Here is a 57,671-nt window from a genome sequence, read left to right as displayed (position 1 = left end):
TTCTTTTGTATTTACCACAAGCACATTCAAAGTCCTTTACTGGTCCAAAAATTCGTTCGCAAAACAAACCATCACGTTCTGGTTTGTGTGTACGATAATTGATAGTTTCAGGTTTTAAAACCTCTCCGTTTGATTGCGCCAAAATAGATTCTGGAGAAGCTAAACCAATAGAGATTTTATTAAATCTCTTTACTGTATTCTTATCATTATTTCTTGCCATAATATATGGTTGCTAAAGAATTATTGTAATTTAAATTTGAATAATTAAGAGTTAAACATCGTACCCGTCAGCATCGTTCAGGGTACGATGACAAACTTATTATTCTTCTAATCTGATATCCAGACCAAGACCTTTTAATTCATGCATTAATACATTGAAAGATTCTGGTAATCCAGGTTCTGGCATAGGCTCACCTTTAACGATACTTTCGTATGTTTTGGCTCTTCCTATTACATCATCAGATTTTACGGTCAATATCTCACGAAGCGTACTTGAAGCTCCATACGCCTCAAGTGCCCATACTTCCATCTCACCAAAACGCTGACCTCCAAACTGTGCTTTACCACCAAGAGGCTGTTGTGTAATTAATGAGTAAGGACCAATAGAACGGGCGTGCATCTTATCATCTACCATGTGACCTAGCTTTAACATATAAATCACACCTACCGTTGCTGGCTGATCAAAACGATCTCCTGTACCTCCATCATACAGGTAAGTATGACCGAATCTAGGAATTCCAGCTTCATCAGTAAATCCATTAATCTGGTCTAGAGAAGCACCATCAAAAATTGGAGTAGCAAATTTTCTACCTAATTTCTGACCTGCCCACCCTAATACAGTTTCATAGATCTGACCAATGTTCATACGTGATGGTACCCCAAGTGGATTTAATACAATATCTACCGGTGTTCCATCTTCTAAGAATGGCATATCTTCTTCTCTTACGATACGTGCCACAATACCTTTGTTACCGTGACGACCTGCCATTTTATCTCCTACTTTCAGTTTACGTTTTTTAGCAATATAAACTTTAGCAAGTTTGATGATTCCAGAAGGTAATTCGTCTCCAACAGAAATTGTGAATTTCTCTCTTCTTAAATTACCTTGAAGATCATTCTCTTTAATTTTATAGTTGTGGATAAGATCTGCAACCATTCTGTTAAGATCATCATCTGTAGTCCAAGTACCTTTGGTAAGGTGTGCATAATCATCAACACTGTTAAGCATTTTTTGAGTATACTTTTTCCCTTTTGGAAGTACTTCTTCACCTAAATCATTCATCACACCTTGAGAAGTTTTACCTCCTACGATTGCGAATAATTTATCTACTAATTCAGATTTTAACAACTCGAATTTGGCGTCATAAGATCTTTCAAGGATTTCGATATCCTCTTTATCCTGAGAGCGTTTTCTCTTATCCTTAATCGCACGAGCAAATAATTTCTTATCAATTACTACCCCGTGTAATGAAGGTGAAGCTTTTAAAGAAGCATCTTTAACATCTCCCGCCTTATCACCAAAAATAGCACGTAATAATTTTTCTTCTGGTGTAGGATCACTTTCTCCTTTTGGAGTAATCTTACCAATAAGAATATCACCAGGCTTAATTTCGGCACCTACTCTAATCATACCATTTTCGTCAAGGTCTTTTGTAGCCTCTTCAGAAACGTTTGGTATGTCATTTGTTAATTCCTCATTACCTAATTTAGTATCTCTTACTTCAAGAGAATACTCATCGATATGAATAGAAGTAAAAATATCATCTCTTACTACCTTTTCAGAAATTACAATCGCATCCTCGAAGTTATACCCTTTCCAAGGCATAAAGGCTACTTTCATATTTCTACCAAGTGCAAGCTCACCATTTTCGGTAGCATACCCTTGACATAGTACCTGCCCCTTGGCAACCTTATCGCCTACTCTAACGATTGGTTTTAGATTGATACTTGTACCTTGGTTAGTTTTTCTGAATTTAATAAGATCATAGGTCTTAGAATCTCCATCAAAACTTACCATTCTTTGTTCTTCTGTTCTATCGTATTTAATAGTAATCTTATCAGCATCAACGTACTCAACAACTCCTGCACCTTCAGCATTGATCAATACTCTTGAATCTGAAGCTACCTGACGTTCAAGTCCTGTACCTACAATCGGAGCATCAACTCTTAATAATGGTACTGCCTGACGCATCATGTTTGATCCCATCAATGCACGGTTTGCATCATCATGCTCCAAGAATGGAATCAACGATGCAGATATAGAAGCGATCTGGTTTGGAGCAACATCGGCATAATTTACCTGGGTAGGATCAATAACCGGGAAGTCACCCTCCATACGTGCAATAACCTTATCAGAATCTATAGTTCCATCTTCCTTTAAAGGAATGTTTGCCTGAGCAATTAATTTTTCTTCCTCTTCTTCGGCGCTTAGATATGTAAATCCAGAAAGGTCTACTCTACCCTCCTCTACCTTACGGTAAGGAGTTTCTAAGAATCCCATTGAATTTACTTTTGCAAATACCGATAAAGAAGAGATCAATCCAATATTTGGTCCTTCAGGAGTTTCGATAGGACAAAGACGACCATAGTGCGTATAGTGAACGTCACGAACCTCGAAACCTGCTCTTTCTCTTGATAAACCACCAGGCCCTAATGCAGAAAGTCTACGTTTGTGTGTAATTTCTGCTAATGGATTGGTTTGATCCATAAACTGAGAAAGCTGGTTGGTACCAAAGAATGAGTTGATTACCGAAGACAATGTCTTAGCATTAATCAAATCTATTGGTGTAAATACCTCATTATCTCTTACGTTCATTCGCTCACGGATGGTACGCGCCATACGCGCTAATCCTACTCCAAACTGCTGAGATAACTGCTCACCTACTGTACGAACACGACGGTTAGAAAGGTGATCGATATCATCGATTTCAGCTTTTGAATTGATCAGCTCGATCAAATATTTGATAATGGTAATGATATCTTCTTTGGTAAGCACTTGCTTATCCATATCGATATCAAGACCTAATTTTTTGTTCATTCTATATCGACCTACTTCACCAAGGTTATAACGTTGGTCAGAGAAGAATAACTTGTCGATAATTCCTCTTGCAGTTTCCTCATCAGGCGGTTCTGCATTACGTAATTGACGATATATGTGCTCTACCGCTTCTTTTTCAGAGTTGGTAGGGTCTTTTTGCAATGTATTGTGGATGATTGCATAATCTCCTTTTTGATTATCTTCTTTATGCAATAAAATAGTTTTTGCACCAGACTCGATAATTTCTTCTAGGTGATCCTTATCTAATATCGTATCACGATCTAATACGATCTCATTACGTTCGATAGATACCACCTCTCCAGTATCTTCATCCACAAAATCTTCGTGCCAAGTATTTAAAACACGAGCGGCCAATTTACGGCCTAATACTTTTTTCAATCCGGATTTAGAAACTTTTACTTCCTCTGCAAGGTCAAAAATTTCTAAAATATCTTTATCGCGCTCATAACCTATTGCACGGAAAAGTGTAGTTACCGGTAATTTTTTCTTTCTATCAATATATGCGTACATCACACTATTGATATCTGTAGCAAATTCTATCCAAGACCCTTTAAAAGGAATTACTCTTGCAGAATACAGCTTGGTTCCATTTGCATGGAAAGACTGTCCAAAGAATACCCCTGGAGAACGGTGTAATTGCGATACAACAACACGCTCAGCTCCATTAATACAGAAGGTTCCACTAGGAGTCATGTAAGGAATAGTACCTAAATACACATCCTGCACAATAGTTTCAAAATCTTCATGTTCTGGGTCTGTACAGAATAATTTAAGACGTGCTTTAAGAGGTACACTATAAGTAAGACCTCTTTCTATACACTCTTGAAGATCATATCTAGGAGGATCAACGAAGTAATCTAAAAATTCAAGTACAAATTGATTACGAGTATCCGTAATCGGAAAATTTTCCATGAAGGTATTGTATAGACCTTCGTTTCCTCTTTCTTCAGATTTTGTTTCTAATTGAAAGAAATCCTGAAATGATTTGATCTGGATATCCAAAAAGTCCGGATATTCAGGTCTGTTCTTTACAGAAGAGAAATTCAATCTTTCAGTTTGCGTTGCTAACATCAATGGACGGAATTAAATTAAAATTTTAAAAAGGGGTGCGTATGCAAAGACCTAACTTTTATATACGCAAAATGGTTTAGACCTCAGAGAGAAAATCTCTGGGTCTAAACCTATATATCAATCTATGGTAAGCTTACTTAAGCTCAACCTCAGCTCCAGCCTCTTCTAATTGAGTTTTAAGAGCTTCAGCTTCATCCTTAGCTACACCTTCTTTGATAGCTTTAGGAGCACCATCTACTAATTCTTTAGCATCTTTAAGACCAAGACCAGTTAATTCTTTAACAAGTTTTACAACTGCTAATTTAGAACCACCTGCAGCCTTAAGGATTACATCGAACTCTGATTTTTCTTCAGCAGCTTCACCACCACCAGCAGCACCACCACCAGCAACAGCTACTGCAGCAGCTGCAGGCTCGATACCATATTCTTCTTTTAATATATCAGCTAACTCATTAACTTCTTTTACTGTTAAGTTAACTAATTGTTCTGCGAAATCTTTTAAATCTGCCATTTTCTATCGTTTTAAATAATTTTTTTTAATGAAATATAATTGTTAAAAAGTGCGTACACTATTGATTGTTATCCTTCTTTTTCGGATAACGTTTTAAGGATACCAGCAAGTTTACCACCACCTGATTTCAACGCAGAAACTACGTTCTTAGCAGGAGACTGTAGTAAGCCAATAATATCTCCGATAACTTCTTCCTTAGACTTGATACTTACAAGTGCATCTAGATTTTCGTCACCAACAAATATTGCTTCCTCGATAAATGCTCCTTTTAATAAAGGCTTCTCAGATTTCTTACGAAACTCTTTGATAACCTTTGCAGGTGCATTACCAGCCTCGGCAAACATGATTGAAGTATTACCTTTTAATACATTTGGTAAATCTCCAAAATCCTTATCTGAATTCTCCATTGCTTTTGCAAGGAGTGTATTCTTAACTACTTTTAATGAAACATTAGCTTTGAAACAAGCTCTTCTTAAATTAGAAGTTGTTCCTGCATCCAACCCTGAGATATCTGCCAAGTAGATATTCGCGTTATCAGCCAACTGAGCAGTTAAGTCATCAATTACTTGTGATTTTTCTTCTCTTGTCATAATCGTTTATCTTAATTACCCAGCAAAGTTTTTAGCATCCACTTCTACTCCAGGACTCATTGTAGACGACATGTAAATCGACTTGATGTATACTCCCTTAGCAGTTTGTGGTTTTAACTTTACCAATGTTGTTATTAATTCTTTAGCGTTACCAGCTATTTTCTCAGCTTCGAAAGAAGATTTACCGATTGCAGCATGTACAATACCTGTTTTATCAACTTTGAAATCGATCTTACCAGCTTTAACATCAGATACTGCTTTTGCAACATCCATTGTTACGGTACCTGTCTTTGGGTTTGGCATTAATCCACGAGGTCCTAATACTCTACCTAATGGTCCTAATTTACCCATAACACTTGGCATAGTAATGATCACATCTACATCAGTCCATCCGCCTTTGATTTTATCCAAGTACTCATCTAACCCTACAAAGTCAGCACCTGCTTCTTTAGCTTCTGCTTCCTTATCTGGTGTTACTAACGCTAATACTTTTACATCTTTTCCTGTTCCGTGAGGTAACGTTACCACTCCACGTACCATTTGGTTAGCTTTACGTGGATCAACGTTCAAACGAACAGCAAGGTCTACAGAAGCATCAAAGTTCACATTTGTTATTTCTTTTACCAAAGCTGATGCTTCAGCAAGAGAATAAGCTTTGTTCTTATCTACTTTAGCTTGCGCTTCTTTTTGCTTTTTAGTCAATTTTGCCATTTTGTAAACGTTTTTGGATTAAAAAGGAGCTTGTCCTTTTACAGTTACACCCATGGAACGAGCAGTACCTGCGATCATTTTCATTGCAGATTCGATAGTAAACGCATTTAAGTCCTGCATCTTATCTTCAGCAATTGCTTTTACCTGATCCCAAGTAATACTTGCTACTTTTTTACGGTTAGGCTCTCCAGAACCCTTCTTTTGTTTTGCTGCTTCCAGAATTTGAACAGCTGCTGGTGGAGTTTTGATAACAAAGTCAAAAGACTTGTCAGAATACACACTAATTACAACCGGTAATACTTTACCAGCCTTATCTTGTGTTCTACCATTGAATTGCTTACAGAATTCCATGATATTTACTCCGGCAGCACCTAGAGCAGGTCCAACAGGGGGTGATGGGTTTGCCGCACCTCCACGAACTTGAAGTTTTACAACTTTACTTAACTCTTTAGCCATTTTTCTAATTTTAAATTAGAACTGTTCTACAGTTGGAAGCAAAAGAACAATTCTGATATATATAATGTAACAGTTTATACTTTTTCAACTTGCATATAGCTCAATTCTAATGGTGTCTTTCTACCGAAGATTTTCACCATTACCTCAAGCTTACGCTTTTCTTCATTTACTTTCTCTACAGTACCATTAAACCCGTTGAAAGGACCGTCTATCACTTTTACAGTCTCTCCAACAGTGTAAGGAATCGCAACATTATCAGTTTTTACTGCTAATTCATCTACTTTTCCTAGCATTCTGTTTATTTCTGCTTTTCTTAATGGTACAGGATCTCCTCCTTTTACTTCACCAAGAAAGCCAATCACACCATTAATTGATTTAATGATATGAGGAACCTCACCTGCCAAGTTAGCTTCAATCATAACATAACCTGGAAAGTATACACGTTCCTTATTTATTTTCTTTCCATTACGGATTTGAACTACCTTTTCCGTTGGAACCAAAATCTGGGAAACAAAATCTTCAAGTCCCATATGAGCTATTTCACGCTCTATATAGTCCTTAACCTTATTTTCCTGACCACTTACCGCTCTTACAACGTACCACTTCTTTGAATTATCCACCTCGGCCATTTTGAAAATTTAAGATTTAACTAACGTAAAATAATATTCGATCATGTTACTAAAAACAGTATCCACTCCCCAAATAGCCAGAGAAAAAATAACTGAAAAAACAATAACAACTATGGTTAACCGCTGTGCTTCTGCCCAGGGAGTCCAGGTTACATGATTTTTCAACTCGTTATATGATTCTGTAATATAATTTATTAATCCAGCCATTGTATTCGGTTTTTATTGACAGTCTTCAGAAAATATTTCTCAGTTCCGTCAAAGAATTCAATATAATAATGATCTTATTTTGCAAAAAACATCAATCATTTCAGCACGGGTTGAGAGGCTCGAACTCCCGACACCTGGTTTTGGAGACCAGTGCTCTACCAACTGAGCTAAACCCGTATACATAAGGCAAGGTATTCGCCAGTGCGAATACCTTACCTATATATCTATAATTGTATTAGTCTAAAATTTCGGTTACCTGACCAGCACCTACTGTTCTACCACCTTCACGGATAGCAAAACGAAGACCTACATTCATTGCGATTGGTTGAATCAACTCAACAGTAATAGTTAAGTTATCTCCAGGCATTACCATTTCTACTCCATCAGGAAGCGCAATGTTTCCAGTTACATCAGTTGTACGTACGTAGAACTGTGGACGGTAGTTGTTATGGAACGGAGTGTGACGACCACCTTCTTCTTTCTTAAGGATATACACCTCAGCTTTGAAGTTTTTGTGTGGAGTTACAGATCCTGGCTTAACGATTACCATACCTCTAGAGATCTCAGTTTTCTCGATACCTCTTAATAGGATACCTACGTTATCTCCAGCTTCTCCTCTATCTAATATCTTACGGAACATCTCAACCCCAGTAATAGTAGAAGTTAATTTCTCAGCTCCCATACCGATGATCTCTACAGGATCTCCAGTGTTAGCAACTCCAGTCTCGATACGTCCAGTAGCAACAGTACCACGACCAGTAATAGAGAATACATCTTCGATTGGCATCAAGAAGTCTTTTTCAACATCTCTCTTTGGTAACTCGATCCAAGTATCAACAGCTTCCATAAGCTCCATTACTGTATCAACCCACTTTTGCTCTCCGTTAAGAGCTCCTAAAGCAGAACCAGCAATTACAGGACCGTTATCTCCATCATACTCATAGAAAGAAAGAAGTTCTCTTACTTCCATCTCTACAAGCTCTAAAAGCTCCTCATCATCAACCATATCCACTTTGTTAAGGAATACAACGATTCTAGGAATACCTACCTGACGTCCTAAAAGGATGTGCTCACGAGTTTGTGGCATTGGACCATCAGTAGCAGCAACTACTAAGATCGCACCGTCCATCTGAGCAGCACCAGTTACCATGTTCTTCACGTAATCCGCGTGACCTGGACAGTCAACGTGTGCATAGTGACGATTTGAAGTTTGGTACTCAACGTGAGAAGTGTTAATTGTAATACCTCTTTCTTTTTCTTCTGGAGCGTTATCGATAGTATCGAAATCTCTTGCTTCAGAAAGACCAGCTTCTGCTAATACTTTAGTAATCGCAGCAGTTAACGTAGTTTTACCGTGATCAACGTGTCCAATAGTACCAATATTTAAGTGCGGTTTGGAACGATCAAAAGTTTCCTTTGCCATAATTAATTTATTTAATCTTAGTTATATATTAGTGTTCAATTTATATTCTGAACCAAGAGCCAATGACGAGATTTGAACTCGTGACCTCTTCCTTACCAAGGAAACGCTCTACCCCTGAGCTACACCGGCTTTTTAATGAGCATAATGAAAAACCAGAATACTTTCATTTTTTTCAGAAAGAAATCCGATTAATCATTACAGTTATGTTAAAAATCCAACCTCAAAACTTTCATTTCGAGGTTAGCTCATTTGAGCGGGAGACCGGGTTCGAACCGGCGACATTCAGCTTGGAAGGCTGACGCTCTACCAACTGAGCTACTCCCGCTTTTCAACCCAAAACAATTTCTCAAAAAACTGTTTTGGTATTGCTATTTTTTAAATTTTGTGGGGAGAGCAGGATTCGAACCTGCGAAGGTAAAAACCAACAGATTTACAGTCTGTCCTCGTTGGCCGCTTGAGTATCTCCCCCAAGTAAAAAAATTCAAAATTTCAGTATGAACTTTATGAATTTGAGAGCGCAAAAATAGTAATTTATTTTACATTTCAAAATTCATTTTAAAAAGGCTTTAATTTTTATTCAAATTAACTCCTTTTTTGAGCCGATAGAGGGACTCGAACCCACGACCTGCTGATTACAAATCAGCTGCTCTAGCCAGCTGAGCTATATCGGCTTTTCACCATGTTTTAGAACATAAAAAAGTCCGCTATTTCTAACGGACTGCAAATGTATAATAATTTATTTTTTAGACAAAACTATTTTTTAAAAAAATAGTCAAACATGCGCATTTAATTTTTGCTTCCGTTTTTTCAGTTGTCGTTCTAAAGAACTAACACACTCATCCACACCTTCTTCAAAGGTTTTATTAATTTTTTTAATCATCAACTCTCCTCCTGGAACACTCAACAAAATTTCTGTAACTTTATTCTCTTTTCCACTTGTATTCATCACTTTTAAGAATACATCTGCATGAATAATTCTACTAAAATACGTCTCAAGTTTATCTAGTTTAGTCTGCGTAAAATTTACCAACTTTTGATCTACATTAAAATTTACGGATTGCAAGTTCACTTTCATAGGTGTTAGTTTAAATTGGTTAAACAATAATATTAAGCCGAAAAGACAAGCAATTAAAGGGTTGCTTTTTACTTTTTATTCCTGGGATGAGATTGTTTATAAACTTTTGTCAGCTGTGCGATACTGTGATGTGTATACACTTGCGTTGCAGCCAGACTGGAATGACCAAGTAATTCTTTTACAGCATTTAAATCTGCCCCTTCGTTAAGTAGATGAGTCGCAAATGAGTGTCTTAGGATATGTGGACTCGTTTTTACCTTTGAAGACGCCTTACTAAAATAACCATTTATGATTCGATACACAAGTGTTTCGTATATTTTAACTCCTTTTTTGGTCAATAACAAATATCCATTTTGACCATCTTCAACAAGAGCCATTCTTAAAGATAAGTACCGTTCCAGTGTTTTACAAACTGTAGAAAGCAATGGCAAAACACGTTCTTTATTTCTTTTTCCTAATACTTTGATCTGTTTATTACGAACATCAACATCAGAAAGACGCAAATTCACTAATTCTATCCTACGCATACCGGTAGCATAAAAAAGCTCTACGATCAATCGGTTTCTTACACTTTCAAAATCATCTTCATCTGTTAGCTCATCTAACACAAGTTCTATTTCTTGTTCTGAAAAAGGAATCTGTAATTTCTTTGGAGCTTTCAGCACCTGATGTTTTGCCAGAGGGTTTTTATCAATTTGCTCTGACTTTAACAAAAACTTGTAGTACGATTTAAGTGAAGATACTTTACGATTGATGGTACGATTAGAAATTCCCTGATCTACTAACTCAACAATCCAAGAGCGAATCTGAGCATAGTTCGCTTTAGCAATATCAGCACCACCATAATTCTCTTCATAAAACCCTAAAAAAGACTCTAAATCGGTTTTGTACGCTGTAGCTGTATGCGAAGAGTATTTTTTTTCTAAAAGAAGGTAGTCTATAAACTCTGATATAAACATAAAAAAACCGTTAGAGCACAAAAATATAAAACTTTTGTTTCTCTAACGGTTTTAATTTATACTTGAAAAACGGAATCTTATATAAAGACTGCGTTCACTTTTTAAATTTCTTCTTGATCTCTTAAACGCTGAATGTATTGCGCTTTTTGGATTTGAGCTCTACGCTCTACAGAAGGTTTTGTAAACTGTTGACGTTTACGAAGCTGACGCATCGTACCTGTTCTATCAAATTTACGCTTAAAACGTTTTAACGCTCTATCTATATTTTCTCCGTCTTTTACTGGTATAATTAACATAGTTGCACCTCCTTTCTTTAAAAATTAGGATGCAAAGATAATACAAAACTATTATCTACAAAGTTTTTTTTCGCAGAAGTTATATTTTATTTCCATTTTCCTAAAAAAACAAAAAAGAAACAATTCTTTAACCATTCGTAGGGGGTGTTTGAATGATTAAAAAATCGTTTCTGGACAGGGGCTGGAATATTGATCTCTACTTCAGAGACCAAACAGTATATCCTTTTGGCGGTGCCTGGATTTTTACCCATCGACCACCTTGGGTAACGGGTTCCCACCCAGAGTTACCGGTGTAATCCTTTATTCTTCTACTCGACCAATTGGTCTCTACCCATCTTTCCTTCCAGGAATTTGAGTTGTTGATATATACGATAAGACCATTTTTACCATAACCACCATTTCGTTTGGCGATGTACTCATCATTGTCCGTCCAAAGATTTGTAGTACTACCTCCCGCGAGATTATTATGTATCCAAATCAAATTATTCATCTTGGATTTACTCAACCACTCCTCATAATCTCTATAGAATATTGCGGGGTAGCCTTCATGAGTCAAAATATAGGCATAGGCCAGTAACTTATTATTGATGATTTCATCGGTATCGTGATTAGCTACAAAGGTTACTGCCCTACTTGCATTTCTTTTCCATAGCATATCTCCACTTAAGGCATTAAGGTTATTCCCCATAAAAGCATCTCTCATTTTATAGTAACACCCAAAATCAAAAGCAGACATCTGCGCTTGGTTTACCCACCAGTTTAGTGTATTTACATTACCATCCCAATACTCTCCTACGGCAAATCCACCAACATTTCGTTGCCATTCTCTAGGCACCCAAGGTTCGAATCCTTTTACATAATCAAATCTCCATCCATCGAATCCCATTGTATTCTTATAGTATTTAGCCACAGAGTTAGAACGTTTCCACAACCAATCCTGTACGTAAGGCTTGCTGTGACTTAAATCCGGAAAACCACCAAAAATCCCACTATCAGAGTTATACTGCTCATTAGGATGGAAATCATACTTTGTTCTATTAAACTTACCCGAAAGCGGAGTAAACTTTGTATACGTGTTTTTTCCTGCAAATTCATTCCACTCCAAATCTCCTCCACTGTTATGATTAATAACAATATCTGCTATAACATTGAGATCATATTGATGTGCTCGAGATATTAGGGATTCTAATTCTGATCTGGATCCAAATCGCGTTTCAGTACTCCCCATTTGGTTATATTCTCCAAAATCATAATAATCAAAAGGATCATACCCCATAGAGAAAGGACCGTTTTGCGCTTTGCTTACGGGCGGCAACCAAATGGCATCTATTCCTGCATTACTCCAATCATCTACCTTATTTCTAATCGTATTCCACCAGGTTCCTCCAGCAGGTACATCCCAGTAAAAAGCTTGCATCATTACCCCAGAACCGATAGGTTTTAATTTTGAGGATACATTTTGAGTTGGTTTTAGAGATTCGGATTCTGGTTGTATCGAATCTAATTCTTCATCCTTATTACATGAAGCAAAGAGTAAAGCCGTAATAAGAAATCCATAAAAAAACTTGCTAATTTTCATGATTACTTAGTGTTTGTGTTAATTTTTTTTCAAATTAAGAATTTACCTACGAACGAAAACGTTTGAAGTTTTACGAAATCGTTTTCGTGTTGATAAAAGACAAACAATTAATCATAATTACTAGTAAAAAATAACATAGATTACTTTTAAAGCAAAAAAATAACCCCTAAATGGGGTTATTTAACTTATTCTGAAATGATTACAAGGAGAACTACTGCTAGGTCGTAGGCTTATACTCTTTTTTATCTATAATCATTTTGGCTATAATTTCTTTTAATATTTCTGAAGTACCTCCACCTATCGGGCCTAAACGACTATCTCTAAACAATCTTGCCAAAGGATATTCTTCCATATATCCGTAACCACCTAACAGTTGTAAACAATCGTAGGCTACTTTATCTGCCATTTTAGTAGAAAGTAATTTAGACATTGAAGCTTCCTTCACTACATACTGCCCTTGATCTAATCTTTTTGCAATAGAGTAATTGAACTCCTTACACATTTCCATCTCGCTTGCCATTTCGGCTACAGAATGTCTTAGCGCCTGGAATTTATTAATCGTTTTACCAAACGCTTCTCTCTCTGCCATATATTGAATCACATAATCGATAGCAAATTCTGCTCTGGCATGGGCATTGATTCCCATAATTAATCGTTCTAAGGCAAAATGTTGCATGATATACCCGAATCCTTGATTTTCATCTCCCATCAGGTTTTCTGCAGGAATTCTCACATTATCAAAAGCGATCTCTCCTGTATCCGACGCTCTCCAACCTAACTTATCCAGTTTTGTTGCCGACACTCCTGGTGTATCTCTATCGACAACAAAAATACTGATCCCTTTATTTCCCAATTCTGGGCTTGTCTTTGCAGCTACTACTAGATAGTCACTATACACCCCATTGGTAATAAAGGTTTTTGATCCATTGATTACATATTGATCTCCATCTTTAACTGCAGTAGTTCTCATACCTGCAACATCAGATCCTCCAAAAGGTTCGGTAATCGCTAAACATCCTATCTTATCTCCAGAAATACTGGGCGCCAAATATGCTTCTTTAATTCTATGATCACCTTCTTTATTAAGGTGTGTCATTGCCAGATATACATGTGCCCATATTGCCGCTGCAAAACCTCCAGAATTTATTTTTTGAAGCTCTTCTAAAAGAATCACCGTGTAAAAAAGATCCAGATCCATTCCTCCATATTCTTCGGGATAAGCGATCCCAAAATATCCCATCTCTCCAAACTTCTTCCAGATAAAACGGTCGATATCTCCAGACTTCTCCCATTTCTCAATATGCGGAACAACTTCCTTCTTTAAAAATTCTTTTAAACTTTGTCGAAACAACTCGTGCTCTTCAGTAAAATACATGCTATTCATCTGTACTTTTTATCGTATTAAAAAGGTTGGATGTAATTTGTCGAATCACCTGATATTGAAGTATCAATAGCGCTAAGACCAATTTCCTTTACAACCTTTGTTTTATTAACAATTCATCATAAAAATTAAGAAATTCTCAATAAACGATAAATAAAGATCTATAATTTGAGAATTCGTTAAAATTAACTATGATTTTTTCCGATTTTTATTTCACTGTCAAATATAACGCTATTCTGTCTATTTTATCCAAAGAAAAGCCTTCGATTTTTCCCAATTCTTTGAGATCCGAAATAGCTCCATTAGTTTTTACAAAATCTCTAATATCCAGGGCTGTTTCAAAATCAAAATAAGGAACTTCCAAAAGTTCTTTCACCTCTGCGGTATTCACATTGATCTTCTTAATCATCTTTTGAGAAGAAACCTGATACAATTCCTTTATCTTTTTTTGGTGATATGGATACAACCCTTTTATATCTTTCAGCTGACTTATATGAACAAAACCATTGATCCGGCTTCGATACTTTACAATGCGTTTCGCCACAAATTCCGGCACATCAATCACTTCCTGTAGTTCCTGAACACTCACTGTATTCAAATCCCTTTTTGGAAGAAACTTCTTTTTTGTTTTTTTTCGTCGGTTCTTGAATACAGTATTAGCTCTATTCCTTTTCCAATCAGGAAATTTAAATAAAGGAGCGATTTGCTGAAGAATAGCATCATCTACATCTGTTACTTTTTTGAAATCAGCTACAGAATTAATCCACTGTCCTTTGTTGCGATAGGCATAAAGCCTATCTAACTCCACTGCTGAAAGGCCTAAAGTATATCCTTTGTAATCAGAAATGAAATTAGGATTGAAAGGTCGAAGCGTATATGCTTTCTCTTGAAGAGCAACATCCTTTTGTAAGCCGTTTACCTGCTTTTGAAATTGCGCCAATTCTGAAAGCGCTATTGTTTTTGGTTCCTTATAATCAATAAGAAAATAATACCCAATTACAATGATGAATAGGAATATGGATAAAAGAAAAATCCCATTTCGGAAACGTAAATTCATCTCGAAATGGGATTTTATATTTTTCATAAATTGTTATTTACCCTTTAGACGCTTTGATCGCATCAAAATATCTGGTCAATTGCTTCTTCACTATCGGGAACAAGAAGTACAATCCTACCATATTAGGGAACACCATTGCAAAAATCATTGCATCAGAGAAGTCCCAGATAGATTTCATACTTGCAGCGGCACCAATTACCACGAAAGTTAAAAACAATAGTTTATATACCAAGTCGGCTTTCTTACCTCTTCCGAAAAGGAATTTCCAGGATTGTAATCCATAATAAGACCAAGAAATCATTGTCGAAACCGCAAATAGTACTACTGCTATGGTTAAGAACACATTAGAAAATGGGATATACTTGGCGAATGCCTTTTGTGTAATTCCCGCTCCCTCATATGATGCTCCTTCGATCATTACAGCTCCGCTACCATCTCCTCCATAAATGAATGCTCCATCAGAATTAAAAATGATAATTACTAAAGCAGTCATCGTACAAATCACAACTGTATCGATAAATGGCTCTAATAACGCCACTAAACCTTCAGAAGCAGAATATTTTGTCTTTACTGCAGAGTGTGCAATAGAAGCAGAACCTGCACCAGCTTCATTAGAGAAAGCCGCTCTCTTGAAACCAACTAATAAAACACCAATCACTCCTCCTACTCCAACAGCTTTTGGATTAAAAGCTTCAGTAAAGATCAATCCAATTGCATCATCAACAAATGAAAAGTTGCTAAAGATAATATACAAACAAGCTAAGATGTATAATAATGCCATAAAAGGAACTACTTTCTCTGTTACAGAAGCAATTCTTTTTATCCCACCAATGATAATGATACCTACCAAAATCGCTAAAGTAATACCGATCCAGAAACCAGCAGCTGTACTTTCTAATCCTAATAGGTCTTTCAGCACCACAGTAGCTTGATTAGATTGTGCTGCGTTTCCTCCACCAAAAGATCCTCCGATACAGAAGACAGCGAACAATACTGCTGTGATTTTACCTAGCCATGTAAATCCTTTTTCTTTTAATCCTTTGCTTAGGTAGTACATTGGTCCTCCATATACTGTTCCATCTTCACCAACATCTCTATATTGTACCCCAAGTGTACATTCTACAAATTTGGTAGACATCCCTAGAAGCCCACAAATGATCATCCAAAATGTTGCTCCTGGTCCTCCCAGTGCAATAGCCAATGCTACCCCAGCAATATTACCATTTCCTACTGTACCAGACACGGCAGTTGCCAACGCCTGAAAGTGAGAAACCTCTCCTTCTTTGGATTCATCTCTTATGGTATCCTTAATATCACCATCAACTGCAGCACTTGGATCTCCTACCCCATGTCCTTCGACATCATCGTATTTACCTCGTACTACGTTTATCGCTTTTCCGAAATAACGGATATTAGGAAAACCAAAATATAAGGTAAAGAATAAGGCACTTACCACTAGAAGAATCAAAACAAAAGGTGTTCCTCCTATAGTAAAAAAGATAACTGAAGAGAAAAAATCAGAAATTGGTTTAAAACCTTCATCTATCTTTTGATCTAGACCTTTTTCGACTGTTTCTTGTGCAAATGTTATAAATGGAATTGTGAGTGCTAATAATGAAAGAAGATATCTCTTCATGATTGTATGAGTTAATTGAATTTTGTTTTTAGAAGCCCCCAAGATGCTAAAAAAAACAGTTGTTTACAATTTTTTAAAGGTTAAATGTTTTGTAACTGTTAAATATTAAACTCCTTATTTAGTTGATTAATTTGCTCTGGACGTCCTAATACAACAATCCTTGATTTAGGTTTTAGCAAGGTGTCTGCTTCCGGATTTACAATATAATCTCCTTCGGGTGATTTATACCCAATTATGGTACATCCTGTTCTGGATCTCATGTTAATATTACGAATGGTTCTTTCTACATTATCATCAAACATATCTTCAAAAGAAATCTCCTCGATATTGATAGATCGTTTTCCTACAATCGATAAATTATCCAAAAACTCGATCAAATCCGGAACCACTACCAAAGAGGCCATATGATCTCCTCCTATTCTATCGGGCATAATCACATTATCTGCTCCTGCCAAACGTATTTTCTTGTATGATGCATCTTGTGAAGCCCTACTAATAATTTTTAAACCGCTATTGATTTGTCTTGCCGAAAGCACTATAAACAAATTATCTGCATCTTCGGGTAGTGTACAGATCAGACAAGCTGCTCGTTTGATCCCTGCCTCTATCAACACTTCATCTTCGGTGGCATTACCTCTCAAAAAAACTAATTCATCACTTTGATAACGCTCGATAAGCGTACCATCTCTTTCAATAATAATAAATGGTTTATTGTATGCCAAAAGCTTGGCCGCCGCTTGTTTACCATTTCGGCCGTATCCAACAATAATGATATGGTTTTCTAACTGATGTATCATTTTTTGTATTTTTCGATATTGTGCTCTTTTCGGATCATTCTTACCTACAATGTATTCTGTGATTACAGATACGGAATAGGCAAATATGGCAACACTGGTCGAGATCAGAAAGACGGTAAACAACTTTGCATTATCGTCTAAAGGTTCTACCTCTCCAAAACCAACAGTAGACATGGTGATTACTGTCATGTACAATGCATCTATCCATGAATAATCAGAAAAAAAACGAAAGCCAATAACCCCAATAGCCACGACAATAAATAATAATATCACGGCAATATAGATTCTAGGTCTTCCCCAATTCTGAAGTTTTATCATAAATCAAACACAGACGTTCTTTTAGTATACACTAAGTCCTTTATTTTTAACCAAAAAGCCATATTAAGATACAAAACAAAACCCAGACCCGCAGTTGCAAAGGTTAAGTAGATAAAGAACAGACGTACAATCTTTGCACGCATTCCCAAACGATCTGCCAGCCTTGAAGAAACATAAAATCCATTACGCTCTAAGAAGTGTCTTAAATTGTATAGCATACCGCAAAATAAATATATTATCTTAATTTTTAATCTTGATTCAATAAATAATTCCCGATAGCACATTTTAAACACGCTTTACGATCACAATAGTTTTGCCTGAGTTGCAATATGGATTGCGATTGTAGTGCATTTTGAAAAACCAAACCACTTTCCTCAAATTTTGTAATAATGGTATTTTTTTCGGCTTGGATGTTTGTAATTAGTGCCATTACAGCTTCGTCGGCATTTTTCCCTAAACTTCTGAAATAACAAAAACGAATAGGAATAACAGTATTGATCAAAATCAAATCTATCATTTGACGAGTAATGGGTTTATCACGTACCACCGATTCTTTTGAAAAGGTGTAATGATTCCTCCAGAAATTGCAGATCTCTATCGAGAACAATTGATAGAAATCTGTTAGCGTATTCGTATTTACAACAAGATCAAAAAGTGCATGGTATTTTGCATACAAACCTGCTAATTGTGCAATACGAATTGTAGGAAAATTTGGCGGTCGCAATCTAAAAAATTGAAATGGAAGTACATTTTTAGTATCCAAATTGAATTTATGCTTCAAAAATGCATATTCTTTTTGCAAACTATTGGCATAAGAAACATCAGATTCATTTTCCAAAAGTCCTGCCTGTCCAAACAACAATGCTTCTAAAACCGTTTGATCCTGACAACATTTCCGAAATACAGAAAATTCAAAAGACTGTGCGAGACTCAAAAAAGCATCTCCATTTACCTTTAATCCAAAGTTTTTTGCCAGTAGCATAAAAAACACAGCTTCCCAATCGTTGGCATAACTAGAAAGTAAATTCATAATCAGTTTCGATTTTTGTTCTAATCGTTCTACAAATAATCGATCTTGAAAATTAGAAAGCAGAAAATCGGGAACTTGATTTAATCCCGACTTGCAGGGCAGTTGATGATTGGACGAATGCACAAAAAGTTGATGATACCGATCCAACAATTGCTCATCCACATAATCTCTTAATTGTAATGTAGGCACTCTGGTATTGTCTTTCCTAAAAACTTCTATATCATCGTCCCAAACCACATGCAGAATTACATTATCATATGCACTATCTTGTTCGTGGTGGTGGGCATACCAATCGCTAGATTTGATATGTAACTCTACATTTCCAGCCCATTTCTGACCTTCTATGCTAATCAGCGCATTAAAGAAATCTGGTCCAGAATGCGCTACATTATGCACACCTAATCGATATAACCTAATTTCTTCTTTTGAAGTGGTTTTTAAATTTGAGCAATTAAACTTTTTGAATTTCCATAAATAATGGAGAAAATCTTCCTTCATCCTTTTTTGTAGTTATCATTAGCGTTATTATTTACTCCTGAAAAACTCAGGAATATTCGCTATTTACCTTTTCAGGTAGGATGAAGAAAATAGAAATAGCGTTCTATGTATTTCAAAAGTACTAAATTTTGGAGTATCCTTGTAAGCATCATTAGAAACCACTGACCAAATACCAAACTAACTCCTCTTATGAAGAATGTATTAAAGTCGATTTTCATCTCTCTATTTCCGGCAATAGCACTATATTTTGTGATTGACAGTGTTATACATCTTATCAATCATGATATATCCTATCGTTATTTGGGCAGATTACTTCTAGCTCTTGCTATTGTTTCGTTCTTTGCTCTTCTTTTTATAAGGCCTGTAGCACGAACTGATGCTAATCTAAAGGTGTATACGGTATTTATAGCTATTGGTTTTTTGGTGAGCATGATCTTTGGAGGAATTATCCAAAATGATATCAATGGGTCTTTACCTAGTGTAGGTTTATTTTTAGGATGGGTATTATATATTAAATGGTATTCTGTTTTTGAAGATAGAAAATCTAACAAAAGTATAGTTGTTGGTAAAACGTTACCAGAACTTACCTTTGAGAATCCAGAAAAACAAGAAGTACAAAGCTCTCAATTTTTGGGTAATCCTTCGATTTATCTTTTCTACAGAGGAAATTGGTGCCCCTTATGTATGGCTCAAATCAAAGAAATCGCAAATCAATACAAAGAATTAGAAAAACGAAACGTGAATGTGGTGATGATTAGCCCTCAACCTCATTCGCATACAAAATCTCTTGCCAAAAAATTTGATCTCAATTTTCACTTTCTGGTAGACAAAGACAATACTGTTGCTAAACAATTGGATATTTTAGGAAAGAATGGACTCCCGATGGGCTTTCAAACTTTGGGATATGATAGTGATACGGTATTACCCACAGTTATTATTACCGATAAAAATGGCAAAATACTTTTTGCTGATCTTACTAATAACTACAGAGTACGTCCAGAACCTGAGACTTTTTTAAGGATTTTGGATCAACATGCTATCTGATTATTAGCAACTTTCGGGTCAATCTCTTCAAATTCGCACTCATTTTTACGGTAAAAAAGTCTTTATACTAACTAAAAACTGCATAAAAATGGGGTTAAACTCTTAAAATCTAGTTAATTTACTATAGAAATGTACTATTGGTAAGAATTTATGTATTAATGGAAAACCTTACAAAAATTACATTTCTTTACTTTGTTAATAACAAAAGGGAAAAACACTTTCAAAAAACGACATAAAAATTTCAAACCCTAAGCTAAGTTGAGTTTGTGTTAGGTTATAGATGGTTGCTACTCGTTAGTGACCATCTTTATTTTTTAGCAAAATGTACTAAATAGAAATGTCGGGATAAATGTCGAATTTATTAAAAAATGCCTTTCGAAATTTTGAAGAATTAGAATAGTTCAGTGCATCCATAACTTCCTTTACAGATAAACCATCCGCAAAAATCATATTATAAGAACTCTCGAGTTTTTTATTGTTAAAAAATTCAAGAGGAGTTTGGTTATGAATCTCTTTGAACATATTAAAGAAGTTAGTTCGACTCATATGGGCCATTTTGGCCAACTGATCCACTCCGATAAAAGGTTCGTGCAAATGCCCCCTGAGGTAATCACTTACTTTATAAATACTTCCCACCTGAGCACTATTGATATTAAAGGGGTTACTTTCTGTTTCCCATTTTTGAACATCTTTCCAAAAGGTTTCCAATAATCGAATTCCTCGAGAAACAAAATAAAGGTAATTCTCTACTTTTTTAAGATCGGGTGATACGATTTGATCAAAAAGATGAGACTGTTTATACGAAAGATAAAATTTATGGATATGTTGATGAGAGTACCGAATATAGCTATCTACTTTCTCTGCCATATCACTACTCTTCATAAAATACGGTTTGGTATACGAACTCTTTAATACAATCATTGTTGATTTTACCTCGGCTCCTTTGGTAATAAATACCTGTTCTCCCTGTTGTGCATCCATACAACGCATATTACCTGGAGTATAACTATCAGAATATTTACTGATGATTTCTTGAGACTCTATCTTATGATCCAGGGCATATTTTCTAAAATGCAAAATAATATCCTTTTCATCTATTGGCCTTCGAACGTAATGAATATCTGTATTGGCCTTGTAGTTATTGACTAGCAAGAATACTTCTGGAGAAATCTTATAGTACGAGAGGTATCCTTCTCCTATCTCTGGAGGGAAATAGATATGATCAGAAGTGCTATCAGGATTTAACTGCGACCTGAAATAATTCCTTAGTTGATCAATATCTGAGAAATCAAAAATATATTTATACATACCCCTACAATTTATGCTAGTCTTTACCCTTATAGATTACAACGGTCCCTTAACGTTGCGTAATTTTTATCAAAAATAAATACTACAAACAACCCCTTTATCAGCAGATAACGCTGATAGAGGGGTTAAATTATATTTTAAATATAATGATTTATTTTATATGACTAATAACGTCATATTTGGTAATAATATGATGTTTCCCATTTTCGAGTGCAACTAGAACGGCAGGATTTCCATTTTTGATGAGCTTAGATATCTCATCAAGAGAAGCTTTTGCATTTACGATAGGAAATGGTTCTTTCATCACCTCTTTTATAGGAGTGCTATCCATATTTTTGTCTTCCATAAAAGCTTTAAACAAAGCGCTTTCATCTACAGAACCCACAAACCCATCGGCATCCACAACTGGTATTTGCGAAATTTGAAATTTACGCATACGCTCTATCGCATGAGAAACCAGTTCTTCGGTTTTTACGGTTACCAAAGGTTTGTCTGAATGATTTTTGATCAAATCGGTGGCCATAGAAATTTCTTCCTCCAAAAATCCTCTTTCTCGCATCCAATCGTCATTGAACATTTTACCCACATATCGACTTCCGTGATCGTGGTACAATACTACTACCACATCATCTTTGGTAAAGTGTTCTTTGAGCTGCAAAAGTCCTTTGATCGCCGCGCCTGCACTATTTCCTAAAAACATACCTTCTTCTTTTGCCAATTTTTGAGTGTATATGGCAGCGTCCTTATCAGTAACTTTTGTAAATCCATCAATTACCGAAAAATCTACGTTTTCAGGAAGAATGTCTTCACCAATACCTTCGGTAATATATGAATAGATTTCATTCTCATCAAAGATCCCTGTCTCATGATATTTCTTGAATACAGATCCATAGGTATCTACTCCCCATATCTTTATATCAGGATTTTGTTCTTTAAGGTATTTTCCAACCCCGGATATTGTTCCTCCGGTACCTACTCCAACAATAAAATGAGTAACTTTTCCTTCCGTCTGTTTCCAGATTTCAGGACCAGTAGATTCGTAATGTGCTTGTGCATTAGATGGATTGTCATATTGATTCACATACCATGAATTCGGTGTCTCTTCAGCCAAACGTTTGGATACAGAATAATACGATCTGGGATCATCTGGTTCTACATTTGTAGGACATACCATTACTTTGGCTCCAACAGCTCTCAGGATATCCATTTTTTCCTTAGACTGTTTATCTGCCATAACGCATATTAGCTTATATCCCTTTACGATGGCTGCAAGGGCTAATCCCATTCCGGTATTACCCGATGTACCTTCGATAATAGTACCGCCTGGTTGTAATCTGCCATCAGCTTCTGCATCTTCAATCATTTTTAAAGCCATACGATCTTTTACCGAATTTCCAGGGTTAAAAGTTTCATATTTGGCTAATACCAAGGCATCGACATCCTCAACCAATGCATTCATCTTTACCAAAGGAGTATTCCCAATGGTTCCTAATATATTTTCTGCGTATTCCACACTACTAATTTTAGATTCCCAAATAAAGGGTATTTTACTTGCAAAGATACAATCTAGAATATCGATTTCAATATTGATTCGTAATTTTTATTCTCAGGAGATTTCGTAATTATGCTTATATCAAATACATTTGTTAATACGTAAACCAACTACCCTATTACATGATTGCAAAAAAGGTTTTCTTACTCGTCATATGCATGAGCTTTTGTTTTGAAGTTCACTGTCAAATGGAGAAAGACACCCTATTCATCAATCTACAAAAAGAAGTACAACTTGCTTCGAATGATTCGTCAAAAATAAAAGCGCTGATCAATCTCGGAGATTATCATATCACCCGTGATTTCAGAAAAGCAGAACCCTACTTACTTGAAGCTCTTAAGTACATTCAAAAAGGTCCAAAAAATTCACAAAACCGACAACAGGCAGCGCTCTACGAAGCACTTGGTATAGTCAATAAAAGAAAAGGCGATTATCCTGAAGCCATATCTTTTTACTTAAAATCACAAAAGCTTTACGAAACCATCAAAGATTCCTCAAACATCGCCGATATACATCACAATATTGCAATGGTTTTTAGAGATCAAAAAGAATACAAAAAATCCATTCGTTATTTTAAAAAAGCGATAGCAATCAAAAAAAAGCTAGGTGAAGCATCTGGTGTTGCTATCGGATACAATATGATGGGAGTTGCTTACCGACAAGCAAAACAAATGGACTCTGCTTTGTTTTATTACCAAAAAGCTAAAAACACATTCATTGAACTAAATGATAAAGAAAATATCTATAATGTAAATTCTAATCTAGCAGCCTGGTATCATTCCCAAAAAGAATATCGTAAGGCCATAGAAATTTATACCGACAATCTTGTTTTTGATCAACAAAACAACAAATTACTATCGCTACAACGGGTACATTATAACATTGCTGGGAGTTATATGCAGCTTAAAGAGTATACAACAGCTTTGGAGTATATCGAAAAAGCCCTTGCTATTGCCAAAGAACAAAATGCGAAAAACAGGATTTCCCGAGCTTATTTGAGACGTAGTTTCTTGAATAAACAACTTGGGAATTATGAAAAAGCACTTAATGATTATCGACTACACAAAAAATATTCTGATTCTATTTTTAACGTAGAAAATGCCAAAAAGATTCAAGCGCTAGAATTAACCCATCAATTTAATCAGGAAAAACTAGCGGACAGTCTTCAATTTGTAAAACAAAAAAGAGAACTAGAACTCATCACCGAAGCAGAAAGTTCTAAAAAGAGGCTGTATCTCTCCCTATTGATAACTGCTATACTTGCTGGTGTAATCATTGCTTATCTTATTAGAAAAATATACAAAAACAGGGCGCTACTTGCCCTCCGAGAACTTGAAAAAAACAAACAAGAGTTGGCAGATTTTACTCAACAACTTATTAAAAAGAGCAATGAACAGGAAGCGCTAAGCAAAGAATTAGAGGAATTGAAATCCGAATTTGGAGAAAAAGAATCCTTGAAAAATCTTCAGGAACTCACTGCTTCCAAAATATTAACTAAGGAAGATTGGTATACCTTCAGAGAAAAATTCACCAATGTACATCCCGGTTTTTTTACCAAAATTAAACATGGAGGGTTTGAGTTTACGCAATCCGAAGAACGTTTGATTGCCATGGAAAAATTAGGATTGGATACCAAACAAATTGCAAATATGCTGGCCATCTCCGAAGATAGCGTGATGATGAATCGATATCGGTTACGTAAAAAAATTAATGCTCCAAAAGGAGCACCAATTCTTGATTATCTTGAACACAATTAATTCTTTATTTCTTCTTTTTTTCTTTACAAAAACACCCTGAATACAGCGTTTGGTGTAAACCCAAGCGAAAATCGTTGGATTACTTGTTCCAGAATGACTTCTAATTCTTCTGGTGACGATCCATCTGTTCCTGGTATTGCAATCCCACCATCATCCAAAGGCTTACGTTCTGCTTTATAAATAAGGTTTAAAGGTTTTACCCGGTCATAAATATTTAAAAACGACAATCCCAGTTGAGATCTTATATTTTTACGACCTGCTTTGATATTAAAATCATATAATATTGAAGCATCCAATCTATGAAAATCAGGTAATCGATCACTATTCACAGAACCAAAATTAACGACTCCTGCATTTTCTCCATCGGCATCGATTTGGATCACATAACTATCTACAGGCGTAATCGGTTTCCCTGATCTGAATTGCCAGCCTAACGAAAACTGCCACTTTTCTAATTGCAAGGTGTTCGAAATCCTAAATGAATGGGTAATATCATTATTACCGGGAAATTTAAAAGGAGTATCCGCCAAATTTGGGAACTGAAATGTAATATCATTAAATGTATATCCCGCCCATACTTTGTAATTCTTCCAGCGGTACTTTAATAAAATATCGACACCTGCAATGGTACTTTCTCCTTCTTCTAAATTCTCAAGAGGGTTACTGAAACCATTGGTAAATGTAGTCAAGCCTTCTAATTCTTTGTAATAGGCATCAACATCGATATTCAGGTTTTTGTAATGATATAATATCCCTCCAGAAATTTGATTACTACTCAGCAAAGGAAACAGTTCATCGTCGGACAAACGATACAATTCATTTTCCAGACGTAATTCGGTATGATTAAATTCTACCAATTGAGAGATCGGTTGATTGCGTCGTTCTACGGCTGTTTTAATTCGTAATCGATCAGTTAAGGAATATTCAAAATTAACTCTAGGTTCTACCAGAAATTCATCTAGCGAGCTATAATGTACCAAACGAACTCCTGCATTGATCAGGCCTTTATTCTTGAAATTAAAGGTATACTCTCCAAACAGTGCGTTTTGCAAGTTCTCGTCGTCCTGAACCGATCTTTCCAACTCGTCATCTATTGGGTTTTCTTTACTTATAACCACATCCAAATCGGTATACGAGAGTTCATACCCCAAAGTAAGTTGTTGGGTTTCTTTGATCGCAGCGGTAGAAGTAAATTTTAGTCCCAAATCAACAATATCGTTTTTCCGGATATTGATTTCTGCAAGATCCAAAATACCATCTCCGGTTTCGTCTTTTATTTCATCATTTTGGTAAAACGAATTGTATTCTGAAAAATAGGCAGAAAGCTTTTGTTGATACTTTTCGCTAGGTCGATAGTCCCAATTCACACTTACGCCTTTATTTTGTGTGATTAACGAATCCACTACTACTTCATCTCCTCCTAAGAAATCAAAATCTAACCGATTTCTTGTATAAAGACCACTGACAGAAATGTTGTTTTTAGCATTCGGTTTCAACACCACTTTGGCATTCATATCGTTGAAAAAAAAGTCGCTATTACTCGATTCTCTGCTAAAATCATCATCAGTCTCTAACTCCAAAACATTGCCATTAATATCTCTAGCTACACCAAAATTTGTAAATATTTTATCCGCATAACTAATATAGGTTGGCGTTTCTACAACATCTGCATAAGACCTTCTTGCAAAAGCATATACCGCTACTTTTTTTGACAAAGGGGCTTTTATATACCCATTTATAGACAATCCGTCGATTTCAAGGCCTCCTTCTACTTTTTCCGGAATTTCATCGCCACTAGAAATGTCGATAATACCAGAAATACGATCGCCATAGGTGGCACTTGTTCCCGATCTGAAAATCTTTGCTCTTTGGGTTGCAAAGGGATTGAATAAAGAGAACATCCCATAAAAATACCCCGTATTGTAGAGTTTGATATCATCATACAATATCAGGTTTTGATCTGGTGATCCTCCTCGAATCTGAATACCTGTAGCAGACTCGTCCAAGGTTGAAATCCCAGGTATCAATTGAATACTTTGTGATATATCCGGGCTTACCAATCCTGGAAGAATCCCTAATTTTTCGGAATCAATACTTATCGAACCATCTTTATTTCTATCAATACCCGAAGTCACATACCCCAAAACTACCACCTCATCGAGTGTAGATGATAAAGGAACTAGTGCTATGGTTTGACATGGATCTCCAACGGTAATAGTCACTTCTTGATCCTCGTATCCTATAAAACGAAATTGTACATTCTCGGATCCGAGACTGGTATCTTCAACAGCAAAGTATCCATTGTCATCCGTCGTTGTATTTATATCTTCATTGATGATCACGGTGACAAAAGGTATACTCTTTTTGGTGACTTCATCGATCAGATATCCGCAAATCATCTTACGTTGTGCAATGATAATCTGTTTGGTAGATACTTTTTCAAAGATCAATCCTGTTTGTGTGGCTAAAGCCACCAACAAATCATCAATACTTATTTCTTGCTCCTGGAGGGTAATTGTTTTTGAACTAATCACTTCTTGCGAGTATGAAAACAAGATATCGGTCTGGCTTTCGATATCCGCTATTACCTCTTTAAGTGTTGTGTTTGCATATGCCGTGTTTATCTTTGACTGCGAATACGATAGTACCGACACAAAAAGTGCAATTATAAAAATGGGGTGTTGGTTCATAGATATATTAAGTAGGTTTATTCTAAATATACAATGGTATTATCTTCAGATACTGTATAAGAAACTCCCATTGGCGTAAGTGTTGATCGCAATGCCTTTTCAAGGTCATCGTGCACAAAACTTCCTGTAAACAAATTAGATACATTGGCATTTCCTGTTTGGAATTGAACTCCATATTGGATTTCAATTTCTTTCAACACTTCTTGTAATGGTCTTTCTTTAAAAACAGAAATACCGTTCATCCAATTTGGACTATTTTCTTTGGTTTTTTCGTCTATTACTACATTCTCCGAAAGTGTAATTTTATCATTTGCTTTCAGAATATGATATTCTTCAGAGCCCTTTTTATCGAATCTTACTGCTCCTTCGAAGCAATTCACTTCAAAAATAGTAGACCTTGTTTTGATATTAAATTTGGTTCCTAGCACTGATACTTCTCCTCTTGCCGTTGCTACCACAAAATCTCCTCCTTTTTCAACTTCAAAATAGGCTTCTCCCTCTAAGCTTATATCCCGATTAGAATTCCAAAAGAAACGTTTGTGCTCTAAAGTAGAATTTGCATTGAGTTGTACTTTTGATCCGTCCGGCAATGTAACCGCTAGTTGTTCTCCAAAAGAAGTTGTATAGCTTTTGGTTGAAGTGAATAATCCCACAACCCCCAGAAGAATCGCAATAGATGCAGCTACTGCATACCAGGTCATAGAAATCACCTTACCCTTTTTCTTAAAGGCAATACGTTCTTTGGTCTTATCTAAAGCCTTTTGAGCATCTGCAGGAGGTGCTTTAAATTTTTGTGATTCTTTATTAATATGATTAAATACCGAATAGGCATCCGTTTTTTTGAACTCAGACAACTCTTCTTCACTTAACTCTCCTGCTACCCATCGAGCTATAAATGTTTCATCAGATTCGTATTTTTCCATAATAATGGGTATTTTAATTAAGTTGTTTCTTTACTTCATCATCTCTTACAACTTTAATACAGCTAAACAAAGAATTACCCTATTTTTTTAGATTTTTAGGTCCTCACCTAACATTTTTCTTAGGTTAATAAAGGCATTACTCATTCTTCTTTCTACTGCTTTTACAGTGATCCCAATTATTTCAGCAATTTCTTTATACGTTTTTTTGTCAATTCTGCTTAGTAAAAATACTTCACGCTCTTTTGCAGATAATTTTGCAATAGCCTGTTCTAATTTATCTTTAAACTCTTCTGTTTCCAAAATAAAATCTGGGCTTTCGTGATCTCTATCATCTCTTGGCATAGCTTCGTACCGTAATTTCACCTTTTTATGCGCAAACTCGTTTAGTAAGGCGTTATTGCATATCTTAAAAATAAGGGATTTTGCCGTATTGAAAATAATGTCGGCACATTGTTTCCATAATTTCACAAAGGCATCTTGAACGATGTCTTCTGCTTGTTGCACATCCCCACATTTATAATACAAATAGTTCCTTGCCGATTCATAATGGGCATGAAACAATGTATCAAAATTCTTTTCTTCACAAACGGATAGGTCTTTGTCGGGCATGGGAAACAAAAATTATGCGATACTCAAAGCTATTAAAAAAAGTAGTACTATGATAACCTTTTATTCTTAGATCTACATAATACTCATTTTAAAGATTGCAAAAGAAATAACAAAACTGCGTTTTTCCAAGCCTACATAATTTTGTAGGGGTATTTGTAGGGGTTATTATCATATCTACACTAAAACTCATAATGCCCTCAAACACCTTGAAACAAACCATTTTTCGGCAATCGTCAACTTGATTCCTATACTTTTCAAAAGCACTCATAAATCTCAAGACACGCTACTTATAAATAGAACATCTCTCCGTCAATTTTATCTCAAGAAAAAATAAAAATAGGGTATTCCAAAAGTTGCCTGTATTAGATACGAAACCATTAGTGTTTCGCTATTAAAACAACTATTAACAAACCCCTTATTATGAAAAAAAATCTACTATTGTTATTAGCTTTTTTTCTGTTTGCTTTTAACACACACGCACAATGCGGGCCTGGACAGGACACCACACCTCCAGTTTTTGGAGATGCTGGAGACGGTACCATGGCAAATCCATTTCGAAATTTATCGCAAACTACCGTAGGTAGTGTTCCTAGCGGAACGTATTATTTTAATTTCAATGGCAACACATTTCAAGGTGTTTTGGATAACGACACCGATGGTGGTGGTTGGTTAATGATCCTCAACTATGTTCATGTTGCAGGAGACAATTCTGCACTAACGGTAAGAAATACTGATTTACCATTGTTAGGTTCGTCTACACTTGGAGATAATGAGGCGGGAACCGCCAATTGGGGACATATGGGAAATGCTCTTGCAGCTGCCATCGATTTTGAAGAAGTCCGGTTTTACGGTGCAACTACAGGGCATAGTCGTGTCATCGATTTTAAAACCAATTATGATAATGTATTGAACTACCTAAAGACAGGTACAGGTTCATTTTCAGGAATAAATAACCCTTCTAATTTTACAGTTTTAGCAAATCATACGGCTAATATCCCAGCCCAGGCGGTTAATGTATTTACAAACCAAGGGGATTTGGCTTTGACCAATTTTCCTTTTTGGAGATCAGGAAGCTACCATTGGGGGCTAGGAGTAGCAAATCGTTGGGAAGTAGATGATTTTGCTATAAATACGAGTAGCACTATTCATAGAGTATGGGTTCGTGGAGATCTTTCGCCAGCAGCTACAACTACACTTACACTTAATTTGAACGCCACAGGAAATCTAACTGTAGCACCAAGTGACTTTGGATTAACGGCTACAGATTACTGTGCTACAACACCAAGTCTTAGTTTAAGTCAAACCGATTTTGATTGTACAAATATTGGAACCAATATCATACAATTAACAGCAACCGACGATCAAAATAACAGTACTTCTATCAATGTTACGATTAACATCGTAGACTCTGCACCAGTGATTACTACAGACAACTTTATAGATATTGATCTGGACGCTACAGGTAATGTTTCTATCACATTAGCCGACCTTAACGCAAGTGCAGCCGATGATTGTGGTTTACAAAGCTTTACCATAGACCAAACGGACTTTGATTGCAGTAATGTTGGTCCATCAAATGTGGTAACGCTAACCGCTACTGATAACAATGGTACGGTAAGCACCAGTCAGGTAACTGTTTTTGTTAATGACCCTATAGATCCTGTAGTGCAGTGCGTTGCTCCTTTTACTTTAGAACTAGATAATACTGGGAATGCTCGTATTACTGAAGACGATATTGTATTGAGTGCTACGGATAATTGTGACATCAGAAGCATTAGTCTAAGCAGAAGTTCATTTACTTGTGCTGATATCGGAGATAATACAGTAACTGTAACGGTAAGAGATGACGATGGAAATAGAGTAACTTGTACAACAACCGTTACCATTACCATACCTTCTTGTCCTTCAGACTTTACTTTAGAAAGCGACCCTACCTCATGTGGAGCCATATACAATTATCCTTGTGCTAGTAATATCACGGCTGGGCCTCCTAGCGGATCATTATTAGCTGCAGGAAGTACCACAACATTTACTTATGATACGCTAGACAATACAGGAAGCACAGTATCTTGTAGTTACAATGTCACGGTGGTAGATACTAGAGCGCCATTATTGAATACCAAGGAACATTTGGTAACATTAAATGCCAATGAAACAGCTACTATTTTACCTGCAGATATTATTGGTGTAGACCCGGTTGCCAGAGATTATACTGTAGAGACTTCTGGCACGTTTGATCGTGTGGATATTAGTGCCACAGGAACCTTAGTAACTCTTGAAGATGATGAAGTATCATTGGCACTACCTATCGGATTTGAATTTGGTTTTTATGGTAATTTATACACCGAATTTTATATTTCATCTAATGGATTTATTACTTTTTCTGATAATCAAGATGATGGTTGTTGCAGTGGACAAACCTTACCCGACACCAATGAACCGAATAATCTGATTGCCTACGATTGGACCGATATTAATCCTGAAGAAGGTGGTACTATAAGATACACTACTATTGGAACAGCTCCAAATCGTATTGCCATTATTGACTTTGATGCAGTTCATTATTATGACACGACCCCTGATGCTACAACTACGCAAATCAAGTTATTTGAAGGGTCTAATCGAATTGAAATTCATGGAACCAGCACTTTTGATGCCGGTAACGATAAAACTCAAGGAATAGAGAATATTGATGGAACAGAAGCAATTGTAGTTCCAGGAAGAAATGAATCAGTTTGGACAACTACCAACGATTATGTTGCTTTTGTACCTGCCAACGATATTTTTGACAATTGTAGTATTGATACTGTTGAAGTGTCCCCAAGTACCTTAGATTGTAGTAACAAAGGAGATAACGTAGTTACACTTACAGTTACAGATGCAAATGGTAATACTACAAGTAAAACAGCCAATGTAAGAGTTGAGACTGTAGATACAACTGCTCCTGTAATCACATTAATTAGTGTTGATCCTCAAGTTATTGAGCTAGGAGATGGATATACAGAATTAGGAGCAACTACGGATGATGGATCGACTGTTGTAATCAACACAGATAATTTTGTGGATGCTGTAGGAACTTATACTATTCGATATAATGCAACCGATGACTCTTGTAATGATGCTGAAGTGACCCGAACTATCGAGGTTGTTGACACTACAGCTCCTGTAATTACACTGTTAGGAGAAAATCCTCAAATGATTGGGCCTGGGGAGGCATATGTTGAATTAGGTGCTACCACCAATGACGGTACCGAAGTGACTATTGATCTTTCGCAATTTATCAATGCCGAAGGAACATATACGATTACTTATAACTCGGTTGACCCTTCTGGTAATGTAGCTACTCCTGTTACACGTACGGTAATAGTAGCTGGTTGTGCTATCGATACGCTACCAGAAAATAACTTTCAGGTTGCAGCCTCAAGCGAGACTTGTCCAGGTAAAAACAACGGAATTATTGCTGTGACTACCATTATATCTGGGGATTACATCGCAACTATCGATGGACAACAATATCCATTTACCTCAACTTTGGAAGTAGCAGATCTAGCTCCTGGAAACTACCCAGTATGTTTCATCGTTAACGGAGAACCCAATTGTGAAGTGTGTTTCCAACTCGCTATAGAAGAAGGTATAGTGATGTCTGGAGAAACCTCTGTTACTAATGCAAATAGTTTTAATAAACAAGTACAAGTGAATATTGCGAAAGGAACACCTCCATTTACTGTAATGATCAATAATGAGATTATAGGGGAATATCCAACTCACAACTTTGTCATCAATGCAAAAAGCGGAGACGCTATTGAAGTATCTTCAAGCTTGGAATGCGAAGGAAAATTAACCTCAAAAATCGACGGTAGTTTGTTTGAAAACGTTACGCTTTCTCCAAACCCGACTCGTGATCAAGTAACCATTACATGGCCTGAAATTGGTAAAAACAGCATTTCTGTAAGTGTAAGAAATGCATTAGGAATGACTGTTTCTTCTCAACAGTATAGCGTAGTAGGAGGTCAAGTTGTACTCCCTATGCAAGAATTACCAACTGGAATTTATTTTATCCAGATTGATAATGAAGTTCCCAAAACCTTTAAAGTGATTAAAAATTAGAGTATGAGAGTTGTCATCACCAGGAGCAATTGAATTGGTCTACCCTTGCAATTCTCCTGGTCTGATGGTGCTAAAATACTATCAATCATTTCAAAAAATTAACGATAACAAGATTAAAAATAGATACCATGAAAAAAATATATATCACTATACTTAGTATTCTATCATTATGGGCTTGCAACCCAGAAGAAGATGAAGAGGTAGTACGTGTTGCCTACCCTATCAACATCGATGTAATACCATCGCTTCCTAATTTGATATTCCCTGGTAATAATTTAATATGTACCAACTTCAATCTGGAGTTTCAATGGGAAACATCCGAAGCGTTTAACAGGAATACAGTGACTTATTTTATTGATATTGCTCAAGATGAAACTTTTGAGAACATACTTTTTGCTGCCAATACAAGTCAAACCAGCATTGTTTTCAATCTTGAAAAAGGAACCACCTATTTCTGGAGGGTAAAAGCGATTGATAATAAAGGATATGAAAGTAGATATACGCCTACGCAAACGTTCTTTACAGAGCCCGAAGCAGGCGTAAATGCCATCCCAAACTCTCCGGTAGCCGTAGCACCGGTGCCTGGATCAACAGTTTCGGGATCGCAAACCACATTAGATTGGAATGCAACAGACAATGATGGGGATCCATTAGTGTTTGATGTTTATTTTGGCGAATCCAACCCTCCGCAATTAGTTGCAGAAAATCTGGAGGTTAGCACCTTGGATGTTCAAATTGAAGCTGGTAAAACCTATCATTGGAGGGTAATTGCCAAAGATAATCAACAAGGAGTAGCCATTGGCCGTGTTTGGAATTTCAGAGCAGAATAAGGGGGAAATCATGATGACCTAAATTCTAAACAACGGCATATAAAAACCACTCATTTATGGGTGGTTTTTTATTTATATCCACTCATAAAAACCATGTATCCAGAAAAAATTAAAAATAAAAATAGGGTATCCCAAAACATAGCTGTACTACTATAAACCAAAATAAAGTAAATGCTATAACCCTACGTATATGGATGCAAATTACAATTCGACCCAAAACACATTCGCAAAAAAATATGTACAATGGTTAACCACCGTTATACTATTACTTATTGCGCAACAAGGATTTTCTCAATCTTTTAACTACCAGGCAGTAATTAGAGATGCTTCGGGGAATCCAATGATCAATCAAACCATTGGTATCCAAATTACCATTTTGCAAGGAGATGCTAATGGAAATAATATTTATCAGGAAGCACATCGAGTGACTTCAAACGCTCAAGGAGTAATTGCTCTTGCCATTGGCCAAGGAGCAACTGCAGATAATTTTGGAGCAATCGCATGGAGGTCTCAAGATTACTGGTTACAAGTAGCGGTAGATACAACAGGTGGAGATGCCTATGCCATTATTGGCTCCTCTCCTATTTTATCAGTGCCTTATGCCAATTATGCCGCAAATGGACCGGATTCAGATCCTAATAATGAGATCGAACTCCCCAACGGTGGCACCAACGGACAAATTTTAGCCACAGACGGAAATGGGAATTACCGTTGGATTGACCCTAATAATACCACAGATGCAGATGCAGATCCTACCAACGAAATTGAATTACCAACCGGTGGAGCCAATGGACAGGTATTAGTAACCGACGGAAGCGGAAACTATAGTTGGGTGAATGATAATGTAAATGACGCAGATGCAGATCCTACTAACGAAATTGAACTACCAACTGGAGGAACCAACGGACAGGTATTAGTAACCGATGGCAGCGGAAACTACAGCTGGGTAAACGATAATACAAATGATGCTGATGCCGATCCTACCAATGAAATCGAATTACCAACCGGAGGAACCAACGGACAAGTATTAGTAACCGATGGAAGCGGAAACTATAGTTGGGTGAACGATAATGTAAATGACGCAGATGCAGATCCTACCAACGAAATTGAATTACCAACAGGTGGAACCAATGGACAAGTATTAGTAACCGATGGAAGCGGAAACTACAGCTGGGTAAATGATAATGTAAACGATGGAGATACTGATGCTACCAACGAAATTGAATTACCAACTGGAGGAGCTAACGGACAGGTATTGGTAACCGACGGAAGTGGAAACTACAGCTGGGTAAACGATAATGTAAACGACGGAGATACAGATGCTACTAATGAAATTGAATTACCTACTGGGGGAACCAACGGACAGGTACTAAGTACTGACGGATCTGGCAATTACAGCTGGATAACGGATTCACAAGGTGCATTTAGCACAGCTGCTAACATAACCAGCAATACTAATGGTACTATTGCCATAAATGATTTTGTATTTGGTAGTTCGCAATTAGATAATGTTGCAGGTAGTATGGATGATAATTCACGATTTTTCTTCGATAAAAGCAAAGGTGCTTTTAGAGCCGGATTTGCTTTTGAAGATCCAGCTGATGGTACCTCAGGAAACGAATGGAATGAAGCTAACATCGGATTTGGTTCTGTCGCTATGGGATTATCTCCAATAGCCACTACAGAAGGATCTGTTTCGCTTGGACGATATAATGAAGTAACTGGTGAAACAGGATACGCTATGGGTAATGGTAATACAGTTACAGGAGGGTATGCAGGAGCATTCGGAGCCAGTAATCAAGTAGCCGGTACTTTTGCATTAACGCTTGGAAGAAATAATGAAGCCAATAGTTATGGACAAACTACCATTGGATATTATAATAACCCTGTAAACGGAAACCTTAACGCTGCTGTTGCAACCGATAGACTTTTTGTAATTGGTAATGGTACATTTTCGAATAAAAGCAATGCTTTGGTCATGCTTAAAAACGGAAATACTACATTGAATGGTCAATTAACCATCGACGGAGACAACCAAGGAGCAGGTTCATCGTACACTTTGCCTGCGCAAGATGGTACCGCTAACCAAGTGATGACAACAGATGGAAGCGGACAAGCTTCATGGATAAACTTACCAACTGCACCAACTTTAGCATTTTCTACAACCAATAATGTAACAAGCAATGCTAACGGTACAATCGCAACCGATGATTTTGTATTTGGAAGCTCGCAATTAAATGATATAGGAGGTACAGCGGATGATATCAGAATGTATTTTGATAAGAGTAAAGGTTCATTCAGAGCCGGTAGTGCTATAGCATCCGATGGATTTGCCGGAGATTGGGATGAGGGTAATTCAGGTGATTTTTCTGTAGCTATGGGTCGAGGAAATCTTGTACAGGGCACAGCTGCAACAGCCTTTGGTACTTATAACAACTCTGGAGGAGAAAACGCTTTCTCTGCAGGATTCAACAATTTGTCCTCTCGTTTTGCTTCCATTTCATTAGGAGCAAACAACAGTACTTCGGGTAATTATGCGGTAGGTATTGGTCGTGGGACTCAATCTACCAGTTATGGACAACATACCATTGGATTATTTAGTGAATTCGTAAACGGAAACGATGCTGCTTATGTTGCTACAGATCCTTTATTCATTATCGGGAACGGAATTGATGATAGCAATAGAACCAATGCGCTGGTTATGCGCAAAAACGGGAACACCCAACTTAACGGACAATTGACTATTGATGGAGATAACAATGGAGCGGGTGCAGCCTATACCCTACCCGCTCAAGATGGTACGGCCAATCAGATCATGAGTACAGATGGGGCAGGAAATGTGTCATGGATCACGAATACTGCCTCAAGTTCTAGTACAGGGTTAGAACAAATAACAGAAGGGAGTAATAGAGGATGGAGACTTGTAGGAAGAGATCCAGCCCATTATGGAGATATAGGAGATAATGCTGTTGATTTAAGTATTTCAGAATTTGCGAGTACCAATAGTGGTGCCACAGGCACATATGCGGTAGCCCTTGGACAACGAGTAATAGCTTCTGGAAACAATTCTATTGCTATAGGAGATGCCGTCGAAGCTTCTAATACGTATGCAACTGCTATAGGTTATGGTAATATCGCCTCTGGATATCGATCATTTGCGGCGGGAGAAAGCAACACAGCCTCTGCTACAAGTTCTACAGCAATCGGATACGGTTCAACTGCATCCGGCCGAGCTTCTGTGGCCTTAGGAAGAGGGACTACTGCTTTGGGGGTAAATGCAACATCTACTGGTTTTTTTACCAATGCAGAATCACAAAATTCTTTTGCATTAGGTCGCTATAACATTGGAGGAGGAACAAGTAATTCCTGGGTAGCTACAGACCCATTGTTTGAGATAGGGAACGGTACTTCTGCGACAGACAAATCAAATGCTTTAACGATATTAAAAAATGGTAATGCTACCTTAAATGGATCATTAACCATAGATGGAGATAATGCAGGAGCTGGCGCAGCTTATACATTACCTGCACAAGATGGAACGGCTAACCAGGTGATGACTACTGATGGATCTGGAAATGTTGCATGGTCTACCGTTTCTAGCGGAAGCACGCTACCCGCTGGAGGAACTAATGGACAAATTTTACGAACTGATGGAAGTGGGAACTACAGTTGGGTAAATGACAACGTAAATGATCTGGATGCCGATCCTACCAACGAAATTGAATTACCTGCCGGAGGAACTAACGGACAAATTTTACGTACCGATGGAAGTGGAAACTATAGTTGGGTAAACGATAATGTAAATGATTTGGATGCAGATCCTACCAACGAAATTGAACTTCCTGCAGGAGGAAATAACGGTGATATCTTAACTACAGATGGTAGTGGTAATCATAGTTGGAGTAATGATGTTAATGCGAACTCGGTAACGACTTCTGCTTTAACCGTAACCAATTTACCAAGCTTCTCTGCTGATTTGGATGGAACGCTAGTACTAAGTGGTGCTGGAAGCTTTGTTCAGGTTCCTACCTGGAGAACTAGTGATGCCACAGTAACCAATTTACATGATAATGGAAACCATTTTGACGAGTCAACAGGAACATTCACTGCTCCTGTAAATGGATTGTACTTCTTCTCGGCCCAGGTTCGTTTTGATGGAGTAACTTCAGGGCACTTTAGATTATTGATTGGGGTTCAAAACAAAGTGAGTTTAGAAAACGGTATGCATGCTATCGCTGAAGGAGATGCGGGTACTGATTTTCATACCCTTGCCGTAAGTGGTGTGATGAAATTGAATGCTGGAGAAAAGGTAAATGTAATCGCCAATTCTAGTGCTGATACCGACTGGAGTATACAATCTGAAAGTGGTTTTAGCGGATATTTAATTAGTAGATTTTAATGTGTAATCCCATGCTTATGAAAACGTACATATTTATCGTAGCCATATTCCTGGGAGTACAGCTACAAGCACAAAGCATAGAACGACAAGTGATTGGTGCTGCAGGAACTACTCTAGTGGGTAATGGAATCTTGTTGGACTACACACTGGGTGAAATAGCAATAAATACGATCCACACCGAGGATGTTATACTCACACAAGGGTTTCATCAGTTACCCTATGCTGTAATAACCATAGATCCAGACCCTCCCGCGGTTTTTTCCTTATATCCTAATCCTACATCTGGACTGGTGATCATCGAAGGAGAGGGTATCCAACAAACAGAACTCTACTCTATATCTGGACAAAAGGTATTTCAAACACAGGAAAATCGATTTGATATATCTCATTTATCCTCTGGAGTGTATTTAGTTAAGATTACCACAATTACAGAGGTCATAACCAAAAGAGTTGTAAAAGATTAAAATTTTCAAAAGCACCCCAGCATTAGAAGTAATTCTAAGGGGTGTTTTTTTCTTCATAAAATCTACTAATTACTACTTTCAGAAATACCCAATAAAAGGATAAAACAAAAAAAATTAAAAAAAGTTACCTACAAAAATAGGGTATCCTCAAACTTAACTGTATACCTATTAGACAGCCGTATTAAAATGTACTGATCAAGCAAAATATGAACTAAGACCCCTAATCTTATGAAAAAAAACTACTATTCCTACGATCAACCTACCATATGGTTCAATCTTCTAAAAGTATGTTGGTTTTTTCTACCAACAAAAATGAGCAATAGTATTCATACTGGCTCTTAGTTCATCCATATCAAATAGTATCAAAATCCAATTCAAGTATGCTCCATACCTGAGTTTGTTATGTAACAATATTTTCAACTTTTAATAAACCTTTTCATTATGAAATTTCTTTTGCCCGATATTTATCAAGAAATTAACAAAAGATCAAGGATACTTCTTTTAACAGTTTTGTGTTCTCTGATAACTACTTTTTCTTATGCACAATTTGATTTTGCTACAGAAACAGAACCTAACAATATTACAACCGACAGCGGAATTCAAACACTTACAGTTGCCAATGTAAATACAACTACTATTATTGGTGGAGGTACTGTAGTAGGATCCGATGAAGACTATTGGAGAATCGGAAGATCTCCATTTTCAAATGGCTTTGTAGGAATGGCAGTGCAATCCAATAGTGGATCAATGCAACCAGAGGTATGGTTAGAAACAAGAACTGGCAGCTATGATGGACCTCTAGTATCCAACACCCTTATTCATCCTGGTACAGATCAATCTAACCGGGCAATGAATTTGAGTTATGGAGCATCAAATCAATACTATTTAATAAGAGTTGGTGGAGGTAGATCTGGAGGTTATAGTTATAGGGTAAGATTTCCAAGATGTGATGTACCTGGTTTAGCTTCCATATTATCCACAGATCCAACTGAAACTGATTTTACCATAACTGGTATCGGAGGTAGTTCAAATATATCTTTGATTAAAGTAAACACCATAAATAGTTTTACAGACCCAACCAGTGGAACCGATTATCCAACGGCCGATGGTACTGCTTATTCAGGATCTGGTGAGCAAACAGTATATGTCGGAAATTCACTCACACCTAATGTAACTGTTACTGGACTTACTGCCAATACAACATATTATGTAAAAGTTTTTAATTATGCTGATTGTGGAGGAAATTTAAAACTAAATGCGGGAAATGTATTTACGGTGACTACTTGTGGTGCGACACCTACAACAGCTACTAGTTTAGAGCTATCAGCCAATAATGAAAGTTCAGCTTTTATAAGTTCAATTACTGGAACAACAGGACCTTCTACTCGATATGTGGTAAAAGCAAATACCACGAATAGTTTTACAGCGCCTACAACTGGAACTTTACTGCCAATAGCAAATTCGGTTTATGGTGGCGGAGAACAAGTTGTTTATGCTGGAGATGCTGCAACACCGAATGAATTAATCACAGGGTTAACGACAGATGTTGAACATTTCTTTAAAGTTTATACAGCTACTTTATGTGGTGGCACCTATTATTTTGAAGCTACAGGAGTTTCTTCTTCAATAACTCCCATATGTTCACCACCAAATAGTAATGCAGGTATTTATTTACTAGCAGAAAATACAACATCTCAAAACTCAATAAGAGTAGTTAATTTTACAGGGAATAACAATGCTGATGGTAAAATTATTTATGTCAGTGATACCAACAACTTTACATTGCCCACCACACTACCAGTGGCTTCTTTTCCAACTGCAAGTACCAATTATTCTGGCAAAACCGGTCAATCTGTAATTTACACTGGTGCAGCTACAGGTTTTGGTGTTACCACTACTGGATTATCTCCAAATACTACCTATTATTTTGCTGCGGTTAATTATAAATTATGTAATGGTGTATATTATTTTTTCCCTACAGGTGTTTATAGTCAAAATACCACTTGTGGTATAGCTTCAGAACTAGCCTCTAATGCAGTAGTAAGTAATGTAGATGCAACATCAATGAATATTGATTCTTTTACAGCTTCTGCAGCAACGGTTAATGCTCCTAAAAGATATGTGATTAAAATGAATACAGTAAACAGTTTCTCGCCAATAGCAGATGGAACACCTATACCCGCAGGAAATCCAGCATATGCAGGTGGAGAGCAAATTATATATTCAGGATTAACGACTCCTAATGTAACGATAACAGGACTTACGGAAGGAACACCATATTATTTTGCTATCTATGGACTTTCAGATTGCAGTAGTGGTTTTGTGTACCAACAAACGGGATATACGTTTTCACAATCTACATTAGGACTTAACTTGACTGCTCCAACCTTAGCTTATGGTAGTGGTGCAACAACTTTAAGTGCTATAACAAACAGTACAGGAGCTATTTCATATAGCTTAGTAAACGATACCACAGGTGCATCTCTAGTAGGAAGCGACATCACTCCAGGTAACATAGGAACTACTACCGTTAGAGTTACCGTAGCTGCAGATGGTATTTATCAAGGAATTTCCGAGGATTATAGTGTAAATATTGTAAAAGGAAATCCTGTTATCACCTGGAACACTCCTCCAAATATTAACGTCGGTGAGCCTTTAAATAGTGCGCACCTAAATGCATCGGCAAATGTACCCGGTGCTTTTGAGTATTATAGATTTTATAATTCATTTAACAATACATTCTCACAGCGCATAACTTCGGGAGTAACTTCTTTAACCACACCTGGTAACCAGCGTATATATGCCAGATTTGTTCCTGATGACACAAACTATAATATAGTACCTGCCAGCACCACAATAACGGTTAATAATGACTCTGATTTAGAAATTACTGCTGTTGATGCTATAAAAGCTTTAGGAAGTGCAGATCCAGCATTGACTTATTCATTAACTAGCGGTCAATTGAATTCAGGAGATAAAATTTGGGTTCCTTTGACAAGAGAACCTGGCGAAACAGAAGGTACATATATAATATCGATTGATCAAACAGCACAGGCACCTGCAAGTTTTGACCGTTTAGGTGTGTGCCCCCCCGGAGTTTGTATAGGAAGAGAAGGTCCATTTGGAGATGAAGGAGAGATCATTTCAACAACAGGAGACTATACCCTACAATTACAAACAGGAACCTTTACCATTACCAGTAAAGAGCAAGTAACCATTACTTTAGATCCATTCGATTTGTTTAATACTCCCTATAATGGCAATCCAAGAAACCCTATAGATGTTTCAAGTATAGTGGTAACAAATACCGGTAGTGCTGCTACACCGGCACCAGCACTGAACTATGTATATTCTGGTAATGATTTTCTAGGTAACCCATATGGTCCTTCAACAACGTCACCAACCAATGCTGGTTTTTATAGGGTGACTGCTTCTGTAGATGAAGCTGATCCAAACTTCTTTGGATCGGTAACAGCTAATTTTAACATTTCGCAATATGGTATTGCCATTAATCCTGATAATCCACAGATAAAAGCTTTTGACGGCACTCCTAAAACTTTTGATGTAAACGCAACTGGATTATCGGGTGAAAATATTCCTTTAAGAATTTTGTATGACATTGACCCCGGTTTTAGTACCGTGTATGATGAAGCACCGCCTACAGAAGCTAGATCCTATACTGTTTTTGTAAACTCATGGGAATCTCCTAACTACAACATTAATTACAATGGAATCCTGACGATAACTGATAAGACACTAGTAGCCATTAACCTAGCCGATCTTACACAACCTTTTGATGGTACTCCAAAACCGGTTACCATTAGTAGCATTGAAACCAGTCCGGGGGTAGCGGCTACCCCAACTCCAACCGTAAATATTAGTTATCGAGGAATCAATGGAACTTCTTACTCTCAAAGTTTGACTCCTCCAACATTTGCAGGAGAATATCAAGTTACCGCGCAGGTAGATGTGGCTGATCCTAATTTTGCAGGAGTTACTCATCAAATACTTACCATTCAGGACAAAACATTGGTAACATTTACCTTTGATCCTGCAGATCTTAATGTTACGTATAACGGAAACACCCAAGGAGTAGATATTGTTAGTATAAAAGATGTGAACGGAATTGATGTGACTCCAACATACACCGTTATGTATGACGGAGAAGATATTGATGGTAATACCTATGGACCATCTGCAACACCTCCAACAGATGCCGGAAATTATACCATAGTAGCAGAAGTAGATGCTGCTGACCCAACCTATAGAGGACGTAATGAAGAAGATTTTACAATCAACCAGATAGCGCTTACCCTCACTGCCGATGCAAAAAGTAAAACCTATGGTGATACAGATCCGGCATTGACGTATCAACTTACTTCAGGTGCACTTCTAGGTAGTGATGCCATATCAGGAGATTTATCACGTGTTGCAGGAGAAAATGTAGGTGCCTATGCAGTACAACAAGGTACTGTAACCGCTGGAGTAAACTACAACATCACTTTTGAATCTAATGACATAACCATTGGTCAAAGAGCAATTGAGGTTACTGCTGATGCTCAATCTAAAATTTATGGTGATGCAGACCCGGCATTAACTTATCAAATTACCTCTGGGGCATTACAATTTAGTGATGCTTTCACAGGAAGTTTAACCAGAGTAACCGGTGAAGATGCGGGAACTTATGCCATAGAAATAGGTACTTTAAGTCTAGGAAGTAATTATAATGTGACTTTCTTATCTGATAACCTCACCATCAATGAAAGAGCAATTGAGATCACGGCTGATGCAAAGTCCAAGACCTATGGCGATCCAGATCCAGCTTTAACCTATCAAATTACTTCGGGTTCACTACAGTTCAGTGATGTATTTGTAGGAAGTTTAACCAGAGTACTGGGTGAAGATGCAGGAACTTACGCAATCCAACAAGGAACAGTAAGTGCAGGTAGTAATTATACCCTAAGCTTTGTATCAAATGACTTATCAATTGGTCAAAGAGCAATCGAAATCACTGTTGATGCAATGTCTAAAACCTATGGAGATACAGACCCGACATTGACCTATCAGATTACATCTGGGGGATTACAATTTAGTGATTCTTTTACAGGAAATCTTTCAAGAGTAACAGGTGAAAACGTAGGAACTTATGCTATTCAGCAAGGAACTCTATCTGCCGGAAGCAATTATGCAATGACCTATGTTGGTAATGACCTTACCATTGGTCAAAGAACTATAGAAATTACTGCCGATGCATTGAACAAAACCTATGGAGATGCCGACCCGGCATTAACCTATCAGGTTACTAGTGGTTCATTAGTATTTAGTGATGCATTTACAGGAAGTTTAACTCGTGTTGCTGGAGAAAATGTTGGAAGCTATGCCATTAATCAAGGTACCGTAGCCCTGAATGCAAATTATAACCTAAGTTATGTTAGTAATGATCTTACTATAGGTCAAAGAGCAATCGAAGTTACCGCTGATGCTACATCTAAAACCTACGGTGATGTTGATCCTGCATTAACATACCAGATTACATCAGGGAATCTAGTAGGAAGTGATGCATTTATCGGAATCATGACTCGTGTTGCTGGAGAAAATGTAGGTACATATGCTATTAATCAAGGTACCTTAGGAATAAACGCAAATTATGCTGTCAGTTTTGTAAGTGATGACCTTACAATTACTGCAAGAGCAATTGAAGTTACTGCAGATGCACAAACCAAAACCTACGGTGATGTAGACCCTTCATTGACGTACCAGATTACCAGTGGATCATTGGCTGGTAGTGATGCATTTTCAGGAGCATTATCCCGAGCTACTGGTGAAGCTAGAGGAGATTATGCAATTACCCAAGGATCCTTAGCACTAAATGCAAATTACAATCTTGTTTTTGTTGATAACACATTTAGAATAGATACTCGTTTTATTAGAGTATTACCAGTCGGAACCGTACAAAAAACCTATGGGGATCCTGATCCGGTACTTGCTGTGCCTTTTATAATCAACGCAGGGTCATTGGCCTTTGATGATACTATAGAAGTGTTTGGTAATTTTAGAGAAGTAGGAGAAGATATAGGAAATTACCGTTTTCGATCAGGTTTGAGTGCTGACATTACCTCTACCAATGGTGGTGAATCTTCATATCAAGTTACGTTTATGTTTCCTAACTCTACCTTTCTGGAAATTCTACCACGCGCTATCGAAGTAACGGCTGATGCGCAATCTAAAGCATATGGAGATGCAGATCCAACGTTAAGTTATCAAATTACTAATGGTGCTTTACAATTTGGTGATGCGTTTACAGGTGCTTTATCTAGAGCTGCAGGCGAAAATGTAGGTACTTATGCGATTAACCAAGGAACCTTAAGTGCTGGTAGAAATTATATACTAACTTATGTGGACAATGATCTTACGATCGGTCAAAGAGCTATCGAGGTGACCGCAGATGCTTTGAATAAAGCATATGGTGATGCTGATCCTGCCCTAACCTATCAAATTACCAGTGGTTCCCTAGCGTTTAGTGATGCCTTTACCGGAAATTTAACACGTGTAGCGGGAGAAACTTTAGGAAATTATGCCATCAACCAGGGAACTTTGGCACTGACAGGTAATTATAACCTAACTTATATCAGTAATGATCTTACTATTGGACAAAGAGCTATAGAAATCACAGCTGATGCTAAAACAAAGATTTATGGTGATGCAGACCCAGCATTAACGTATCAAATTACGGCTGGTAGTTTAGTCGTTGGAGATGCATTTACTGGTAGTTTGACACGTGTAACCGGTGAAAATGCAGGTAATTATGCGATACAGCAAGGAAGTGTTGCTCTTAATGCAAATTATACCATCAGTTTTGTAAGTAATGATCTTAGCATTACTCCTATATCGTTAGAAATAACAGCGGATAGTAAAACTAAAACATATGGAGATGTTGATCCTGCATTAACGTATCAAATTACAAATGGGGCACTACAATTTGGTGATGCCTTATCTGGAAATCTTTCCAGAGTTACGGGAGAAGATGTAGGTAATTATGCGATACAACAAGGAACGGTAACTGCTGGTGGCAATTACAATATTTCTTTTGTGTCAAACGATCTGACTATCGGGCAAAGAGCTCTTGAAATTACTGCTGATCCGGCAGGCAAAATCTTTGGAACAACGGATCCAGTATTGACCTATCAACTTACAGCTGGAGTGCTGCAATTTGGAGATACATTCTCAGGAAGTCTTTCCAGAACTGTAGGTGAAGATGTAGGTGGCTACACCATCCAATTAGGAAGTGTAACAGCAGGTAATAATTATGCATTGAGTTTTGTAGACAATACATTTGCAATTACTCAGGTATCTCAGGCAATTACCTTTGGACCACTTAGCAACGTTACTTTTGGAGATCCAGACTTTAATCTGAATGCGGTAGCATCATCAGGTTTGGCAGTGACCTATACGAGTTCAAATCCATCGGTAGCCACTATCTCTGGAAATACGGTAACCATTGTGGGTGCTGGTACTACGACAATTACAGCTTCTCAAACTGGAAATGATAATTATACGGCAGCAGCTGACGTAATGCAACTACTAACGGTAGATAAAGCCAATCAAACCATTACATTTGATACGTTAGACACCGTGGTTGTTGATGGCCCAGATTTTAATTTGAATGCTACAGCTTCTTCGGGATTAGCGATAACGTATACTAGTTCTGATCCTTCGGTAGCCACAATAACAGGAAATACAGTAACGATCATCAGTATTGGTACCGCAACAATTACAGCTAGCCAGGCAGGTGATAGTAATTGGAATCCTGCCAACGATGTACAACAAGTACTAACTGTTGTCGAAGGTTGTCCACTTGCTGATCTGCCGATTGATAACTTCCAAATACAAACTTCGAGTGAAACTTGTGCGGACAAAAACAACGGAAATATATTGATCAATACCGTAGCCAACTTAGACTATGTGGCTACCGTAAATAACGAGACGTACAATTTCACTTCTCGTTTACTGATCACAGATTTAGCTCCAGGAAAGTACCCAGTATGTATCCGCATTAATGGTTTTGCCAATTGCGAACAATGTTTTGAAATGGAAATTGACGAAGCTCCAATCCTGGATGGAAAAACAACAGTAAGTAATGGAGCAAATAACAAACAAGTATTTGTAGAGATCGAAACGGGAACAGCTCCATTTACAGTGATGCTCAATGATCAATTTGTGGGTGAATATGATAGTAACAGCTTCTTGATCAATGCTCAAAATGGTGATAAAATTGAAGTGACTTCAAGCGTAGCTTGTGAAGGGAAACTATCTACTACAATCAATCCATTCGATCAAATGAGTGTATTCCCTAACCCTACCAAAGCAAATGTAACTATGGCGCTACCAAAATTTGAGTCTAGTTCGGTAACAGTAAGCATTCACAATACGTTGGGTACTATGGTTTCATCAAAAGTATATAACGTTGTGGGTAGCAGAGTACAATTACCGATGGAAAACCTTCCTGCCGGGATCTACTTTGTTACTGTAGAAGACGGGGTTTCACAAACATTCAAAATTATTAAAGAATAGTTTGTTCTAAAATCAGGTGGAGTCGAAACTCACATTACCAATAGTTTCGACTTCTTCTGATAATTACAACAATTTTAAAACCATTTAAAGACCATATAATGAAAAAACTATATATCACTTTATGTACATCAATCTTGCTATTTGCCTGTAGCGGAGATGATACTACCAGTATTCGTGTGGATAATCCATCAGATATCAATGCCATCCCATCGATTCCTGAAATGGTATTTCCTACCAACAATTTAACTTGTACTAATTTCAATCTTAATTTTGAGTGGGATCCATCCACATCAGATATTACCACTGCTTTTACATATACGATCGAACTTTCATCTCAGCCTACATTCGAGGAAATCTTGTTTTCAGCAAATACCACACAAACTTCGGTCACCTTTACCCTCGAAAAAGGGATTGTATATTTCTGGAGAGTAAAAGCAACGGATAACGATGGTAACGAAAGCCCTTATTATGAAGTACAATCGTTCTTTACCGAACCAGAACCTGGATTTAATTCCATTCCTTTTGTTCCCGAATTAGTCGCTCCTGCATTACGATCGACTGTAACAGGTACCACAACTACTTTACAATGGAATGCGTCAGATACCGATGGTGATCCATTGACCTATGATGTTTACCTGGGAGAAACCAACCCTCCTACGCTGTTAACAGCAGATTTAACAACTACATCCATCGATATCACTATATCGCCAAGCACAACATACTATTGGAGAGTGGTCGTAAAAGACAACAAACAAGGAGTCACCATAGGACAAGTCTGGAATTTTACTTCCAGCAACTAAGAAAAATCGAGTAAGGAGGACATTGTTCCTCCTTTTTTTATGTGGTTACTCAAATCGAATCGATTTGGTAGGTGATATTTTTGACACAATATAAGAGGGTATCAACAACATGATTAAACACAATATCATAGTACCCAAGTTCAACAACAAGATATATCCAATATTAATGTATACCGGTGCGGTACTTACATAGTACGTTTCAGGATTGAGGTGTACCACTCCATAGATATCTTGAATCCAAAGCAATCCGATTCCTATTAGATTTCCCCAAAAAAGCCCTATGGCAATAAGGTAGGCTGCGTTATATAGAAACACTTTCCTAATGGTCCAGTCGGTTGCTCCCAACGCTTTCAAAACACCAATCATAGGTGTTTTCTCTAGGATTAGCACTAATAAAGCCGTGATCATATTAATTCCTGCAACCAGAATAATAATGGCAATAATACCAATGATATTAAGATCAAAAAGTTTTAACCATTCAAAAATGGTAGCATACTTTAAGGTAATGGTTTGGCTATCTAAGGTAGAAGGAACATTTTCATAAATCTCCTGTCCTTTGGCATCAATTTTTTCAAAATCATCAATATACACCTCAAAATTCCCTACTTCATCTTCTTTCCACTTGTTCATGCGTTGTATATGTCGTATATCAGCAAACAAATAGGTCTCATCGAACTCCTGAAACCCTGAATTATAAATCCCCACGATTTCAAAAGCTCTGATATAAGGTCGAGAGGCAGAACTCCCATTTTTTTTCAGAAAATAGGTAATCGCTTTATCCCCTATCCCTAATTTCAAACGATTCGCAAAATGGGAAGATAAAAGGATTTCATTATTTAGAGTATTGGTAAAATCAGGAATTCGTCCTTCGATAATATATTCTTTAAAATGTTCCCAATTGTAATCCTTACCTATACCTTTTACCACAACACCATCAAAATCAGTTTCTGTACGAATCAATCCAATTTTGGTAGCTACTCCTTGCAAATGCTCAATTCCTGCCACTTCATCAAAGTCTGGGTAAAAATCTTGATTGGTGGATATTGGGATCAAAGTTTCTACACTACTGTTGTTATCAAAGCTATTAATTAAGATATGACCGTTAAAAGCGGCAACTTTTTCCCGTATTTTACGTTGTAAACCTATCCCCGTAGCTACAGTAATCAACATCATAATCATACCAATCGCAATGGCAGAAATCGCAATTTTTACAATAGGAGTCGAAATGCTACTTTTATGTTCCTTACCTTTGATAAGGCGTTTAGCGATAAAATACTCGAAATTCAAGCTTAATTATGGTTTTTATTAAAAATGCATCTTCCAAAAAGATAGATAGGTTCAAAAATACATTTTTATTCCTTTCTCTGATTTTTATTTCCTGTATAAGTGGAATAAAAAAGGGATCTGGCGCCTCATCTCCCTCTGATCCAGAGGTTGTATCTGATCAAATCGTGGTTAATGACTCTCTACAAAATGAAGCTCCAATACTAGTTGGAGCCAATCAGACCGAGGCTTATCTCCCTATACTTGAAAACAAAAAAGTAGGGATTGTAGGAAATCAAACCACGGTGATTTTTAGAGAAGGAATCACCAACAAGAACTATATTCATCTGATAGACACCTTATTATCAAGAAATATAAACATCAAGAAGGTATTTGCTCCAGAACATGGATTTAGAGGAAAAGCAGATGCAGGAGAATTAATAGCCGACGGAAAAGACATCAAAACGGGATTACCTATTATCTCGTTGCATGGTAAAAATAAAAAACCTTCAAAAGAATCCCTTTCGGGTATTGATATCATGGTTTTCGATATTCAGGATGTAGGAGTTCGGTTTTACACCTACATTTCTACCTTGCATTATGTAATGCAGGCCTGTGCAGAGAGCAATATTCCTTTATTGATTCTAGATCGACCAAATCCCAATGCCCACTATATCGATGGCCCAACGATGAAACCTGAACACACTAGTTTTTTAGGAATACATCCAATTCCCCTGGTTCATGGTATGACTATAGGAGAATATGCCAAAATGACGAATGGACAAGGTTGGTTAGGTAATGAGCTAAAATGCAATATTACCGTAATTCCTGTAGCAAATTATACTCATAACACTTCATATAGTTTGCCCATACGACCTTCGCCAAACTTACCCAATGATACAGCCATCAACCTATATCCCAGTCTTGGCTTCTTTGAAGGAACCACCATCAATGCGGGAAGAGGTACCGAAACTCAGTTTCAGATATACGGTTCTCCGGATCTTACTATAGACAAGTATGATTTTGCCTATACCCCCAAACCTAATTTTGGAGCTAAATATCCAAAACACCAGGGAGAAGTTTGCTATGGAAACGATTTAACCAAAACTAAACGCCTCAAAGCCATCAATCTATGGTGGTTGGTTAACGCTTATAAAAACTCAACCGACAAAGAAAAGTTCTTCAAAACCAAATCCTTTACTGCCCATGCCGGTACAGAAAAACTGCAACAACAAATCATGGAAGGAGTAAGCGTGACCGAAATCAAAAAGTCATGGAGTGATGACCTAAGAAAATATATGGAAATGAGAAAGCAGTATTTGCTTTATCCGTAGTTATCAAAAAACAAGATCTTCAATGCTTATCAAATTATTCTGTTAATGATGTCCATATTACAACCACTTTTTTCTCTATCAAATACTCCCTGTTTTCAGGGATAGAAGGATCTTCCAGAATTAATATCTTTGTTTATGACTAAATTCATCCTCAGATACGTTATTATTGGCATATTTGGATGCATTCATTGGGTTTCAGGACAAAGTGATGCTAATGGTCTTGGGAAAGTTCCTAAAGAAATCACCCTAGAAGAGCTTGAAGATCGATTAATCAATGAGGCATTCGAATGGTTTAATAATAAGGAGTATGACAGAGCCTACAGGAGAGCGCATGAACTTAGAAAATCTTTAAAAACTGAGAAAGCTACCAGTAATAGTCTTTTACTCTTGGCGTATCATTTCAGAAATCAAACTTTGATCGATTCTTCAAACTTTTATGTAAAAGAAGCTTTAAAGTATAATAGTATAGGTACGGATTCTACAAAGGCCAAATTCCGATCTACCGCATATAGCATCCTTGGAACCAATTATAAAAATCAAGGCCTGTTTGAAGAAAGCAGAAAATGGCATCTCAAAGGAATAGAAGAAGCCCAAAAATACAACGAAGTAGACATGTACTACACCAATACTCATGGACTGGCCTTAAACTACAGCGAGTCAGGAGAATTAAAAAAAGCTTTAGAGCTTTTTAAAGAGTGTATTACCTATGAAGATGACGAGGAAATCGTTTTTGGAAGTTATATCAATATCGGGATGATTTATTCGGATATCGAAGATTATGAAACGGCAGAAAAATACTTACAAAAGGGAAAGGAACTTAGTCAACAAAAAAACAACCAAAGTGCTTTGGCTGTTATACTACTCAACCAAGGTGTTAATGCACAAAACCAAGGCCACTACGATCGCGCCATCGATTTGTATGAAGAAACAGTAGAAGTGAGTAGCAAAATCGGTTTACGTCGTGTAGAGTTAATCGGGCGAATGAATATTGGGAACGTGTTTTCGGAAATGGGAAATAATAAAGACGCAGAGTTGATCTACAGTTTAGCGTTGTACCATGCCAGAGAATTAGGGTTGTTTGATCACCAATTGAACATTCTAGACAATCTCAAGGAAATTGCCATCGATCAGGGAAATTATAAAAATGCGCTCCACCATTTATCCCAGTATTTTGTGGTTAAAGACTCTATAGTAAAACTACAAAAGATTGAAGAAATTAATGAACTAGAGGTTCGTTACGAAACCTTAAAAAAGGAAAAAGAAATCAAAATACTTAAGATTCAAAATTCGAATAGAGATCTTAAAGTAAAAAACCAGCAAGAAGCGATCAAAAATCTAAAACTGGAGCAGGAAATCGAAAAAAAAGAGACCGAAAATCAGATTTTAGCTTTTGAAAATGCTTCAGAAAAAAGGGTGAATGAAATCAACTTATTAAAAAAGAGTCAAGAACTTCAGGAATTAAATCTTGCCCGCCAAAAAACAATCAAAAATATCATTTTGTATTCTTTCTTGATCATTCTTATTCCCATTATTGGACTCTTAGCTATTTATTATCAAAAGCTGCAAACCCAGAGTCAATTGAATATAAAAGAGAAAGAAGTGAATCAACAAAAGATTGATTCTTTACTTAAAGATCAGGAACTAGAAGTCATCAAAGCAAGTATCGAGGGACAGGATAAAGAAAGAAAAAGAATTGCTCAAGAGTTACATGATAGTATTGGAGGTAATCTTGCAGCCATCAAACTACAATTGAATAGCCCTCAGGTTAAGGACAAATCTTATATGAATGGAATAAATCATCAAATCGATGAGACCTACCAGCAAGTAAGAAGTCTTTCTCATAATTTGATCCCAAAAAAATTTAAGAAAAATAACTTCTGTGATGTTATTGAAGAATACCTAAATAAAATCAGTAATGCAAGTGGCATCCATTTGTCTATCGCCGTGTACCCAAGAAAAGAAATTGACCTCCTGAGTGAAAAACTTCATATAGAAATTTTTAAAATCATTCAGGAATTGATCACTAACACTATTAAACATGCCCAAGCATCCCAGGTAGAATTACACATTAATTTGGGAGAAAACAACGATTTGAATATTATTTTTGAAGACAATGGAATTGGGTTCAATACCGAAAAGCAAAAAAATGGATTAGGTTTTTCTAGTATAAAAAGTAGATTAAAAGATATATCTGGAATTTTACATATTGACTCCAGACCAAATAGAGGAACCGTTATTAACATTGAAATCCAAACACAATCCAGTCAAAAAAAGCAAGAACAAAAACTAATAAACCCCTGAAAACACTAACCAACCACATCCTATTTTCTAGAATTCCATTCAATTTTGCAATCGGAGTCGTTTTGCTTATTTCCTTAGTTTTTTCTACTGAAGTTAGCGCTCAAATGGATAACAAAGACAAGGCTTCCAACTATTATAATAAAAAAGAAGAAAGAACGATCATTAAAAAACTCCAGGTTCTAACAAATAGTACGATTAACGGAAAAAATAATGAAGATGTATATAAGAAAATTGGAAGTCATCTGAATTCGAAAAAAGCAAGGAGTACAAGGTTTAAAGCCGATTTACACCTCATACTAACTGCTTATTTTAATAAAAAATCTGAAATCGATTCCTCTATTTATCACGCCAAACGAGTATTAGCCTTAAAAGATTTTGAAAACGACACGCTAAGAAGTAACATCTACGGATTGGCGTATCACTGGCTAGGTAGTATCAATGGATCGATAGGCCTTAACAGCAAAGCAAAAAAATGGTACTTAAAAGGTATTGAAATATCTCAAAAATATGATGACAAGCGTATTTATTATGTCAATGCTTTTGGTCTTGCCAATAGAATTACGAACTCTTCCAATAAGCCGGAAGAATTAGATACTGCTTTGGATCTCTATAAAAAATGTAGCGAGTACAAAGAACATAAAGAAATGGTTTTTGGATGCCTTGTCAACATCGCCAATATCTATGGATATAGAGAAAACTACTTAGAATCCATTAATTACCTGGAAAAAGCACTAGAAATTTGTAGAAACAATAACACAAAAAGTTGTATTGGAACCATCTCGTTCAATCTGGCAGTCAACTACAAAAAGATAGACAAACTAAATCAGGCATTAACATTCGTAAGTGAGTCTATTGAAATCGCAGAAAATAATGGTTTTCAACGGATGGAAGTGATGGGTAAGCTCGAAAAAGGCCGTATACTGAGTCTGCTGGCCAAATATGATGAAGGTGAACAATTGATCTTTGAAGCTTTGGAAAAAGCAAAAGCATTGAATCTATTAGAGAATCAAAAAACAATCTACTACAGGTTACGAGAAATTGCAATCCTTCAAAATGATTATAAAAAAGCACTCAACTACAGCGATCAATATACCGAAATCTTGGATTCCATAAGAACATTGGACAAAGACAAGGAAGTGAATGAATTGGAAGTCAAACACAAAACACTACAAAAAGAAAGAGAAATAAAAATTCTGAAGATAGAAAACACCAATCGTGAGCTAAAGCTAAAAAATCAGGAAGAAGCGATTAAAAATTTAAAACTCGAAAAAGAAATAGAAAAAAAGGAAAGTGAGAATCAAATTCTTGCTTTTCAAAATGTTTCCGAAAAAAGAGTTAACGAGATTAGTTTATTAAAAAAAGATCAGGAACTACAGGAACTGAATCTTGCTCGTCAAAAAACAATCAAAAATATTATTTTGTATTCTTTTTTGATCATTCTTATCCCTATCATTGGTTTGTTGGCGATCTACTATCAGAAACTGCAAACCCAAAGCGAATTAAATGTGAAAGAAAAAGAAGTGAATCAACAAAAGATTACTTCTTTACTTAAGGATCAGGAATTAGAAGTAATCAAAGCAAGTGTAGAAGGGCAAGACAAAGAAAGAAAAAGAATTGCTCAAGAGCTACACGATAGTATCGGGGGCAATCTTGCTGCTATCAAGTTACAATTGAATAGTCCCGAAATTAAGAACAAGCGCTTAATCGGAGCTATCAATCATCAAATAGACGAAACCTACCAACAAGTAAGAAACCTATCTCATAACCTCATTCCTAAACGATTCGGAAAAAATAAGTTTTGCGATGTTCTGGAGGAATACCTAGATAAAATTGGATCATCCAGTAGTATTACTCCTCACATCTCTTTACATCCCAGAAAAGAAATTGATGACCTTAGTGAAGAATTACAAATTGAAATCTTTATGATTATTCAAGAACTTATTACTAACACCATTAAACATGCCGAAGCCAGCAGTATTGAATTGCATATTAACATGGCAAAAGAAGATACTGTAAACATTATTTTTGAGGATGATGGAGTTGGGTTTGATATTCAAAAGATTGCCGAGGGATTAGGATTTGTCAATATAAAAAGTAGATTAGAAAAAGTCTATGGATCTTTAATTATTGACTCTAGAAAAGGCAGGGGGACTATTATTAATATTGAAATTAACAATCTCAAACCAACCACTTATGAAATATAATTTGATTATTGTTGACGACCATAAAATGTTTTTAGATGGCTTATTAAGCATTCTTAATTCTGAAAATGATTACAATGTTTTGTTATCCAGTAAAGATGGTTCGCATATCGCTAAATACCTAGAAATTAATCCCGATGAGAAAATTGATCTCATCATCACTGATATATCCATGCCACAACTGGATGGGATTTCGTTAAACAAGATCATTAAAGAGAAAAATCATCATATTAAAACCTTGGTGGTGAGCATGCATAGCGATGTTGAAATGATTGATGACCTCATCGAAAATGATGTTGACGGATACGTTCCCAAAAATGCAGAAAAAGAAGAGCTTCTTAAAGCAATTCAAACTATTCTACAAGGAGAAAAATATTTTTCGAAAGAAATAAAAGATATTTACCTTCAAAACAAACTATCCAACAAGAAAAAAGAGAGCATAAAACTAACGCAACGGGAGGTGGAAGTAATCACGCTCATCGCACAGGAATTTACGACACAAGAAATTGCCGATCAATTATTCTTAAGCAAGCATACTGTAGAGAGTTACCGAAAAAACCTAATGAGCAAACTGAATGTAAGAAACGTTGCCGGGTTAACTAAATATGCGCTTAAAATGAAATACATTGAACATTAGAACCAACCGTTGGCCTCTTTAATTAGAGGCCAACCCTCTATTTTTGAAACCTGTTCCCAAACGATAGCTTAAAATAATACCATGCGTAGTTTGTACGGGAGCATCTCTTAGCATTTGATTGTAATTATAAATCAAACGCAAGTGATCCGAAAGATATAACCCAGCCAAAAGATTAATCGAAGAATTCGTACGATACCCTGCTCCTACCTCTATCTTGTTTTTATAGCTAACAATGGTATTAAAATCAAACTGAGCAGGAGCACCAGAAACGTATTTGGATAAAATACTAGGGTTGATCAATATTTCTTCAAACCGTGATGCAAAAAAACGATACCCTGCATACAAGTAGTAAGGGATCTCCAGGTTAATATTATCCTCTGTAGACCATGCATCCCCTAATAGATTTGGCGCAGAAAACCCTACATACATCTTATTTCTGTTATACAAAACCCCCACTCCCAAGGTAGGTAGGGTAGTATTGATATTGTTGGCAAAATTAGGATCATTTTGTATCCCTAACTCTAATAAGTTTTCATCATAGATCATCGCACCGGCGGTAATTCCAAAAGACAAAACATGAGGATTATAAGACCACCATCGTGCACGATTATAGTTATGATCAAAAATTAATTTATACGCATATGCGGCAAATACATTGGTAGCAGTAGTCACCCCTACCTGATCACTAAAAACCCCTGCACCAAATCCCATTTTTTCGGATCGCAAAGGCGAATTAAACAATACACCTATATTCCTTGGACTCCCTTCTATCGAATTTACATACCCCCTATTACTAAGTGTAAATTCTGAATTTTGGTGAAAACCAGCATGTGCAGGATTAATGATCACTGTATTGTAATTATAATTGGCAAACACTGGAGTTTGCTGAGCAAACAAAGTGTTCCAGACCATCAACAATACCACTAGGGTTATGAATATATAGTTCTTTTTCATGAATTAACGTTTTAAAACAAGGAAACCTTCTGTTTTCCTTAAGGAGTTTGGACCACTAGTTCTAATTTTAAAGAAATAGGTTCCCTCGGGGAGTTGATCTCCTCCAAGACTTCGTTTTCGATTAGCAATTCCTCTGAATACCCTTGAAGTGTTGTTATATCCTTCTATTTCGAAGACCAAATCTCCCCACCTATTAAAGATGGTCACACTATTATTTGGATAGTTCTCTATAGTATCGATCTCCCAAAACTCATTGATCCCGTCCCCATCTGGAGAAAATCCATATCTGGTGTTATCTATCGAATCATTATCTGTAATCACAATATCTTGTGCTGTAGTCGATCCAAGGGTGATACCAACCGATGGATTGCTAATCGTTAATGTTACCGTTTCTGTGCCTTCTACATCTGCATCATCTACAATCGTAAAAGTTACACTACCTTCTGTCATGCCATCTGTAATAGTAATAGTCGTATTACTCAAGGTAAAATCTGAAGCTGTAATCCCAACTCCCGTTGCTACAAGATCAATAGTTTGAGCGCCTACTACAGCTAACGAAGAAGTCGCCGTTACTGTGATCACTGTCCCCGCTGCTTCTGTACCTGAATTGGTAGAAACGGAAAGGTTGACTTCAGGAATAGGTGC

Annotated in this window: 39 protein-coding genes and 5 tRNA genes (1 of these 44 running past the window's edge); 12 read left to right on the top strand and 32 right to left on the bottom strand. The window is 36.8% G+C overall.

Going from position 1 to position 57,671, the window contains the following annotated elements; all coding sequences use genetic code 11:
• The 24 genes from rpoC to ACXAGJ_RS23210 all read right to left on the bottom strand — a co-directional run.
• Positions 1-220, bottom strand: the 5' portion of a protein-coding gene (gene rpoC, locus ACXAGJ_RS23325) for a DNA-directed RNA polymerase subunit beta' (protein ID WP_474843427.1). The gene continues 4,082 nt to the left of window position 1, outside the view; 220 of the gene's 4,302 nt are visible here — the first part of the coding sequence; the start codon lies at positions 218-220; its stop codon lies beyond the left edge, outside the window.
• A 99-nt stretch (positions 221-319) separates the two neighbouring features.
• Complete coding sequence (gene rpoB, locus ACXAGJ_RS23320) at positions 320-4,129, bottom strand: DNA-directed RNA polymerase subunit beta (RefSeq protein ID WP_474843425.1); 3,810 nt, start codon at positions 4,127-4,129, stop codon at positions 320-322.
• A gap of 133 nt (positions 4,130-4,262) precedes the next feature.
• Positions 4,263-4,640 (bottom strand): 50S ribosomal protein L7/L12, encoded by a 378-nt coding sequence (gene rplL / locus ACXAGJ_RS23315; protein WP_073321991.1) that lies wholly within the window; start codon positions 4,638-4,640, stop codon positions 4,263-4,265.
• 68 nt (positions 4,641-4,708) lie between these two features.
• Positions 4,709-5,230: a 50S ribosomal protein L10 gene (gene rplJ / locus ACXAGJ_RS23310; protein ID WP_474843422.1), complete on the bottom strand. Its 522-nt coding sequence runs from the start codon at positions 5,228-5,230 to the stop codon at positions 4,709-4,711.
• A 15-nt stretch (positions 5,231-5,245) separates the two neighbouring features.
• On the bottom strand, positions 5,246-5,941 hold the full coding sequence (gene rplA, locus ACXAGJ_RS23305) for a 50S ribosomal protein L1 (protein WP_473285853.1): 696 nt from the start codon (positions 5,939-5,941) through the stop codon (positions 5,246-5,248).
• Between the two features lie 18 nt (positions 5,942-5,959).
• Positions 5,960-6,397: a 50S ribosomal protein L11 gene (gene rplK / locus ACXAGJ_RS23300; protein ID WP_073322000.1), complete on the bottom strand. Its 438-nt coding sequence runs from the start codon at positions 6,395-6,397 to the stop codon at positions 5,960-5,962.
• A 74-nt stretch (positions 6,398-6,471) separates the two neighbouring features.
• A complete protein-coding gene (gene nusG, locus ACXAGJ_RS23295) occupies positions 6,472-7,026 on the bottom strand; it encodes a transcription termination/antitermination protein NusG (RefSeq protein ID WP_073322003.1) in 555 nt (184 codons plus the stop codon).
• Positions 7,027-7,035: 9 nt separating this feature from the next.
• Positions 7,036-7,233 carry a preprotein translocase subunit SecE gene (secE, locus tag ACXAGJ_RS23290; protein ID WP_073322006.1) on the bottom strand — a complete coding sequence of 66 codons (198 nt, stop codon included), beginning with the start codon at positions 7,231-7,233 and terminating at the stop codon, positions 7,036-7,038.
• A gap of 104 nt (positions 7,234-7,337) precedes the next feature.
• Positions 7,338-7,410: transfer RNA gene (locus tag ACXAGJ_RS23285), tRNA-Trp, on the bottom strand.
• Between the two features lie 58 nt (positions 7,411-7,468).
• On the bottom strand, positions 7,469-8,656 hold the full coding sequence (gene tuf, locus ACXAGJ_RS23280) for an elongation factor Tu (RefSeq protein ID WP_474843419.1): 1,188 nt from the start codon (positions 8,654-8,656) through the stop codon (positions 7,469-7,471).
• A gap of 57 nt (positions 8,657-8,713) precedes the next feature.
• Positions 8,714-8,785 (bottom strand) — tRNA-Thr (locus ACXAGJ_RS23275).
• A gap of 123 nt (positions 8,786-8,908) precedes the next feature.
• Positions 8,909-8,981, bottom strand: a tRNA-Gly gene (locus tag ACXAGJ_RS23270).
• Positions 8,982-9,041: 60 nt separating this feature from the next.
• Positions 9,042-9,124 (bottom strand) — tRNA-Tyr (locus ACXAGJ_RS23265).
• A 129-nt stretch (positions 9,125-9,253) separates the two neighbouring features.
• Positions 9,254-9,327: transfer RNA gene (locus ACXAGJ_RS23260), tRNA-Thr, on the bottom strand.
• A 101-nt stretch (positions 9,328-9,428) separates the two neighbouring features.
• Complete coding sequence (hpf, locus tag ACXAGJ_RS23255) at positions 9,429-9,731, bottom strand: ribosome hibernation-promoting factor, HPF/YfiA family (protein ID WP_073322013.1); 303 nt, start codon at positions 9,729-9,731, stop codon at positions 9,429-9,431.
• A gap of 68 nt (positions 9,732-9,799) precedes the next feature.
• Positions 9,800-10,690, bottom strand: coding sequence for a tyrosine-type recombinase/integrase (locus ACXAGJ_RS23250; RefSeq protein ID WP_474843417.1), 891 nt, complete (start codon positions 10,688-10,690; stop codon positions 9,800-9,802).
• A gap of 101 nt (positions 10,691-10,791) precedes the next feature.
• Complete coding sequence (gene rpsU, locus ACXAGJ_RS23245; protein WP_473285850.1) at positions 10,792-10,986, bottom strand: 30S ribosomal protein S21; 195 nt, start codon at positions 10,984-10,986, stop codon at positions 10,792-10,794.
• Positions 10,987-11,182: 196 nt separating this feature from the next.
• Positions 11,183-12,565 (bottom strand): alpha-amylase, encoded by a 1,383-nt coding sequence (locus tag ACXAGJ_RS23240; RefSeq protein ID WP_473285849.1) that lies wholly within the window; start codon positions 12,563-12,565, stop codon positions 11,183-11,185.
• Positions 12,566-12,782: 217 nt separating this feature from the next.
• Positions 12,783-13,949 (bottom strand): acyl-CoA dehydrogenase family protein, encoded by a 1,167-nt coding sequence (locus tag ACXAGJ_RS23235; protein WP_474843414.1) that lies wholly within the window; start codon positions 13,947-13,949, stop codon positions 12,783-12,785.
• A gap of 205 nt (positions 13,950-14,154) precedes the next feature.
• Complete coding sequence (locus ACXAGJ_RS23230) at positions 14,155-15,030, bottom strand: helix-hairpin-helix domain-containing protein (protein ID WP_474843412.1); 876 nt, start codon at positions 15,028-15,030, stop codon at positions 14,155-14,157.
• 10 nt (positions 15,031-15,040) lie between these two features.
• Positions 15,041-16,639, bottom strand: a complete 1,599-nt coding sequence (locus ACXAGJ_RS23225; RefSeq protein WP_474843410.1) for an alanine/glycine:cation symporter family protein — start codon at positions 16,637-16,639, stop codon at positions 15,041-15,043.
• Positions 16,640-16,737: 98 nt separating this feature from the next.
• On the bottom strand, positions 16,738-17,754 hold the full coding sequence (locus ACXAGJ_RS23220) for a potassium channel family protein (protein ID WP_474843408.1): 1,017 nt from the start codon (positions 17,752-17,754) through the stop codon (positions 16,738-16,740).
• On the bottom strand, positions 17,751-17,972 hold the full coding sequence (locus ACXAGJ_RS23215; RefSeq protein WP_073322038.1) for a PspC domain-containing protein: 222 nt from the start codon (positions 17,970-17,972) through the stop codon (positions 17,751-17,753). The genes ACXAGJ_RS23220 and ACXAGJ_RS23215 overlap by 4 nt, the downstream gene beginning before the upstream one ends.
• Before the next feature lie 29 nt (positions 17,973-18,001).
• Positions 18,002-19,282: a DUF2851 family protein gene (locus ACXAGJ_RS23210; protein ID WP_474843406.1), complete on the bottom strand. Its 1,281-nt coding sequence runs from the start codon at positions 19,280-19,282 to the stop codon at positions 18,002-18,004.
• Positions 19,283-19,471: 189 nt separating this feature from the next.
• Here ACXAGJ_RS23210 and ACXAGJ_RS23205 point away from each other — a divergent pair, with 189 nt between their 5' ends.
• The gene (locus ACXAGJ_RS23205; RefSeq protein ID WP_474843404.1) at positions 19,472-20,326 is read left to right on the top strand and encodes a peroxiredoxin family protein; all 855 of its coding nucleotides are present in this window, start codon (positions 19,472-19,474) and stop codon (positions 20,324-20,326) included.
• A gap of 327 nt (positions 20,327-20,653) precedes the next feature.
• Here ACXAGJ_RS23205 and ACXAGJ_RS23200 read toward each other — a convergent pair whose 3' ends face one another.
• Entirely contained in the window at positions 20,654-21,634 is a 981-nt protein-coding gene (locus ACXAGJ_RS23200; RefSeq protein ID WP_473285842.1) for a helix-turn-helix domain-containing protein, read from the bottom strand.
• Between the two features lie 151 nt (positions 21,635-21,785).
• Positions 21,786-23,147, bottom strand: coding sequence for a pyridoxal-phosphate dependent enzyme (locus tag ACXAGJ_RS23195; RefSeq protein WP_474843402.1), 1,362 nt, complete (start codon positions 23,145-23,147; stop codon positions 21,786-21,788).
• Between the two features lie 227 nt (positions 23,148-23,374).
• Between ACXAGJ_RS23195 and ACXAGJ_RS23190 the strand changes: the two genes are divergently transcribed.
• Positions 23,375-24,943 carry a tetratricopeptide repeat protein gene (locus ACXAGJ_RS23190; protein WP_474843400.1) on the top strand — a complete coding sequence of 523 codons (1,569 nt, stop codon included), beginning with the start codon at positions 23,375-23,377 and terminating at the stop codon, positions 24,941-24,943.
• A 23-nt stretch (positions 24,944-24,966) separates the two neighbouring features.
• On the opposite strand, the gene ACXAGJ_RS23185 is transcribed toward ACXAGJ_RS23190, so the two are convergent.
• The 3 genes from ACXAGJ_RS23185 to ACXAGJ_RS23175 form a co-directional block, all read right to left on the bottom strand.
• A complete protein-coding gene (locus tag ACXAGJ_RS23185; protein WP_474843398.1) occupies positions 24,967-27,633 on the bottom strand; it encodes a TonB-dependent receptor in 2,667 nt (888 codons plus the stop codon).
• A gap of 17 nt (positions 27,634-27,650) precedes the next feature.
• Complete coding sequence (locus ACXAGJ_RS23180; protein WP_474843396.1) at positions 27,651-28,556, bottom strand: FecR family protein; 906 nt, start codon at positions 28,554-28,556, stop codon at positions 27,651-27,653.
• 87 nt (positions 28,557-28,643) lie between these two features.
• Positions 28,644-29,165 (bottom strand): RNA polymerase sigma factor, encoded by a 522-nt coding sequence (locus tag ACXAGJ_RS23175; protein ID WP_474843394.1) that lies wholly within the window; start codon positions 29,163-29,165, stop codon positions 28,644-28,646.
• 420 nt (positions 29,166-29,585) lie between these two features.
• On the opposite strand from ACXAGJ_RS23175, the gene ACXAGJ_RS23170 reads away from it, so the two are divergent.
• The 6 genes from ACXAGJ_RS23170 (at position 29,586) to ACXAGJ_RS23145 (ending at position 48,336) form a co-directional block, all read left to right on the top strand.
• Positions 29,586-33,272 carry an immunoglobulin-like domain-containing protein gene (locus ACXAGJ_RS23170; protein ID WP_474843392.1) on the top strand — a complete coding sequence of 1,229 codons (3,687 nt, stop codon included), beginning with the start codon at positions 29,586-29,588 and terminating at the stop codon, positions 33,270-33,272.
• A 128-nt stretch (positions 33,273-33,400) separates the two neighbouring features.
• Positions 33,401-34,102 carry a hypothetical protein gene (locus ACXAGJ_RS23165; protein ID WP_474843390.1) on the top strand — a complete coding sequence of 234 codons (702 nt, stop codon included), beginning with the start codon at positions 33,401-33,403 and terminating at the stop codon, positions 34,100-34,102.
• A 190-nt stretch (positions 34,103-34,292) separates the two neighbouring features.
• Positions 34,293-38,501 carry a C1q-like domain-containing protein gene (locus ACXAGJ_RS23160; protein WP_474843388.1) on the top strand — a complete coding sequence of 1,403 codons (4,209 nt, stop codon included), beginning with the start codon at positions 34,293-34,295 and terminating at the stop codon, positions 38,499-38,501.
• A gap of 17 nt (positions 38,502-38,518) precedes the next feature.
• Positions 38,519-38,965 (top strand): T9SS type A sorting domain-containing protein, encoded by a 447-nt coding sequence (locus ACXAGJ_RS23155; protein ID WP_474843387.1) that lies wholly within the window; start codon positions 38,519-38,521, stop codon positions 38,963-38,965.
• Positions 38,966-39,406: 441 nt separating this feature from the next.
• Positions 39,407-47,536 carry a T9SS type A sorting domain-containing protein gene (locus tag ACXAGJ_RS23150; protein WP_474843385.1) on the top strand — a complete coding sequence of 2,710 codons (8,130 nt, stop codon included), beginning with the start codon at positions 39,407-39,409 and terminating at the stop codon, positions 47,534-47,536.
• A 98-nt stretch (positions 47,537-47,634) separates the two neighbouring features.
• Positions 47,635-48,336, top strand: a complete 702-nt coding sequence (locus tag ACXAGJ_RS23145) for a hypothetical protein (protein WP_474843383.1) — start codon at positions 47,635-47,637, stop codon at positions 48,334-48,336.
• Positions 48,337-48,381: 45 nt separating this feature from the next.
• Here ACXAGJ_RS23145 and ACXAGJ_RS23140 read toward each other — a convergent pair whose 3' ends face one another.
• The gene (locus ACXAGJ_RS23140) at positions 48,382-49,623 is read right to left on the bottom strand and encodes an ABC transporter permease (protein ID WP_474843381.1); all 1,242 of its coding nucleotides are present in this window, start codon (positions 49,621-49,623) and stop codon (positions 48,382-48,384) included.
• Positions 49,624-49,631: 8 nt separating this feature from the next.
• Here ACXAGJ_RS23140 and ACXAGJ_RS23135 point away from each other — a divergent pair, with 8 nt between their 5' ends.
• From ACXAGJ_RS23135 to ACXAGJ_RS23120, 4 genes are all read left to right on the top strand, one after another.
• Positions 49,632-50,933: an exo-beta-N-acetylmuramidase NamZ family protein gene (locus tag ACXAGJ_RS23135; RefSeq protein ID WP_474843379.1), complete on the top strand. Its 1,302-nt coding sequence runs from the start codon at positions 49,632-49,634 to the stop codon at positions 50,931-50,933.
• A gap of 135 nt (positions 50,934-51,068) precedes the next feature.
• Positions 51,069-53,234 (top strand): tetratricopeptide repeat-containing sensor histidine kinase, encoded by a 2,166-nt coding sequence (locus tag ACXAGJ_RS23130; RefSeq protein WP_474843377.1) that lies wholly within the window; start codon positions 51,069-51,071, stop codon positions 53,232-53,234.
• Positions 53,235-53,338: 104 nt separating this feature from the next.
• A complete protein-coding gene (locus ACXAGJ_RS23125) occupies positions 53,339-55,438 on the top strand; it encodes a tetratricopeptide repeat-containing sensor histidine kinase (protein WP_474843375.1) in 2,100 nt (699 codons plus the stop codon).
• Entirely contained in the window at positions 55,428-56,072 is a 645-nt protein-coding gene (locus ACXAGJ_RS23120; protein WP_474843373.1) for a response regulator, read from the top strand. Before ACXAGJ_RS23125 ends, ACXAGJ_RS23120 begins: the two co-directional genes overlap by 11 nt.
• Positions 56,073-56,090: 18 nt before the next feature.
• On the opposite strand, the gene ACXAGJ_RS23115 is transcribed toward ACXAGJ_RS23120, so the two are convergent.
• Both ACXAGJ_RS23115 and ACXAGJ_RS23110 read right to left on the bottom strand, forming a co-directional pair.
• Positions 56,091-57,026 carry a PorP/SprF family type IX secretion system membrane protein gene (locus ACXAGJ_RS23115; protein ID WP_474843371.1) on the bottom strand — a complete coding sequence of 312 codons (936 nt, stop codon included), beginning with the start codon at positions 57,024-57,026 and terminating at the stop codon, positions 56,091-56,093.
• Positions 57,027-57,029: 3 nt separating this feature from the next.
• Positions 57,030-57,671: gliding motility-associated C-terminal domain-containing protein (locus tag ACXAGJ_RS23110; RefSeq protein WP_474843369.1), on the bottom strand; the 642-nt coding region annotated here is incomplete at its 5' end.

Source organism: Aquimarina sp. AWH4_224 (assembly GCF_056160245.1).
Note: the sequence above shows the minus strand (reverse complement) of the source record. Positions and strands in the feature narration are given on the sequence as shown.

Excerpts from the sequence above, each read along its gene's own strand:
- rpoB (WP_474843425.1), bottom strand. The coding sequence starts at position 4,129 with ATGTTAGCAACGCAAACTGAAAGATTGAATTTCTCTTCTGTAAAGAAC.
- rplL (WP_073321991.1), bottom strand. The coding sequence starts at position 4,640 with ATGGCAGATTTAAAAGATTTCGCAGAACAATTAGTTAACTTAACAGTA.
- rplJ (WP_474843422.1), bottom strand. The coding sequence starts at position 5,230 with ATGACAAGAGAAGAAAAATCACAAGTAATTGATGACTTAACTGCTCAG.
- rplA (WP_473285853.1), bottom strand. The coding sequence starts at position 5,941 with ATGGCAAAATTGACTAAAAAGCAAAAAGAAGCGCAAGCTAAAGTAGAT.
- rplK (WP_073322000.1), bottom strand. The coding sequence starts at position 6,397 with ATGGCTAAAGAGTTAAGTAAAGTTGTAAAACTTCAAGTTCGTGGAGGT.
- nusG (WP_073322003.1), bottom strand. The coding sequence starts at position 7,026 with ATGGCCGAGGTGGATAATTCAAAGAAGTGGTACGTTGTAAGAGCGGTA.
- secE (WP_073322006.1), bottom strand. The coding sequence starts at position 7,233 with ATGGCTGGATTAATAAATTATATTACAGAATCATATAACGAGTTGAAA.
- tuf (WP_474843419.1), bottom strand. The coding sequence starts at position 8,656 with ATGGCAAAGGAAACTTTTGATCGTTCCAAACCGCACTTAAATATTGGT.
- hpf (WP_073322013.1), bottom strand. The coding sequence starts at position 9,731 with ATGAAAGTGAACTTGCAATCCGTAAATTTTAATGTAGATCAAAAGTTG.
- ACXAGJ_RS23250 (WP_474843417.1), bottom strand. The coding sequence starts at position 10,690 with ATGTTTATATCAGAGTTTATAGACTACCTTCTTTTAGAAAAAAAATAC.
- rpsU (WP_473285850.1), bottom strand. The coding sequence starts at position 10,986 with ATGTTAATTATACCAGTAAAAGACGGAGAAAATATAGATAGAGCGTTA.
- ACXAGJ_RS23240 (WP_473285849.1), bottom strand. The coding sequence starts at position 12,565 with ATGAAAATTAGCAAGTTTTTTTATGGATTTCTTATTACGGCTTTACTC.
- ACXAGJ_RS23235 (WP_474843414.1), bottom strand. The coding sequence starts at position 13,949 with ATGAATAGCATGTATTTTACTGAAGAGCACGAGTTGTTTCGACAAAGT.
- ACXAGJ_RS23230 (WP_474843412.1), bottom strand. The coding sequence starts at position 15,030 with ATGAAAAATATAAAATCCCATTTCGAGATGAATTTACGTTTCCGAAAT.
- ACXAGJ_RS23225 (WP_474843410.1), bottom strand. The coding sequence starts at position 16,639 with ATGAAGAGATATCTTCTTTCATTATTAGCACTCACAATTCCATTTATA.
- ACXAGJ_RS23220 (WP_474843408.1), bottom strand. The coding sequence starts at position 17,754 with ATGATAAAACTTCAGAATTGGGGAAGACCTAGAATCTATATTGCCGTG.
- ACXAGJ_RS23215 (WP_073322038.1), bottom strand. The coding sequence starts at position 17,972 with ATGCTATACAATTTAAGACACTTCTTAGAGCGTAATGGATTTTATGTT.
- ACXAGJ_RS23210 (WP_474843406.1), bottom strand. The coding sequence starts at position 19,282 with ATGAAGGAAGATTTTCTCCATTATTTATGGAAATTCAAAAAGTTTAAT.
- ACXAGJ_RS23205 (WP_474843404.1), top strand. The coding sequence starts at position 19,472 with ATGAAGAATGTATTAAAGTCGATTTTCATCTCTCTATTTCCGGCAATA.
- ACXAGJ_RS23200 (WP_473285842.1), bottom strand. The coding sequence starts at position 21,634 with ATGTATAAATATATTTTTGATTTCTCAGATATTGATCAACTAAGGAAT.
- ACXAGJ_RS23190 (WP_474843400.1), top strand. The coding sequence starts at position 23,375 with ATGGAGAAAGACACCCTATTCATCAATCTACAAAAAGAAGTACAACTT.
- ACXAGJ_RS23185 (WP_474843398.1), bottom strand. The coding sequence starts at position 27,633 with ATGAACCAACACCCCATTTTTATAATTGCACTTTTTGTGTCGGTACTA.
- ACXAGJ_RS23180 (WP_474843396.1), bottom strand. The coding sequence starts at position 28,556 with ATGGAAAAATACGAATCTGATGAAACATTTATAGCTCGATGGGTAGCA.
- ACXAGJ_RS23175 (WP_474843394.1), bottom strand. The coding sequence starts at position 29,165 with ATGCCCGACAAAGACCTATCCGTTTGTGAAGAAAAGAATTTTGATACA.
- ACXAGJ_RS23170 (WP_474843392.1), top strand. The coding sequence starts at position 29,586 with ATGAAAAAAAATCTACTATTGTTATTAGCTTTTTTTCTGTTTGCTTTT.
- ACXAGJ_RS23165 (WP_474843390.1), top strand. The coding sequence starts at position 33,401 with ATGAAAAAAATATATATCACTATACTTAGTATTCTATCATTATGGGCT.
- ACXAGJ_RS23160 (WP_474843388.1), top strand. The coding sequence starts at position 34,293 with ATGGATGCAAATTACAATTCGACCCAAAACACATTCGCAAAAAAATAT.
- ACXAGJ_RS23155 (WP_474843387.1), top strand. The coding sequence starts at position 38,519 with ATGAAAACGTACATATTTATCGTAGCCATATTCCTGGGAGTACAGCTA.
- ACXAGJ_RS23150 (WP_474843385.1), top strand. The coding sequence starts at position 39,407 with ATGAAATTTCTTTTGCCCGATATTTATCAAGAAATTAACAAAAGATCA.
- ACXAGJ_RS23145 (WP_474843383.1), top strand. The coding sequence starts at position 47,635 with ATGAAAAAACTATATATCACTTTATGTACATCAATCTTGCTATTTGCC.
- ACXAGJ_RS23135 (WP_474843379.1), top strand. The coding sequence starts at position 49,632 with ATGGTTTTTATTAAAAATGCATCTTCCAAAAAGATAGATAGGTTCAAA.
- ACXAGJ_RS23130 (WP_474843377.1), top strand. The coding sequence starts at position 51,069 with ATGACTAAATTCATCCTCAGATACGTTATTATTGGCATATTTGGATGC.
- ACXAGJ_RS23125 (WP_474843375.1), top strand. The coding sequence starts at position 53,339 with ATGGATAACAAAGACAAGGCTTCCAACTATTATAATAAAAAAGAAGAA.
- ACXAGJ_RS23120 (WP_474843373.1), top strand. The coding sequence starts at position 55,428 with ATGAAATATAATTTGATTATTGTTGACGACCATAAAATGTTTTTAGAT.
- ACXAGJ_RS23115 (WP_474843371.1), bottom strand. The coding sequence starts at position 57,026 with ATGAAAAAGAACTATATATTCATAACCCTAGTGGTATTGTTGATGGTC.